The sequence below is a fragment of the Lysinibacillus sp. FSL K6-0057 genome, from assembly GCF_038630885.1.
GTDB lineage: Bacteria > Bacillota > Bacilli > Bacillales_A > Planococcaceae > Lysinibacillus > Lysinibacillus fusiformis_F.
In genome coordinates this window covers 519,043-576,713 of the sequence record NZ_CP152047.1, presented here as the reverse complement: position 1 = coordinate 576,713, position 57,671 = coordinate 519,043, and the positions used below count along the sequence as shown (strand labels likewise).

57 protein-coding genes, 2 riboswitches and 1 other annotated feature (2 of these 60 only partly in view) are annotated in these 57,671 nt (G+C 38.7%); of the genes, 14 read left to right on the top strand and 43 right to left on the bottom strand.

Translation table 11 applies throughout. From position 1 onward, the window contains the following. The 22 genes from icmF to speB form a co-directional block, all read right to left on the bottom strand. A protein-coding gene (gene icmF, locus MHB40_RS02725) for a fused isobutyryl-CoA mutase/GTPase IcmF (protein ID WP_342533844.1) crosses the window boundary here: on the bottom strand, nt 1–2,122 show its 5' portion. 1,127 nt of this gene lie to the left of the window's left edge; only the first 2,122 of its 3,249 coding nucleotides appear in the window; it begins with the start codon at nt 2,120–2,122; its stop codon lies beyond the left edge, outside the window. Nucleotides 2,123–2,214: 92 nt separating this feature from the next. Further along, nucleotides 2,215–2,847, bottom strand: a complete 633-nt coding sequence (locus MHB40_RS02720; protein ID WP_342533843.1) for a TetR/AcrR family transcriptional regulator — start codon at nt 2,845–2,847, stop codon at nt 2,215–2,217. Nucleotides 2,848–2,850: 3 nt separating this feature from the next. Beyond that, the gene (locus MHB40_RS02715) at nt 2,851–3,987 is read right to left on the bottom strand and encodes an acyl-CoA dehydrogenase (protein WP_205446783.1); all 1,137 of its coding nucleotides are present in this window, start codon (nt 3,985–3,987) and stop codon (nt 2,851–2,853) included. A gap of 237 nt (nt 3,988–4,224) precedes the next feature. Then, on the bottom strand, nt 4,225–5,361 hold the full coding sequence (locus tag MHB40_RS02710) for an acyl-CoA dehydrogenase (protein ID WP_342533842.1): 1,137 nt from the start codon (nt 5,359–5,361) through the stop codon (nt 4,225–4,227). A 59-nt stretch (nt 5,362–5,420) separates the two neighbouring features. After that, entirely contained in the window at nt 5,421–6,272 is an 852-nt protein-coding gene (locus MHB40_RS02705) for a 3-hydroxybutyryl-CoA dehydrogenase (RefSeq protein WP_342533841.1), read from the bottom strand. Further along, on the bottom strand, nt 6,272–7,477 hold the full coding sequence (locus MHB40_RS02700) for an acetyl-CoA C-acetyltransferase (protein ID WP_205446776.1): 1,206 nt from the start codon (nt 7,475–7,477) through the stop codon (nt 6,272–6,274). The genes MHB40_RS02705 and MHB40_RS02700 overlap by 1 nt, the downstream gene beginning before the upstream one ends. 196 nt (nt 7,478–7,673) lie before the next feature. Beyond that, entirely contained in the window at nt 7,674–9,905 is a 2,232-nt protein-coding gene (locus MHB40_RS02695) for a heterodisulfide reductase-related iron-sulfur binding cluster (protein WP_342533840.1), read from the bottom strand. A 374-nt stretch (nt 9,906–10,279) separates the two neighbouring features. Beyond that, a complete protein-coding gene (locus MHB40_RS02690) occupies nt 10,280–10,843 on the bottom strand; it encodes a cob(I)yrinic acid a,c-diamide adenosyltransferase (RefSeq protein WP_342533839.1) in 564 nt (187 codons plus the stop codon). Between the two features lie 11 nt (nt 10,844–10,854). Then, nucleotides 10,855–12,315: an adenosylcobinamide amidohydrolase gene (locus tag MHB40_RS02685; RefSeq protein ID WP_342533838.1), complete on the bottom strand. Its 1,461-nt coding sequence runs from the start codon at nt 12,313–12,315 to the stop codon at nt 10,855–10,857. Next, on the bottom strand, nt 12,312–13,313 hold the full coding sequence (locus MHB40_RS02680; protein ID WP_205446757.1) for an iron ABC transporter permease: 1,002 nt from the start codon (nt 13,311–13,313) through the stop codon (nt 12,312–12,314). Before MHB40_RS02680 ends, MHB40_RS02685 begins: the two co-directional genes overlap by 4 nt. Next, entirely contained in the window at nt 13,310–14,278 is a 969-nt protein-coding gene (locus tag MHB40_RS02675; protein ID WP_342533837.1) for an ABC transporter substrate-binding protein, read from the bottom strand. The genes MHB40_RS02680 and MHB40_RS02675 overlap by 4 nt, the downstream gene beginning before the upstream one ends. Before the next feature lie 137 nt (nt 14,279–14,415). Further along, a riboswitch (cobalamin riboswitch) is annotated at nt 14,416–14,599 on the bottom strand. Nucleotides 14,600–14,656: 57 nt separating this feature from the next. After that, nucleotides 14,657–16,324, bottom strand: coding sequence for an acyl-CoA dehydrogenase family protein (locus MHB40_RS02670; RefSeq protein WP_342533836.1), 1,668 nt, complete (start codon nt 16,322–16,324; stop codon nt 14,657–14,659). A gap of 1 nt (nt 16,325) precedes the next feature. Then, nucleotides 16,326–17,828 carry a long-chain-fatty-acid--CoA ligase gene (locus MHB40_RS02665; RefSeq protein WP_342533835.1) on the bottom strand — a complete coding sequence of 501 codons (1,503 nt, stop codon included), beginning with the start codon at nt 17,826–17,828 and terminating at the stop codon, nt 16,326–16,328. Beyond that, the gene (locus tag MHB40_RS02660; RefSeq protein WP_205446753.1) at nt 17,821–18,210 is read right to left on the bottom strand and encodes a MerR family DNA-binding transcriptional regulator; all 390 of its coding nucleotides are present in this window, start codon (nt 18,208–18,210) and stop codon (nt 17,821–17,823) included. Before MHB40_RS02660 ends, MHB40_RS02665 begins: the two co-directional genes overlap by 8 nt. Continuing rightward, the gene (locus MHB40_RS02655) at nt 18,176–18,418 is read right to left on the bottom strand and encodes a hypothetical protein (RefSeq protein WP_342533834.1); all 243 of its coding nucleotides are present in this window, start codon (nt 18,416–18,418) and stop codon (nt 18,176–18,178) included. Before MHB40_RS02655 ends, MHB40_RS02660 begins: the two co-directional genes overlap by 35 nt. 45 nt (nt 18,419–18,463) lie before the next feature. After that, nucleotides 18,464–20,131 carry an arginine--tRNA ligase gene (gene argS / locus MHB40_RS02650; RefSeq protein ID WP_342533833.1) on the bottom strand — a complete coding sequence of 556 codons (1,668 nt, stop codon included), beginning with the start codon at nt 20,129–20,131 and terminating at the stop codon, nt 18,464–18,466. Continuing rightward, a complete protein-coding gene (locus MHB40_RS02645; protein ID WP_205446750.1) occupies nt 20,131–20,562 on the bottom strand; it encodes a DUF1934 domain-containing protein in 432 nt (143 codons plus the stop codon). Before MHB40_RS02645 ends, argS begins: the two co-directional genes overlap by 1 nt. A 156-nt stretch (nt 20,563–20,718) precedes the next feature. Next, complete coding sequence (yidC, locus tag MHB40_RS02640) at nt 20,719–21,351, bottom strand: membrane protein insertase YidC (protein ID WP_342533832.1); 633 nt, start codon at nt 21,349–21,351, stop codon at nt 20,719–20,721. Between the two features lie 24 nt (nt 21,352–21,375). Continuing rightward, complete coding sequence (locus MHB40_RS02635; protein WP_342533831.1) at nt 21,376–21,651, bottom strand: hypothetical protein; 276 nt, start codon at nt 21,649–21,651, stop codon at nt 21,376–21,378. A 69-nt stretch (nt 21,652–21,720) separates the two neighbouring features. Next, entirely contained in the window at nt 21,721–22,923 is a 1,203-nt protein-coding gene (locus MHB40_RS02630; protein WP_342533830.1) for an MFS transporter, read from the bottom strand. Then, nucleotides 22,920–23,963: an ArsR family transcriptional regulator gene (locus tag MHB40_RS02625; protein ID WP_342533829.1), complete on the bottom strand. Its 1,044-nt coding sequence runs from the start codon at nt 23,961–23,963 to the stop codon at nt 22,920–22,922. Before MHB40_RS02625 ends, MHB40_RS02630 begins: the two co-directional genes overlap by 4 nt. A 167-nt stretch (nt 23,964–24,130) precedes the next feature. Further along, a complete protein-coding gene (gene speB / locus MHB40_RS02620) occupies nt 24,131–25,003 on the bottom strand; it encodes an agmatinase (protein ID WP_342442402.1) in 873 nt (290 codons plus the stop codon). 315 nt (nt 25,004–25,318) lie between these two features. Between speB and MHB40_RS02615 the strand changes: the two genes are divergently transcribed. Then, complete coding sequence (locus tag MHB40_RS02615) at nt 25,319–27,373, top strand: PBP1A family penicillin-binding protein (RefSeq protein ID WP_342442401.1); 2,055 nt, start codon at nt 25,319–25,321, stop codon at nt 27,371–27,373. Nucleotides 27,374–27,729: 356 nt separating this feature from the next. On the opposite strand, the gene MHB40_RS02610 is transcribed toward MHB40_RS02615, so the two are convergent. Then, entirely contained in the window at nt 27,730–28,248 is a 519-nt protein-coding gene (locus MHB40_RS02610) for a YwhD family protein (RefSeq protein WP_205446745.1), read from the bottom strand. Nucleotides 28,249–28,414: 166 nt separating this feature from the next. On the opposite strand from MHB40_RS02610, the gene MHB40_RS02605 reads away from it, so the two are divergent. Then, on the top strand, nt 28,415–28,600 hold the full coding sequence (locus MHB40_RS02605) for a 2-hydroxymuconate tautomerase (protein WP_004231516.1): 186 nt from the start codon (nt 28,415–28,417) through the stop codon (nt 28,598–28,600). Nucleotides 28,601–28,680: 80 nt separating this feature from the next. Here MHB40_RS02605 and MHB40_RS02600 read toward each other — a convergent pair whose 3' ends face one another. Both MHB40_RS02600 and MHB40_RS02595 read right to left on the bottom strand, forming a co-directional pair. Beyond that, entirely contained in the window at nt 28,681–29,988 is a 1,308-nt protein-coding gene (locus MHB40_RS02600; protein WP_205446744.1) for an HD domain-containing protein, read from the bottom strand. Nucleotides 29,989–30,192: 204 nt separating this feature from the next. Beyond that, entirely contained in the window at nt 30,193–30,417 is a 225-nt protein-coding gene (locus tag MHB40_RS02595) for a DUF1450 domain-containing protein (RefSeq protein ID WP_004227652.1), read from the bottom strand. A gap of 236 nt (nt 30,418–30,653) precedes the next feature. On the opposite strand from MHB40_RS02595, the gene MHB40_RS02590 reads away from it, so the two are divergent. Beyond that, the gene (locus MHB40_RS02590) at nt 30,654–31,304 is read left to right on the top strand and encodes an RsfA family transcriptional regulator (RefSeq protein ID WP_205446743.1); all 651 of its coding nucleotides are present in this window, start codon (nt 30,654–30,656) and stop codon (nt 31,302–31,304) included. Between the two features lie 36 nt (nt 31,305–31,340). Here the strand turns inward: MHB40_RS02590 and MHB40_RS02585 are convergent, their stop codons facing one another. Further along, the gene (locus MHB40_RS02585; RefSeq protein ID WP_342442400.1) at nt 31,341–32,174 is read right to left on the bottom strand and encodes a lipoate--protein ligase family protein; all 834 of its coding nucleotides are present in this window, start codon (nt 32,172–32,174) and stop codon (nt 31,341–31,343) included. Between the two features lie 156 nt (nt 32,175–32,330). Here MHB40_RS02585 and hemQ point away from each other — a divergent pair, with 156 nt between their 5' ends. Next, nucleotides 32,331–33,080 carry a hydrogen peroxide-dependent heme synthase gene (hemQ, locus tag MHB40_RS02580; RefSeq protein ID WP_053993171.1) on the top strand — a complete coding sequence of 250 codons (750 nt, stop codon included), beginning with the start codon at nt 32,331–32,333 and terminating at the stop codon, nt 33,078–33,080. Nucleotides 33,081–33,123: 43 nt separating this feature from the next. Here hemQ and MHB40_RS02575 read toward each other — a convergent pair whose 3' ends face one another. Beyond that, the gene (locus MHB40_RS02575) at nt 33,124–33,306 is read right to left on the bottom strand and encodes a hypothetical protein (protein ID WP_016993376.1); all 183 of its coding nucleotides are present in this window, start codon (nt 33,304–33,306) and stop codon (nt 33,124–33,126) included. 271 nt (nt 33,307–33,577) lie between these two features. Further along, nucleotides 33,578–33,748, bottom strand: a complete 171-nt coding sequence (locus MHB40_RS02570) for a hypothetical protein (RefSeq protein WP_016993377.1) — start codon at nt 33,746–33,748, stop codon at nt 33,578–33,580. 246 nt (nt 33,749–33,994) lie between these two features. On the opposite strand from MHB40_RS02570, the gene MHB40_RS02565 reads away from it, so the two are divergent. Together MHB40_RS02565 and gerQ are read left to right on the top strand one after the other, a co-directional pair. Beyond that, nucleotides 33,995–34,420, top strand: coding sequence for a cell wall hydrolase (locus MHB40_RS02565; protein WP_004227631.1), 426 nt, complete (start codon nt 33,995–33,997; stop codon nt 34,418–34,420). A gap of 22 nt (nt 34,421–34,442) precedes the next feature. Continuing rightward, nucleotides 34,443–34,778 (top strand): spore coat protein GerQ, encoded by a 336-nt coding sequence (gene gerQ, locus MHB40_RS02560; RefSeq protein ID WP_004227629.1) that lies wholly within the window; start codon nt 34,443–34,445, stop codon nt 34,776–34,778. 86 nt (nt 34,779–34,864) lie between these two features. Here gerQ and MHB40_RS02555 read toward each other — a convergent pair whose 3' ends face one another. The 5 genes from MHB40_RS02555 to MHB40_RS02535 form a co-directional block, all read right to left on the bottom strand. Next, nucleotides 34,865–36,040, bottom strand: coding sequence for a M20 family metallopeptidase (locus tag MHB40_RS02555; RefSeq protein ID WP_342442399.1), 1,176 nt, complete (start codon nt 36,038–36,040; stop codon nt 34,865–34,867). A gap of 163 nt (nt 36,041–36,203) precedes the next feature. Beyond that, on the bottom strand, nt 36,204–36,584 hold the full coding sequence (locus MHB40_RS02550) for a DUF423 domain-containing protein (protein WP_205446739.1): 381 nt from the start codon (nt 36,582–36,584) through the stop codon (nt 36,204–36,206). A 27-nt stretch (nt 36,585–36,611) separates the two neighbouring features. Next, entirely contained in the window at nt 36,612–36,878 is a 267-nt protein-coding gene (locus MHB40_RS02545) for a YwdI family protein (protein WP_342442398.1), read from the bottom strand. After that, a complete protein-coding gene (locus MHB40_RS02540) occupies nt 36,878–37,054 on the bottom strand; it encodes a uracil-DNA glycosylase (RefSeq protein ID WP_205446737.1) in 177 nt (58 codons plus the stop codon). The genes MHB40_RS02545 and MHB40_RS02540 overlap by 1 nt, the downstream gene beginning before the upstream one ends. Nucleotides 37,055–37,129: 75 nt before the next feature. Next, the gene (locus tag MHB40_RS02535; RefSeq protein WP_342442397.1) at nt 37,130–37,807 is read right to left on the bottom strand and encodes a uracil-DNA glycosylase; all 678 of its coding nucleotides are present in this window, start codon (nt 37,805–37,807) and stop codon (nt 37,130–37,132) included. Between the two features lie 175 nt (nt 37,808–37,982). Here MHB40_RS02535 and thiD point away from each other — a divergent pair, with 175 nt between their 5' ends. Next, complete coding sequence (gene thiD / locus MHB40_RS02530) at nt 37,983–38,813, top strand: bifunctional hydroxymethylpyrimidine kinase/phosphomethylpyrimidine kinase (protein WP_205446735.1); 831 nt, start codon at nt 37,983–37,985, stop codon at nt 38,811–38,813. A 42-nt stretch (nt 38,814–38,855) separates the two neighbouring features. On the opposite strand, the gene MHB40_RS02525 is transcribed toward thiD, so the two are convergent. Then, nucleotides 38,856–39,404: an acyl-CoA thioesterase gene (locus MHB40_RS02525; RefSeq protein WP_205446734.1), complete on the bottom strand. Its 549-nt coding sequence runs from the start codon at nt 39,402–39,404 to the stop codon at nt 38,856–38,858. Nucleotides 39,405–39,599: 195 nt separating this feature from the next. On the opposite strand from MHB40_RS02525, the gene MHB40_RS02520 reads away from it, so the two are divergent. The 3 genes from MHB40_RS02520 to bshB2 all read left to right on the top strand — a co-directional run bounded on the left by MHB40_RS02520 (nt 39,600) and on the right by bshB2 (nt 41,499). Next, the gene (locus tag MHB40_RS02520; RefSeq protein WP_048393429.1) at nt 39,600–39,881 is read left to right on the top strand and encodes a hypothetical protein; all 282 of its coding nucleotides are present in this window, start codon (nt 39,600–39,602) and stop codon (nt 39,879–39,881) included. Nucleotides 39,882–40,445: 564 nt separating this feature from the next. Beyond that, a complete protein-coding gene (locus tag MHB40_RS02515; RefSeq protein WP_004225428.1) occupies nt 40,446–40,796 on the top strand; it encodes a YojF family protein in 351 nt (116 codons plus the stop codon). Nucleotides 40,797–40,809: 13 nt separating this feature from the next. Beyond that, entirely contained in the window at nt 40,810–41,499 is a 690-nt protein-coding gene (bshB2, locus tag MHB40_RS02510; RefSeq protein WP_342442396.1) for a bacillithiol biosynthesis deacetylase BshB2, read from the top strand. 620 nt (nt 41,500–42,119) lie between these two features. On the opposite strand, the gene MHB40_RS02505 is transcribed toward bshB2, so the two are convergent. After that, complete coding sequence (locus tag MHB40_RS02505; RefSeq protein ID WP_205446732.1) at nt 42,120–42,863, bottom strand: TerC family protein; 744 nt, start codon at nt 42,861–42,863, stop codon at nt 42,120–42,122. A 300-nt stretch (nt 42,864–43,163) separates the two neighbouring features. On the opposite strand from MHB40_RS02505, the gene ilvA reads away from it, so the two are divergent. Further along, nucleotides 43,164–44,426, top strand: a complete 1,263-nt coding sequence (ilvA, locus tag MHB40_RS02500; RefSeq protein ID WP_342442395.1) for a threonine ammonia-lyase IlvA — start codon at nt 43,164–43,166, stop codon at nt 44,424–44,426. 112 nt (nt 44,427–44,538) lie between these two features. Here ilvA and MHB40_RS02495 read toward each other — a convergent pair whose 3' ends face one another. The 3 genes from MHB40_RS02495 to MHB40_RS02485 all read right to left on the bottom strand — a co-directional run bounded on the left by MHB40_RS02495 (nt 44,539) and on the right by MHB40_RS02485 (nt 47,462). Continuing rightward, nucleotides 44,539–45,333, bottom strand: a complete 795-nt coding sequence (locus tag MHB40_RS02495; protein ID WP_036078189.1) for an ABC transporter ATP-binding protein — start codon at nt 45,331–45,333, stop codon at nt 44,539–44,541. 31 nt (nt 45,334–45,364) lie between these two features. Continuing rightward, nucleotides 45,365–46,354 (bottom strand): ABC transporter permease, encoded by a 990-nt coding sequence (locus MHB40_RS02490; protein ID WP_342442394.1) that lies wholly within the window; start codon nt 46,352–46,354, stop codon nt 45,365–45,367. Nucleotides 46,355–46,439: 85 nt separating this feature from the next. Then, a complete protein-coding gene (locus MHB40_RS02485) occupies nt 46,440–47,462 on the bottom strand; it encodes an ABC transporter substrate-binding protein (RefSeq protein ID WP_205446729.1) in 1,023 nt (340 codons plus the stop codon). Between the two features lie 321 nt (nt 47,463–47,783). After that, a riboswitch (PreQ1 riboswitch) is annotated at nt 47,784–47,828 on the top strand. Between the two features lie 6 nt (nt 47,829–47,834). On the opposite strand from MHB40_RS02485, the gene MHB40_RS02480 reads away from it, so the two are divergent. Next, entirely contained in the window at nt 47,835–48,317 is a 483-nt protein-coding gene (locus MHB40_RS02480) for a QueT transporter family protein (protein WP_205446728.1), read from the top strand. Nucleotides 48,318–48,385: 68 nt separating this feature from the next. Next, nucleotides 48,386–48,585 (top strand) — a binding site (T-box leader). 59 nt (nt 48,586–48,644) lie between these two features. Further along, on the top strand, nt 48,645–49,808 hold the full coding sequence (trpB, locus tag MHB40_RS02475) for a tryptophan synthase subunit beta (RefSeq protein ID WP_205446727.1): 1,164 nt from the start codon (nt 48,645–48,647) through the stop codon (nt 49,806–49,808). Nucleotides 49,809–49,852: 44 nt separating this feature from the next. Here the strand turns inward: trpB and MHB40_RS02470 are convergent, their stop codons facing one another. The 3 genes from MHB40_RS02470 to MHB40_RS02460 all read right to left on the bottom strand — a co-directional run bounded on the left by MHB40_RS02470 (nt 49,853) and on the right by MHB40_RS02460 (nt 54,642). Beyond that, entirely contained in the window at nt 49,853–51,472 is a 1,620-nt protein-coding gene (locus MHB40_RS02470; RefSeq protein WP_342533828.1) for a long-chain fatty acid--CoA ligase, read from the bottom strand. Between the two features lie 194 nt (nt 51,473–51,666). Further along, nucleotides 51,667–52,620, bottom strand: a complete 954-nt coding sequence (locus tag MHB40_RS02465; RefSeq protein ID WP_004225462.1) for an L-threonine 3-dehydrogenase — start codon at nt 52,618–52,620, stop codon at nt 51,667–51,669. Between the two features lie 351 nt (nt 52,621–52,971). Continuing rightward, nucleotides 52,972–54,642, bottom strand: coding sequence for a methyl-accepting chemotaxis protein (locus MHB40_RS02460; protein WP_342442392.1), 1,671 nt, complete (start codon nt 54,640–54,642; stop codon nt 52,972–52,974). A gap of 244 nt (nt 54,643–54,886) precedes the next feature. Between MHB40_RS02460 and MHB40_RS02455 the strand changes: the two genes are divergently transcribed. Beyond that, nucleotides 54,887–56,053: an FtsW/RodA/SpoVE family cell cycle protein gene (locus MHB40_RS02455; protein WP_342442391.1), complete on the top strand. Its 1,167-nt coding sequence runs from the start codon at nt 54,887–54,889 to the stop codon at nt 56,051–56,053. A gap of 57 nt (nt 56,054–56,110) precedes the next feature. Here the strand turns inward: MHB40_RS02455 and MHB40_RS02450 are convergent, their stop codons facing one another. Further along, nucleotides 56,111–57,091: a BadF/BadG/BcrA/BcrD ATPase family protein gene (locus tag MHB40_RS02450; RefSeq protein WP_205446722.1), complete on the bottom strand. Its 981-nt coding sequence runs from the start codon at nt 57,089–57,091 to the stop codon at nt 56,111–56,113. Between the two features lie 12 nt (nt 57,092–57,103). Continuing rightward, a protein-coding gene (locus tag MHB40_RS02445; protein WP_342442390.1) for an asparaginase crosses the window boundary here: on the bottom strand, nt 57,104–57,671 show its 3' portion. The gene runs 434 nt beyond the window's last position; the window shows 568 of its 1,002 coding nt (coding positions 435–1,002); the start codon falls outside the window, past its right edge — the gene reads right to left on this strand; its stop codon occupies nt 57,104–57,106.

Genomic DNA, 57,671 nt, shown 5'->3' with positions numbered 1-57,671 from the left:
CACGTGTCTCGGTAAACTCTTCAACTGTCAAAGTTCGTCCTAGCTCTTGCTCACGCAATTGAACTTGTTGATCGATTGCTGTATTCATAAACATTGCTAAAATAATAGGGGCTGGACCATTAATTGTCATCGATACAGATGTTGATGGTGCACATAAATCAAAGCCTGCATACAGCTTCTTCATGTCCTCAAGTGTACAGATGGATACACCCGATTCCCCGACTTTACCATAAATATCTGGACGGTAATCTGGGTCCTCACCATACAGTGTTACCGAATCAAATGCTGTAGATAAACGTTTTGCATCATCATCCTTTGATAAATAGTGGAAGCGTTTATTTGTACGTTCTGGTGTCCCCTCGCCAGCAAATTGGCGTTTCGGATCTTCACCCTCACGTTTGAATTGGAAAACACCTGCCGTATATGGGAATTCGCCAGGAACATTTTCTTTATAAACCCAACGCAATATCTCACCATAGTCTTCAAACTTCGGCAATGCCACTTTTGGAATTTTTGTGCCAGATAGACTTGTTGTTTTAAGGATGGTGCGAATTTCTTTATCACGAACTTTCGTCACAAATTCATCGCCAGCATAAGCTTCTTTTAAAGCCTGCCAATTGTCCAATATACGTTTTGATTCTGCTGTTAATTCATCCCTAACACCTTCTGCTAAAGAAGTAAGCGATGCAACAAGTGCATCATCTGGCGCTTTTTCTTTCACTGCTGCAATAGCGCCTTCTAATTGGAATAGTCGACGAGCAAATGCCACCTGTTGCTCTGATTTTTTATGATAGCCACGAACAGAGTCTGTAATTTCACGTAAATAATAACGGCGATCGTTTGGAATGATGACATCTTGCTTTTGCGTTTTAGCAAATTGCTCATAACTTGTTTCCCAATTAAAACCTGTTTTTTCGTTAATAATTTTAACGAGAGCTGCGAATAATGCATTTGTTCCTTTGTCATTGAATTGGCTAGCAATTGTACCGTAAACTGGCATATTATCAAGCGATTCATCCCAAAGCTCACGTGAACGTTGATATTGTTTTTGTACTTGTCTTAGTGCATCCTCTGAGCCTTTTCGCTCAAATTTATTGATAGCAATAACATCTGCAAAATCAATCATATCAATTTTCTCAAGTTGTGTTGGCGCACCAAATTCGCTTGTCATGACATACATAGATAGATCCGTGTACTTTGTAATTTCGGCATCACCTTGACCAATACCGCTTGTTTCTACGATGATTAGATCATAGCCTGCTACACGTACTACATCTAGCACATCACCAATCGATGCAGATAATTCAGTACGAGAGCCACGTGTTGCTAAACTACGCATATAAACACGGTTATTAAAGATAGCATTCATACGAATTCGATCCCCAAGCAATGCTCCACCCGTTTTTTGCTTTGTTGGATCGACTGAAAGAATGGCTACACGTTTATCCGGGAATTCTTTTAGGAAGCGGCGAATCAGTTCATCTGTTAATGAAGATTTCCCTGCACCACCTGTTCCTGTAATCCCCATTACTGGTGTACCTTTTGAAAGCTTTCGTACCTCATCTAGCATTTCCTTCGTAGCTTCGTCGTCATTTGACTCAGCTGCTGTTATTAGATTAGCTAAAATTTCTGGCGTTTCCGGCGTTAAGGACTTTAATTTCTCTAAATAATTACCCGTTGCAGTTGGAAAATCTGTTCCTTTAATTTGCTCATTAATCATTCCTTGTAGCCCTAAAACACGGCCATCCTCAGGTGAGAATATCCCTGCAATGCCATACGTATGAAGCTCTTTAATTTCACGCGGTAAAATAACTCCTCCACCACCGCCATAAATTTTTATATGTGGTGCCCCTTTTTCACGCAGTAAATCATACATATATTTAAAGTATTCCATATGCCCGCCTTGATAAGAAGAAACTGCAATACCTTGTGCATCTTCTTGTATCGCAGCATTCACGACTTCTTCAACAGAACGGTTATGACCTAAATGGATTACTTCTACACCGCTCGATTGTAAAATGCGTCGCATAATATTGACGGAAGCATCATGTCCATCAAAAAGACTTGATGCTGTCACAAAACGTACGTGATTTTTTGGACGATATACTTCTACCTTTGTCATATGAAATCCCCACTCTCTCCCCTTATTGAATAAAAAAAGCCGACAATTGCAATATCGCTATATGCAATTGCCGACAAACCCCTTACAAAATATTAGAACCCCTTTATGCCTGAAATGAACAAAGTGATTTGCATGTCAATGAATTCGTCAATGGAATGCTGACGATGTAATGCCCATTTGCGGAACGCCCAGCTTTGTCCTGAAACAACTAAGTTATTGGCTGCTAAATGGATTTGCTTGTCTGTCATTGTTAGTTCGCCAGACTGCACACATCGCTGTAACAAGCGTTCAAATGTGGCAACCATTTCAAACTCTTTACTAAAGACATAGCGTTGTGCTTCTTTGGACAATGATTTTGTTTCTTGATACATGATTGTTAGCTCATCAACCATGCTATCAATTTGCAGGAAATATTCCCTAATCATTTCTTTCAACTCATCAATTGTTCCTGCTTTAATCTCATAACTTGAAAGTCGCTCCATTGCATGGTGATAGATACTATCACAAACAAGATAAAGAACGTCTTCTTTCGTTCGGATGTACTCATACAAAGTACCAATACTAAAGCCAGCAGCTTTTGCAATCTCTCTCGTCGTGGCACGATGAAAGCCTTTTTCTCTAAATAGCTTAATAGCTCCTTGAATCATTTGTTCACGACGAATGGCGATTAAATTTTCATCTTTTACAGTTGACTGTACTTGGGGCCTTTTATCTTTTTCAGCCATCGATTATTTCGTTAGCATACGCGAGATAACAAGACGTTGAATCTCCTGCGTACCTTCATAAATTTGTGTAATTTTAGCATCGCGCATAAAGCGCTCTACCGGATAATCTTTTGTATAACCATAGCCACCAAATACTTGAACCGCCTCTGTCGTTACACTCATAGCCGTATCGCCAGACATTAATTTCGCCATTGCAGATGCCTTACCATATGGTAGGTTATTAGACTCTAACCAAGCCGCCTGGTATGTAAGAAGTCGAGAAGCCTCTATTTGAGTTGCCATATCTGCTAATTTAAAGGAAATGCCTTGGTTTGCAGTGATTGGTTTACCAAATTGCACACGTTCTTTGGCGTAGTCTACGGCTGCATCTAATGCTCCCTGTGCAATCCCTACTGCTTGAGCCGCAATACCATTACGTCCACCGTCCAGTGTCGTCATGGCAATCTTAAAGCCTTCCCCTTCAGCACCTAATAGATTTTCTTTTGGAACACGACAGTTATCAAAAATAATCTCTGTTGTTGGAGATGAACGAATTCCTAATTTCTTTTCTTTCTTCCCTACAGAGAAACCTTCAAACCCAGCTTCCACGATAAATGCGGATGTGCCATGTTTTGCTTCTGGGTCTGTTACTGCAAATACAATATAAGTATCTGCTACTCCACCATTCGTAATAAAGATTTTTGAGCCATTTAAAATATAATCATCGCCATCACGTTTTGCATATGTTTTCATGCCGCCTGCATCTGAACCTGATCCTGGTTCTGTTAAACCATACGCACCAATATGTTTGCCTTCAGCCATTGGACGAAGGTATTTTTGTTTTTGTTCTTCTGAACCAAACTTGTAAAGTGGCCAGCCTGCCAGTGAAGTATGCGCAGATAATGTTACCCCAGTCGAAGCACAGACACGTGATAGTTCCTCGACAGCAATGACATATGCAAGGTAGTCAAATCCTGCACCACCATATTCCTCAGGCCATGGAATACCAGTTAACCCAAGCTCCGCCATTTTATCGAAAATCGCACGGTCAAATTCTTCATTTTCGTCACGTTCAGCAGCTGTTGGCGCCACTTCATTTATAGCAAAATCACGAATCATTTCACGTAATTGTTCATGCTCTTCTGTTAACTGAAAGTTCATTGTCCATTTCCCCTTTTTAATTAGACTCTGTTCTGTGTTACCTGATTGTTGTTAGGTTGGATTGAGCGGGTTTCCCTTATTTTAGAGCGGGTCTACACTTTCTAGGAGCGGATTTCTACCACTTTGGAGCGGTTTCTTCTCTTAATTGAGCGCCTCTCTCACTTTTTAGAGCGGATCAACACACTTTATGAGCGTGTCTTCCTCTCTGGAGGTTTGTACCCTTCCTAACATCAGGCTTTATTTCAGTAAATGTTTACTAATGACTAGTCTTTGAATTTCACTTGTACCTTCATAGATTTCTGTAACCTTTGCATCGCGGAAATAGCGCTCTACCGGATAATCTTCCGTATAGCCGTAGCCGCCGAATACTTGAACCGCTTCTATTGCCGTTTGTACCGCTGTTCGTGATGAGAAAAGTTTAGCCATTGAAGCTTCTGCTCCACATGGTAAACCTTTTGCACGTAAATCTGCTGCGCGATAGACTAATAGTTTCGCCGATTCAACAGCTGTTGCCATATCAGCAAGCTTAAAGCCAACACCTTGTTGTGCAGCAATTGGTTTGCCAAATTGTATACGTTCTTTAGCATAAGCAGTAGCCGCCTCTAGTGCTGCTTCAGCAATTCCTAAAGCCTGTGCCGCAATGCCAATTCTTCCAACATCTAAATTGGCCATCGCAATTTTAAAGCCTTCTCCCTCTTCCCCAAGTAGGTTGTCGGCTGGAATGCGACAATTATCGAATGTCAGCTGAACAGTACGTGAGCCATGTAAGCCCATCTTATGTTCATCTTTTCCGATGATTAAGCCAGGTGTCCCCTTTTCGACAATAAATGCCGAAATACCTTTTGTTTTTTCAGCAGGGTTAGTGGAAGCAAATACAATATATACATCAGCCTCTCCACCATTTGTAATAAATACTTTGGAGCCGTTAATAACATATTCATCGCCATCACGCACTGCCTTTGATTGTAGAGACCCAGCGTCTGAGCCTGCACCTGGTTCCGTTAAACAAAATGCACCTAAATATTCTCCTGCTGCAAGTTTTGGTACATAACGTTTCTTTTGTTCGTCATTCCCAAAGTAAATGATTGGATTTGTTCCAACCGAAGTATGCACCGATAAAATAACGCCCATTACAGCGCTTACTTTTGATAGTTCATTAATCGCAATTATATACGATGTAAAATCCATACCAGAACCACCTAAGTCTTCTGGTGTAGTAATACCCATTAAGCCAAGTTCACCCATTTGCTGTAGAAGCTCACGTGGGAATTCTCCCGCTTCCATTCGCTCTACCCATGGTTGAATTTTTTCCTGAGCAAATTGACGAACCATATCGCGCATCATAATTTGCTCATCTGTAAATTGCAAATGCATCTATAATGTCACCCCTCTAAGTTGTCCCCAAACATCTAAATAACCCCATCCCCATAGGATTATTCGTAAACGTAAAAGCCTTTTCCTGATTTCTTACCTAGCCAGCCTGCTGCAACGTATTTACGTAGCAGTGGGCAAGGACGATATTTACTATCTCCTAGACCCTCATGTAAAATTTCCATGATGTAAAGACAAGTATCCAAACCAATGAAGTCTGCCAATGTTAATGGCCCCATTGGATGGTTCATACCAAGCTTCATTACATCATCAATTGCTTCCTTCGTAGCTACACCTTCATAGAGTGCGTAAATCGCTTCATTAATCATCGGTAGTAAGATTCGGTTTGAAATAAATCCTGGGAAGTCATTCACTTCAACTGGTGTTTTCGATAATTTGACCGTCATCTCTTCAACAGCTTTGTATACTTCATCTGTTGTTGCTAAGCCCCGAATGATTTCGACAAGTTTCATAACTGGTACAGGATTCATAAAGTGCATACCAATTACTTGCTCTGGACGATTTGTTACTGCTGCGATTTCTGTAATAGGCAGTGAAGATGTATTCGTAGCTAAAATAGCATGTGCTGGTGCAATGCCATCCAGTTGCTTAAAGATGGATTGCTTAATTTCCATATTTTCTACAGCTGCCTCAATGATAATATCTACATCACTAGCATCCTGTAAATCTAGTGACATACTAATTTGACCTAGAACAGCAGCCTTCTCATCTTCTGTTTTACGACCCTTTTCTACATCACGTGATAAATTTTTCGTAATAACCCCTAATCCACGCTCGAAAAATTCTTGCTTGATATCGTTCAATTTCACATCAAAGCCTGCTTGTGCACAAACCTGGGCAATACCAGAGCCCATTTGCCCTGCACCAATGACCATTACCTTTTGAATTCCCATTAGTTCAGTCCCCCTGTTTTTGGTACTTCAATCATAATTGCATCACCTTGACCGCCGCCTGAACAGATTGCAGCAATGCCGATACCACCGCCACGACGCTTCAATTCCTGTGCAAGTGTTAATATAATGCGTGCACCAGATGCCCCAATAGGATGACCTAAAGCAACTGCACCGCCATTAACATTCACTTTTTCTGCATCTAAATCTGCCAACTGCTTGCTGACTAAAGCGACTGCTGCAAAGGCTTCATTGATTTCTATTAAATCAATATCTGCTAATGATTTATTGGTCTTTTTCAGTAATTTATTAATAACAAGACCTGGTGTTTGTGGGAAGCTTTCTGGCTCAATCGCAAGTTCTTCATGACCAATGATTACTGCCAATGGTTCTCTACCTTCACGTTTTGCACGTTCCTCACTCATGACGACAAGTGCACATGCTCCGTCGTTAACCCCAGGTGCGTTACCTGCTGTAATCGTGCCATCCTTGTCAAAGGCTGGTTTTAACTTCGCCAGTATTTCCAAAGACGTACCTGCTCTTGGTGCCTCATCTGTATCCACAACAAGTGGTTCACCTTTTCGTTGAGGAATCTCTACTGGTACGATTTCTTCTGCAAAGTAACCTTTTTCAATTGCGGCTAGTGCGCGTTCATGACTGCGAACTGACCAAGCATCCTGTTCTTCTCGACTTAGCGAGAATTCTTTAGCTGTTGCATTACCATAGCTGCCCATATGCGGTCTCGCTTTATCGAAAGCACATGTTAAGCCATCATAAAGCATGCCATCTACCATTGTTGAATCTCCCATACGCAAACCATTTCGACCATTCAGAAGATAATATGGCGCATTGGACATAGATTCCATGCCACCAGCAATAACCACTTCTTCGTCCCCTAAACGAATCAATTGATTTGCTAATGTCACTGCACGCATCCCGGACGCACAAACTTTATTGATTGTTTCTGTTTTTACTGCTGTTGGTAAATTGGCCTTCAGCGCAGCCTGTCGAGAAGGAATTTGACCCTGTCCCCCTTGTAAAACAGAACCTAAAATTACCTCATCTACTTCCTCAGATGCAAGATTTGCTTTCTCTAATGCCCCTTTAATCGCAATCGCACCTAAATCACTTGCATGTAATGCTGATAATGAACCTCCAAATTTACCAAATGCAGTTCTTGCTCCTGCTAAAATTACAGCTCTATTCAAGTAAAACACCCCTTTTGTTTTACGTTCTCGATGAAGTTGTAAAGCATTATTGACTGAACGCTCGCTCGACTTCTATCGAGGAAAAATGGGAGTTTACTATCTCAACTCCCATTCCCATTTAATCTTATTCTACAAAACAATTTTTTATTGTGCAATTTATATTTTTCAGATAACTAAAATATTTCTGCAATAGCAATCATTTTTCTGCGTTCGCTTCCGGATTCTCGTCTTGGCGAGCCTTTTCTACGGATGCTACCACTTCTTCAAATGTTTCTTCTGTTTCCTCTGAAGAAGGTTGAACAGCCTTTACTTTTTCGCCGAACACTGAGCGCTCTAGTAATTCTGCAACATCAAATGTTCCAATAGAATCTTCAACCTCTTTTGCCTTTGTACCATCCTCTAACATTGTTAAACAGTAAGGACAGCCCGATGAAATAACCGATGCATTTGTTGCGAGAGCCTGCTCTGTACGTGCTACGTTAATACGGTTCCCTACATGTTCTTCCATCCACATTAATCCACCACCAGCACCACAGCACATCGCTGTTTCACGGTTACGTTCCATTTCAACAAGCTTCACACCAGGGATGCCTCGAAGAATTTCACGTGGAGCATCATAGACATCATTGTAACGGCCTAAGTAACAAGAATCATGGAAGACAATCGTTTCATGAACCTCATAGTTTAGCGCTAGACGATTTTCTTCAATCAACTGATTTAATAATTCAGTATGATGATACACTTCGCCTTTCCAGCCAAAGTCTTGATATTCATTTTTAAAGATATTGTAGGCATGAGGGTCGATTGTCACAATTTTCTTCACTTCGTTTTTCTCAAACTCATCAATATTCGCTGTAGCTAGCTCCTGGAATAAGAACTCATTCCCTAAACGGCGAGGTGTGTCCCCAGAGTTTTTCTCTTTATTACCTAAGATTGCAAACTTCACACCAGCTTCGTTTAATAAACGACAGAATGCTAAAGCGATTTTTTGAGAGCGGTTATCGAAAGCTCCCATCGAACCAACCCAGAATAAATATTCCATTTCCTCACCAGATTTTTTCAGCTCTTTTACAGTTGGAATTTGGATTGTTGGATCTAGATCGCGCCAATTTTCTTTTTCTTTACGGTTTAAACCCCAAGGATTACCTTGTCGCTCAATATTTGTCATAGCACGTTGCGCATCTGGATTGACTTTTCCTTCAGTCATAGTGAGATAACGACGTAGGTCAATAATTTTATCAACATGCTCATTCATTACTGGGCATTGATCTTCACAGTTACGACAAGTTGTACAAGCCCAAATCTCTTCTTCTGTAATGACTTCGCCTATTAAAGATGGACTGTAGATATCTTCAATTACAGCACCTTCAGCACCAGCTGCCATTGCAAGCTGATTACCCTTTGTATTGGCAAAGAATTGATAAGGCACCCACGGTTTTTGTTTTGTTACAACTGCGCCCGTAAATGTTAAATGATCACGCAATTTCACGATTAAATCCATTGGCGACAGCATTTTTCCTGTTCCTGTTGCTGGACACATGTTTGTACAACGTCCACATTCTACACAAGAATATAGATCGAGCATTTGCTTTTGTGTGAAGTCCTGTATGCGTCCCACTCCAATAGAAGGCATATCCTCTTCACTTTCAGCATTTTCCCCTGCTTCTTCTAAGGCCTCGAAATCGATTGGTGTTAATGTACCCGTACGATCTAAACGATTCATGTAAACATTAAGTGGACTGACGATTAAATGGAAATGTTTAGATTGCGGTACGTACACAAGGAATGTTAATAGAATTAAAAGGTGTGCCCACCACATTACATAAAATACGCCAGCAGCTACTGATGTAGGTAGGAAGCCAAAAATAGCAGCAATACTTGAAGCAAATGGCTCCGTATAGGTTAATCCCTCACCATGCCAAATTAATCCCATACCATTAGCGATTAATGTAGATACCATTAACCCACCAATGAAAATTAATACAAGACCATTTTTCCATCCTCGTTTTAGACGCACTAGTTTTTCAACATAGCGGCGGTAAAATGCCCACACTACCGCAATTAAAATCATTAAAACTACAAGCTCTTGGAAGAATGTAAAGACACCATAGAAAATGCCTAGTGGCAGATGTGACTCTGGTGCTAGTCCTTTCCAGATTAAATCAATTGCCCCTAACTGCACCATCAAAAATCCATAGAAAAACATAACGTGAATTAAACCACTCTTTGGATCCTTTAATAGCTTATTTTGACCAAATACATTGACCATAATATAACGAAGTCGTTCTTTAACACTTTCATCAAACTCAACCTTTTTCCCCAATTGCACATACTTATAGCGTGTTTTCAACAGGTAGAAGAACAATCCTACTGCATAAAGCACAACCACGACTGTTAAGACAATGTTAGCAATTAATAATGGACTCATGGTTGGTCCCCCCTTTAGTTTGTCGTAATTTTCTCTCTTTGTGGCGAATTTGCTAGTTCATACAGAAATGTACTTCACTTTATCATTATATTCCTATTCTAATAAATGAGTGAGCATTCAGTCAACATAAAACGGAAATATTTCTGATAATTTTATATTCTTACATTTTACAAGAAAAAAAGCCACCCTGAATTTTTCCAAGGTAGCATTTTTTTACTTTCCTTATCAATTATACCTTACCGAATGTTACATATTCAGTAGACGTTTGAACATTTGCTGAAGAAAGCAAACAAACCTCTATCCCCTATAAAGGAAGGAGGCTTTAGTATCCGACGTTTTATTATGTGTACAAAAACATTTACTAAATCACACTTTTATTTTTTAAAAACATTCCCGCTACGAATATACTCAACATCTGCTACTTTTAATCGTGCATTTACAACACGTGCAGCTGCAAATAAATAATCTGATAATCGATTTAAGTATTTTTGCACAACCTTTGGCACATCTTCAACCTCTTTCATTAGCGTCACCATTTCACGCTCTGCTCGACGTGCAACTGTGCGCGCAATGTGTAAAGTTGCAGCTGCTGGTGCACCTCCTGGTAAAATAAAACGTTGTAATGGTGGCGCTTCGTCTGATAGAGCATCTATACGAGTTTCAAGTACTTCAATCGGTTGCTCTGTTAACTTATATTGGCGTTCTTTCATCACATTGGCAAGGTCTCCACCAGCATCGAACAGCTCATGCTGAATTGTCTCTAGGTCTGTTAAAATATCCTTGAAAAGCGCTTGATCTAATTCACTTACAGCCTTCCCAATAAAGGAATTTAATTCATCAATTGCCCCATATGTTTCAACACGTAAACTATCTTTATCAACACGTCCTCCAATAAGACTTGTTTTCCCCGTATCGCCTGTTTTCGTGTAAAGCTTCATTCTCTCATCTCCTAAAATTCATTTTTATAATTCCTAATCGCCTGAACTGTTGTTTCATAGACACCCTTTGCAATCACTTTACCAACGTCCGTAATGGGGCCACCATACAGCATTTCTTCCCCTTTTTGAGTCGCTGCAATTAACAAACTATCTGTAGCAGTACCTGTCGCAATAGTCCCACTCCGCTCATCACGAATATTTTCTGATTGCAACGCCTTGGTTTTTGCCTCAGTTGCTGTCATCAATGCCTGAAAAAATGCCTCTTCGGATAAACAACCATTAATAATAACCCATGTATTAATAGTACCAATATATGGATCATCTTGTCTTTCGTGAACACGAGAGACATCAACTGCATTGCCTACGCCAGCTGTTACAGCTACGATTATACTGCCAAAAGGTGCTGAAAATTCATTAATTGCCACTAGCGCTGTTGGTACTGCTGTTAGCATCACAACAGTATTTGTAGGAGAAAAATTCTCCCTTTGCATAAAATCACTAACTTCTCTTTTTACATCACTGATGACATAATCACCAGGAACTGAGCGATTTAATAAGCAATTATGCCAACCAATACCCGGGTTATGAACGGCAGAGGATACGGTCTTTATAGGAAGCTCTGATGTAAGTTGAACATAGTGTTCCGTTATCATAAAATGCTCTTTTTTAATGACAGCTCGCTGTTGGTAGTCAGTTGCTGCAGGCATCATTGTAATTTGCGGTTTTGGTATTTCAGGGTGTGCATATGTAGTCACCCGCGCTTGATAAACTTCTTCAATTTGAGAGGCAATTAATACTTCATGTGGTGCCCCAAGTGCTCTCACTTGCCCACTCTCCATAAGTAATAATTCATCGCAATAAAGCGAGGCTAGATTCATATCGTGTAGTACCATAACAACCGTTAAACCACATTCCATCGCTTCCTTCCGAACCATGTCTAAAATTTGACGTTGGTGTGCAATGTCTAAATGATTAGTTGGTTCATCCAGTAATAGAATTTCTGCTGTTTGAGCTAAGGCCTGTGCTACAAACACTCTTTGTTGTTCACCGCCAGATAAAAATTCCATAGGCGTATGCTCATATCGCTTTACACCTGTTTGTAGCATGGCATGTTGAACAGCCTGCTCATCTTGTGCAGACCAACTTGAGAAAAAGCCTGTTTGATGCGGGTAGCGCCCTAGTGAAACTGCCTCTCTCACACTATTCGAGAAAGCATTTGCATGAAGCTGTGGTAATACAGCCATCTTTTGCGCCAAAGAACGAGCATTATAAGAAAGAATATTTTGTCCATCAATCGAAATAGTTCCAGCAGTAGCTGGTAAAATACCACTCATTACTTTTAATAATGTGGATTTCCCGCTACCATTCGGCCCTAGAATGCCAAGAATTTTCCCTTTTTCAACAGTAAAACTAATATCCTTGACGATTGGTACATCTTCATAGCCACCTGATAGATGTTCAACAACAATCATGCCCGTACCCCCTTGCTTCTTCGCTGCTTATAAAAAATATAGGAGAAAACAGGTGCTCCAATAAATGCCGTAATAACACCAATTGGTAGCTCTCTTGGCACAATGATTGTTCGTGCTACTAAGTCGCAAATAATGAGTAATGTTGCACCATTGAAAAAAGATAATGGTAATAAGTGGCGATGATCTGAACCCCAAATCATCCTTGTCATATGCGGCACCACTAATCCTACAAAGCCAATTGTGCCAGAAACCGCTACAGCTGCTCCGGTTAGCATGGAGCCACCTGCTAATATCAAATATTTACTACGCTTCACATTAACACCTAAATGTTTTGCTCGCTCTTCACCATACAACAAAACATTTAGCTCTCGTCTTTGCGTCCATAGCATAATTGAACCTACAATAACAAATGGAATGATCATTTGGACATATGGCCAACCACGCATCGATACAGAACCAAGTAACCAGCCTATTACCTGACGTAATTCTTCACCAGATAAAGCAATCATTAATGAAATAAGGGAACCTAAAAATGAACTAAAAATAACACCTGTTAATATCAATGTTTCCATTTTCAATGAACGGTCTACGAGTCTAGCGAAGCTCATGACAACTACCATCGTGATGATAGCACCGATCATACTAAAGGTTGGTAGAGCATACAAACCGACGACAGGGATAGAAATACTAAAAAAGATTGTTATAACAGCACCAACAGAAGCCCCTGATGAAACCCCTAGTGTGTATGGGTCTGCTAATGGGTTTTTTAATAAACCTTGGAATGCGGCTCCAGCAATAGCTAGAGATGCCCCCACTAGTCCCGCTAACAACACGCGAGGCAAGCGAATTTTCCAAAAGATATTGGCGGCTGTTTCATCAGCCGCCTTATTCCACAATACTTCTAATGGAATATGAACTGAGCCTATCGCTACGCCACACCAGATGCTAATAAGAAGAAGCGTGCATGTTAGTGCATAGGCTAGTGCTATTTTTTTCACTTAAATACCTCAGGATAGATCGCTTTTGCTAATTCTTCTAGACCTTCTGCTAAACGTGGTCCTTGACGACTCGTTGTACTTTCATCTACCTGTACAATCGCATTATTTTTTACGGCATTAATAGTATCAAAGCCCGCACGTTTTGGTATTTTCGTTAAAATATCTGGTACATAATGATATGTCACCACAATGACATCTGGATTTTTTGCGATAATTTGTTCTGCATCAATTTTATACCAATTATCACCATCTACAGCTACATTCTCTGCATTGATCATTTCAAGCATTGCGTTCATAAATGTGCCATTGCCAGCTGTATAAATATCTGGCTCATCCGATGCTTCGACTAACACTTTTTTTGGTTCAACATCCTTGACTTTAGTCAAAACTTCTTCTACTTTGGCCTTCATATTAGCAACAATTTTTTCAGCCTCTGGTAATTTCCCTGTAGCACGACCAAGTTGCTCAATTGTCGTATATGTTTCATTAAAGTCTTGTGCATTTCTTACTACAAACACTTTCAAACCTGCTGATTCAAGCTGTGCAATAGCCTCTTCTGAAAGAGACATGCTAGATTCGTGTGAAAAAACGATATCTGGTTTTAAGGCAATAATTTTTTCAATATCGTATTCCATTCCGCCAACCTTATCCTTCTCAGCTGCCTCTGGTGGATAATCGTCGTTGTCAGTAACACCAACTATTTCATCATTTAAACCAAGTCCAAAAAGGATTTCAGTGTTACTTGGAATAAGTGAAACAATTTTCTCAGGAGGTGCTTCAAGAGTAATGTCCTTGCCAAGGGCATCTGTTATAGTCATTGGGAATGTTGCTTCATCCACCTGTGCTGTTTCTTGCTGTGTTTGCTGCTCAGTAGCTGGCTTGTTATCTTTTGCTTCCTGTCCACAAGCAGCTAGCAAGCCTACTGCTAAAAATGCTGATAATCCTATTTTCCAAAATTCCTTCATGTGAATCCTCCTTCGTTGATCCGTGCGACATTTCACTTTATTCTGCATCAAAATAAAACCCCTCATCTTTGAATGATGAGGGGGGCAAAATCGCACCAAAAAACTGATACAAAATCCACCACCCTATCCTCGTAGGTTGTCATGTCTGTTATAAAGGCAGGTCTCCTGGCTTGTGCTCCTTGCGATTTTTCAAGCCTTCCCGAAATCTTCAGTGGCATCATTTGAAAAAACTCACACTTACAGTGGCGGGACCGCATCGGAATTACACCGATTTCCCTTTTCACTTTACTTAAGTAAAGAACCTTTACAATATTCAGTTGATTTCATTATACATGAAAATGAAAGAAGTCGCCTCCATTCAAGACGACTCCCAAGCTATTATACAATTTCAGAAAAATATTGAACTGTTTTCATTTGAGCACCCATTTCTCTTAATGACCACGTCTGCTCTAAATAAACGTCCGCTAGTTTTTCATATTTCCCACCAAATTTATGCGCCCATTCTACTGCTACGACGCTTTCATAAAGATGAGCCATTTTTTTCGCCATATCTTTTGCTTCAAAAGTTTTTGTTGCCGCGTCTAAAGCGCTAAAGATTTGTAGTTTCATAGCCATATTCGCCAATTGTTCTTTAACGATTTGTACTAACGAGCTGTTAGCTAATTTTTCTAAGCGTTCCTCCATCTCCTGTACAAACAGTTCATGTGCATGAAACTTATCTACTAACCGAATGAGTTCTAAGGCCAAAATATTAGCCGTCCCCTCCCACACCGTCAACACTTGTGCGTCTCTTAATAAGCGGGGCGTTACAAAGTCTTCGATATAGCCATTACCTCCGTGTAACTCAATTGCCTCACTAGCATAATGAACGGCTTGCTCTGCTGTTTCCTTTTTCATAATGGCAATATATAAGCGATTCATAATAAGGTCTTGCTGTGTTCCCTGTCCACTCGTCACTTTATCGTATAATTGAATAAGATCAAAAACTGTCGCTACTTCCACATGCAACTTAGCCGCAAATTTACCTAAAGTATCCTGAACCATAGGGTATTGTGTTAAAGGCTTACCAAATGCATAACGATTGGTTACGTAATGTTTTGCCTCTAAAAAGCCACGACGCATAATGCCAATTGAAGCTACTGCATTACAAATTCTTGAGAGATTTAGTGCTTCTAGCATGTAATAAATCCCTTTATTTTGCTCCCCTACAACATAGGCAAGTGCACCATCAAATTCTACCTCACCTGAAGGAACTGCTCGAACGCCTAACTTATCTTTCAGTCGGCGAATACGAAGATGATTGGCTGTTCCATCTTCTTTGTGCCAAGGAACTGCAAACAACGTTAAGCCTTTGGAACCTGCTGGCGCATCTTCTAGTCGTGCCAACACCATCGCTACTCCACACATACCCGCATTGGATGCGAAGTATTTTTCACCATATAGGCGATACGCAGCGCCATCCTTTCTCGCCTCCACAACATTCGCGCCAACGTCTGAGCCTCCTTGACGTTCTGTTAAAAATGTCGCACCTTCATATAACTCTGTGTCACCTGTTGCACAAACATGAGGTAAGAAACGCTGCTTCACCTCTTCATCCGCATAATGATCTAATAGGTAGGCAGTAGCCATCGTCAATGTCACGGGACAATAAAAACCAGGCTCTGCATGAGACAATAAGTAACCTTGCGCAAAGCTATAAACATAATTCCCCTTGTGACCTAGCTGTGGAATATCCTTGTGCACATAGCCGACAATACCCGTATTATATGTCTCTTCAATCGTTTTCTTATAGCCATCATTGACCCAAACCTCTGATATCTCTTCACCATAGGCATCATACCTTTGAAGGCGAGGCTCCCCCTGCCGATCTGTATACTTTGCCCTCACATCAATGTCACCTGCACATAGCTCTCCAAAATCTGTTAACTCTCGATGGGCATAGGACAAAAACTCTTTATCTAACATCATTTCTAATATTTTTTGAAGCGTTTCATCCTCTGTAAAAAAGTTCGTAGTACGCATTTCTTCTTGTTGTAATACTTTCATACTATCTCACCTCTTGCCCCTTCAAAGATTGTTTTAATATTTTACCTGATGCATTGCGTGGTAGCGCTTCCACTTTTTCGAAAATACGTGGTATTTTAAACTTTGCCAGATGTTCCTCTAAATAAGCTTTCAGCGCTTCCTCATCAATGTCTTGTTTAGCGGAATATACTGCCTTTACAGTTTCCCCCCATTGTGGATGAGGTACACCAATCACAGCAACTTCGAATATCCCTTCAAAGCCTAATAAGCAATCTTCAATTTCTTTCGGATAAATGTTGACACCACCCGAAATAATGACATCCTTTTTACGATCAACAATCCAAATAAAACCATCTTCATCCTTACGAGCTAAATCTCCTGTTTTTAACCAACCGTCAATGAAGGTCGCATTCGTTGCCACTTCATCCTTATAGTAGCCAAGCATATTGCCCTCACCTAACAAAACAATTTCCCCTACTTCGCCAACATTTACATCTTCTCCGTTGTCATTCACAATACGCAACTCTGTACCAAGCGGCGCCCGCTGCCCTATACTTCCAGCCTTTGTTTCATGCTCTTTGCCAAATAATAATGAACCACTTGGTCCCGCCTCTGTTAATCCATATACACAAGTTAAATTATTTGTTCGGAATGCCTGCTGAATGAAATGAACTTCATTTTGGGATAATGGTGCCCCACCATACACCCACCATTTCATTGAAGACAAATCAGCCGATTGTAATCTTGGCATCTGTGCCGTTAATAAATAAGCAACAGGTGCACCAAAGAAATGTGTGGTTTTCTCCTGTTCAATGGCATCAATGAATAAATCAGGTGTAAAAGTTGGTGTTAACACATTTGTTGAGCCTACCAATACGCCTGCCATTAAAAATAAATGCAATGGCGCCGAGTGTGTTAATGGCATCATGAGCAAAATACGGCTCTCAGGCTTTACCTCCATTTCAACAGCAATCATTTGTGCCACTGTTAAAATATTACGATAGCTAAATAACACACCCTTTGGTTTGCCTGTTGTACCAGATGTATACAAAATCGTGGAAGGGTCATCTTCATGCAGCTGGCAATCAATCAGTTGTGTGCTAGCATTTTGAAGCATTGTTTCATATTGGAGCCAACCCACTTTTTCTTGACCTGTTTTAATTTTTACCGGGATCACAGCTAGCTGTTCAACTGCGGCAAAAATAGCCTCATGAACGACAATTGCCTTCGCTTCTGCATGCTGCGCCACGTACTCTACTTCCTGCAATGTAAATTTCGCATTGACTGGTACAACAATCGCTCCGATACGCTGAATAGCAAAGTAACTGACAACAAACTCTAAAACGTTTGGCATGAAGATGATTACCTTATCACCCTGCCTTACTCCCTGCTCTAGCAAAGCATGACTGAAACGTGTCACCTGCTCATCTAAATCTTGATAGGTAACTCTTCTGCCATGACAAATAACGGCTTCATTTTTCGGATACTTACGGGCATTACGTGCTAATAAATTGGAACTATTCATCGTGCATCTCTCCCTTTAAAGTCGCTAATTTTTCACTAAACATGCCATGCATTTGTTGTAATTCATGTTTCATCTGCGTCAGCTCAGCTATTTTACTCTCAATCTCTTGAATTTTTTGTTCTCCGTATTCAACCGTTCGTTCTAATTGCTGGATTCCCGAGCGATCAAAATCAAATAGTAAAACCATCTCTTTGATTTCTTCCAGAGAAAATCCATAACGCTTGCCTCTGAAAATAAGCTTGAGCTTCGCCAATTCTTTTTTGGAAAAGGTTCGTTGATTGGTAGATGAGCGATGAGGACAAAGAAGCCCAAGTTCCTCATAATAACGAATTGTCCGTGTAGATACATTAAACTCCTTTGCTACCTCCTGAATCGTCTTCAAAACCATCTCCCCCTTTCCTAATTGGCAACAGTATACCATTGACGTTAACGTAAACTTCAACAAAATTTTCGAAATTAACAGAAAAATAAAGTTTGAAACAGCTAATATCCCACGGTTTATCCGTTTCTCTCGTCTTTCTATCCGTCACTTTTACGGTTATATCCGCCACTTGTAGAACTTTATCGTTCACTTTCAGCTTTCTATCCATTAAAAAAACCCCTAACACATTTCATGTTAGGAGCTTAAAAAGGTATTACATTTTTTCCGGTGCAGATACACCAATTAAACGTAGTGCATTCGCAATTGTTGTGCGGACAGCCGTAATTAACGCTAAACGAGCCTCTGTTAACTCTTTGTTTGAAGCATCTAATACTTTTTCTGCATTATAGAAACTATGGAATGCAGCTGCTGTATCTAGAATATAGTTTGCGATACGGTGTGGTGTACGGTGTTTCGCTGCTTCCGCTACCACTCTCGGGAAATCGCCAATCTTTTTCAATAAATCAATTTCTTTTTCTGCTGTTAACAGATTGAGATGTTCTGTTGTAGCAGCAAAGCCTTGTTCATTTGCTGAACGTAAAATAGACGAAATACGTGCATGCGCATATTGTGCATAGTACACAGGGTTTTCATTCGATTGTGAGACAGCAAGGTCAAGATCAAAGTCCATATGAGAATCGCCCGCTGTTTTGACAAAGAAGTAACGAACAGCATCTAGACCTACCTCTTCTACAAGCTCACGCATTGTTACTGCGTTCCCTGTACGTTTAGACATTTTGAATTTTTCACCGTTTTTATAAAGCTGAACCATTTGAATAACTTCCACTTCTAACGTATCGCGATCATAGCCAAGTGCTTGAATCGCTGCTTTCATACGTGGAATATAACCGTGATGGTCAGCACCCCAAATATTGATTAATTTATCGAAGCCACGGACAATTTTGTCTTCGTGGTAAGCAATATCTGGCGTTAAATATGTGAATGACCCATCATTTTTAATTAACACACGATCTTTATCATCACCAAATGTTGTAGAGCGGAACCAAGTGGCACCATCCTCTTCAAACACATGACCATTGGCTTTTAATTTATCTAATGCTACTTCGATTTTACCGTTTTCATATAGAGATGTTTCAGAATACCAGACATCAAAATTTACACGGAAGTTTGCTAGGTCTGTTTTTAATTTATCCAATTCTAAAGCTAAACCATGCTGACGGAAGAAGGCAAAACGATCTTCATCTGATTTTGCTAGAATAGCTTCACCATGCTCGTCTGCTAATTTACCTGCAATATCAATGATATCTTGCCCATGATAGCCATCTTCTGGCATCTCAGCTTCCATTCCTAATGCTTGTTTATAACGAGCTTCTAATGAGTAAGCTAAGTTATTAATTTGATTACCTGCATCATTAATATAATATTCACGAGAGACACTGTAACCAGCCATATCTAACACATTACATAAGGAATCTCCAACAGAAGCGCCACGAGCATGACCTAAATGAAGGTCGCCAGTAGGGTTTGCTGAAACGAACTCCACTTGAATCTTTTCTCCTGCACCAGCATTTGAACGACCGTAGTCAGTACCTTGCTCAAGAGCTTGCGTAATTACCCCAGTTAGGAAATCTTTACGTACTGTGATATTCATGAAGCCAGGACCAGCAATGTCGATTTTTTCAATATCTGTGCCTGCTGTATCCAGGTTTTCTAAAATAGCTTCCGCAATAGCACGAGGTGGCTTTTTAGCTAACTTCGTTAATTGCATCGCAATGTTTGTTGCATAATCACCATTTGCTTTATCCTTTGGTGTTTCCAGGTGAATCGATAATTCTGTGCCAGCCTCGACTAAGCCTGCTTTTTCAACAGCCTGCACTATCGCTGCTTTAATAGCCTGTTGTACTTGTTCTACTGCGTTCATTATTGTACCTCCGTAAATGTAATATCTAATGTATAGTTGCCAACGGATTGCCCACCCATTAGTAAATCGTACTGTACATGGAAATCTCCGCTTATTGCCTGTTTTGTAAACGTCATTTTTTTTGTGTCAATAACGAGTGGCATGGAACCCAACTCACTTTCATAATGCCCTTTTTGTTGTTCAATTATGTTCAGTGGTAGTCGCATACTAACCGCTCCCGCACGCATAATCAATGCCTTTTCATGACCTAACTTCATCGTTGTGCGGATGATTTTATCCTCCTGCACCTCATCATATTTCAAATACAGGCTTCCTGCTTTTTCAAGTAGCTGCCCTTTGAGCCACATTTCATAACTTTCGGACTCTCCATCACTTGGACGAATGGTAGAAATGAGCTTAATGTTCACTTGCGATCTTACTTCGTTCGCCATAACGGATGCCCCTTTTTAGTCTTTTACTATAACCTTTTTATTATAGGATGAATACTTATGTTTTTTCAAGATAGAAGTGATGTAAAGGTCCACAACAAGTTTATGAAAGTAAATAAAAACCCTCTCCTTCCAATAACTGAAAGAGAGGATTTCATTTTATCTATACCATTTTTTTATGATCAATTGTTGAACTATTAACAATAAAGCACTAACTGTCCAATAGATTGGGATAATCGCTGGATTGAACAGACTAAAAATGAGGATCATGATTGGATTAATAAATACCATTATCTTCATATTTAACGGTTGACTTTTCTCTAAGGCGATAGAACTTTGAATTAAATAAATCAAACAAGCAATCATCGAAATCCCAATATCAATCGTACCTAAATTCATCCAAAGGAAATTTTCACTGGCAATCACTGAATCTAACTTAATCGCGTAATACAGTGAAAATAATATAGGTAATTGAATGATGATTGGTAAACAACCTATTAAAGAACTTTTCAATGAATCGGAAGTTAGCTCTTGGATTTTATGTTGTACCATTCTTTTTTCAGATTCGCTTTGACTATTCTTATATTTGTCCGTAAGTGCATCTAATTCAGGCTTAATGGTAGTCATTAATTCTTTTGAGTGCTTTTGATGTTTTGCCGATTGAATAAATAACGGCATAAGAATTAATCTGACTACGATCGTAATGCCAATAACACTAAGTGCATAGCTACCTGTAAAAGAATGAATAAAATGAATGACGTTAATAATAGGTTGTGCTAGAAATGTTAACAATGATATTCCTCCTAGTTTAAAAGTTTAAATCAAACTAGGAGATACACTTTCTTCTTCATTATCTTCGGACGTTCTAATACACAGAACAAACCACGTTAGCATAGGTGGAGTCCAAGTATTCGTGATATTATAGTCAACTTCAAACTCTTCGTCCTTCACTTCTTGAACGGTTATTTTATTAACGATATACAGATGCAAATGAACACTTAGGACAGTTAAAATCAAAGAAGCTAATAGCCAAAAGTATTCCATTGTACTAACAAAGATGAATAAATCATTGATGAGAAGTGACCAAATCATAATACCCCTCCTTCCCTCTCTATATACAAAAATTATATTCGTATGTTGAATATTGAGTCAAATGAATCCTCATATACTATTTGTTCTATTTCGTAGCAACTGCACAAGGAAATAAAACAAGCCAGGTAAAACGATAATTAAACCCACTATTATATAAATTTGGCCAATACTGAAATCTAAAAATGACGCAGAGGCAAAGGCAATTCCTAATGGCATAGCGACCCGTAGAAAGAGTAAACGAACAGCACTAAGTTGCGCCATGCGATCTTTAGGTGCGATTTTCTGAAAAATGGCTGCACTACGAGCATTAAAAAGTGGAAACATTATTCCACCAAACAACTCACATAACCAAGCAATTGGTATGGATTCCACAAAGTACAGACAGACAAATGAAAGCCCCCCACCGATTAATCCGAGATACATGGTTTGATCGGTTTTCGGTATCTTTGACAGTAAGAGTATGCCAATAAAATAGCCAATTGGAAAAGATCCAGCAAATATCGCATATTCCCATGATTGCCCATTAAGAGATTCACGAATGAAAGGAACGCTTAATACAGTTGTTGCGCCCACAGCAAACTGAACGGTTATGGAGAGAAGCGTCAGCCTCAATAGATGTGGATAGTTAAAAAAGCTGTGATATCCTTCTTTCATTTCTTTCCACCAAAACTTTTTAGACCATACTGGCACTCTTTCTATACTTACTTGGGAAATCCCGGCGAGAGACAGATAACTGACTAGAAACATACAACAAGAAAATACATAAATAAATGGTATTGGACTTACTAATAAAAGGAATGAAGTCAATCCCGGAGCAAGAAAACTCATAAGTCGAATGGTACCATCCAATAAACCATTTGCTTCTGTTAATTCTTTTTCTTCGCAAATCTCAGGTAAAAGCGAAAAGGAAAGACTAGCATAAATAGGCTGCAGTAACCCCAATATGCATTGTAAGATGATTAACCCGAAGATAATTCCTTCATTTTTGTATAGAACGAAACCAATTACAGGAAATAGATACGCAAGCGAACGAATAAGTTGGATATTTTGAATCGCTTTTCCTTTAGAAACATGATTTAAAAATGGTGCTGCTACACCTTGTAATACTAATGAGGGAATAAAATAAACTAACCAAAATACACCTAACCATTCCTTTGATCCTGTTAATTCGAACAGCAAAAGACCGTTAATAATGCCACCTGCTGCACTACCCAATTCTGATACAATTTCACCTATCCAGAGTGCTCTAAATGATTTGGAATACCTTTTCATTTTTGATTCTCAAGATACTGAGTAAGTTTTTCTGTTAAATAGTTAAGTTCCGTTGGATTTGCCGAATAAATTCCTTTATCAACTTTAATGAATCTAGCAGCCTTTAAAATAGACAGTTGATGGTGTAGCGTAGTCTTAGAAAGATTAAATCGTAAACTTAAGTCTTGTAATGCGGAAGGTCCTTTTAATAATTGATAGAGTAATTTTAAGCGAAGCTCATCTCCCAATGCTTTATACCCTCTAACCAACTCCACAGAAGGAACACCTGGTTCTAGTAAATGTTCTTCATTTAACGGATAAAAGAACAGTTTAGTATGACAGGTCCTTTTTTCTAAAACCCATGGACGATAGGATACATGTGGAATAAGTTTAACTGTCCAAACAGATGGTTCGAGTTGATACTTTACGCCACCAGTAATCTGTTCAATTTTTTCGATAGGGTCTGTCATGTTGATTGAACCAAATCTTTTTTGTTCAAAATCAAGTGCTTGCATCCACTTATCCCATTTCTCGTTTTTACGTACCCAGTTATGCCACTCGAACATGGCTGTTGTAAAAATATCACACAAGTCTTTATGTGAATACTTCGCAAGATTACGTATATATCCTCCTAGGTATTCATGGTCATCAAAATACTTCGCATATTTCTCTATCTGTCGAGGATTATTATACTGAGCAGAAGTTTCTTTTCTTATAGCCTCCGTTTCCCGATTTTTGTATGGCAAAAGTATTTCATAGAAACAATCTGCAGCTATGTTTTGAAGTTGATTCGAAAAATCTTGAATTGATAACGATGATAATTTGTCCTGTAGCAGAATTAAAGCAAACCAAAAATTAGTTTTTTCAATCAATGCTAAAGATTTCACTAGCTGTTCAGGCATTGATTTATGTGCAATGGTCCACTCTTCATCAAATTCAAATGTGTGGCGAAGACGTGTATGTGTATATCCCGAGATACCAAGAATTACTTCCCAAACAAGTGAAGATTCTATTGTTAAATTAATTTGTTCAGTAGGTTGCGGTGAATATAGATATTTCAACAAAACTCCTCCTTCATACTTACATATAATAAAATTCTAAATTATACGAATATTTAATTCAATATTTTTCGAATATAAAATTTTATTGATTCGAAATTAATTAAAATACAAAATGGGGCTAGCTCATAGCTAACCCCATTCAAGTAACTTTATTTACAAAGTCCTACTTATTTTACCCAGCCTAAGATCATTTCTCGTAATAATTTTGAAGCTGTGTTTGCTGTCATTTCTGAAGAATCATAGATTGGTGCTACTTCAACAAGGTCAAAACCTACAACATTTACACCACTTGCTGCAATAGCGTGGATGGAAGCGAGCAATTCTTTCGATGTAATGCCACCACAGTCTACTGTACCAGTGCCTGGTGCGTGTGCTGGATCTAGAACGTCAATATCAATTGTTACATACACATTGCGTCCAGCTAATGTTGGGAGAACCTCTTTTAACGGTTCAAGCACTTCAAATTTTGAAATGTGCATACCGTTTTCCTTTGCCCAATCAAACTCTTCTTTCATGCCTGAACGGATACCAAATGAATAGACATTTTTCGGCCCAATATGTTCTGCAATTTTACGAATAGGTGTAGAGTGCGAAAGTGGCTCTCCCTCATATTCCACACGTAAATCTGTATGTGCATCAAAGTGAATAATTGCAAGATCATCATATTTAGCTGATACAGCCTTCATCACAGGCCACGATACTAAATGCTCTCCACCCATGCCGACAGGAACCTTGTCATCCGCTAATAATTTTTCAATAAATTTCTCAATTTCATCTAATGAACGCTGTGCATTACCGAATGGTAGTGGAATATCGCCTGCGTCAAAGTACTTTACTTCATCAAGCTCACGATCTAGGTATGGGCTGTACTCCTCAAGACCAATGGATACCTCACGGATACGTTGTGGACCAAAACGTGATCCTGGACGATAACTTACTGTCCAATCCATTGGCATGCCATAAATCACTGCCTGTGCATCGTCATATGTAGGATGACTTTTTATAAAAACATTTCCTGAATAAGCTTCATCAAATCTCATTGCTAGCCCTCCATATTATTAAAATATTGTGTTGATCATCATTTTTCCGACTTCTTCTATTATGGCTTACAGGATTGTAATGAAACCTGTATCCTTTTATCCTCGTATACATTATTGGAACGTCTAGCAAATTTCGATTAAAATCTACAAGGTGCGATTTTTTTGTCGAATGCCAGCATTTCAAGTAGTACAAAAAAAGTATAGATGTTTTTGAATAAAGTGCAATAGTTTTTAGTTAGAATTTCGATTAAAGATGAATGTTCGAACACATACTAAAGCTAAGTTCGAAGCTGTGAGAAAACGAGGTGAAGTCGGATGAAACGAAAAAGCTATCATCGAAAGCAACAGCGTGTAAAGCGCACACGCAAAAGTCTTACGCTATTTGTCGCCTTTACATCTGCAATTGTTGTAGCATTTGTCGCACTCCGCATCTATGTTCAAGTGGCTGGTGCACCGCCTTTAACCGTACCAAAGGCTTCCATTTTCTTAGATGAAAATGAGCACCAAATTGGAGATCACTTTACAAATCAACGAAGATATTGGGTGGGTCTCGATGAGATGTCACCTTATTTAAAGGAAGCTGTAGTTGCTGTTGAAGATAAGGATTTTTATGAACATGGCGGTTTCGATTATTCACGTATTGCTGGTGCCATTTTAGTGGATATAAAGGCTGGTGGAAAGGTTCAAGGAGCTAGTACCATTACACAACAATATGCTCGTAACCTTTATCTTTCCCATGAAAAGTCTTGGACACGTAAATTGAACGAAGCCCTGTATGCTTATAGATTAGAAGTTTTTTATGATAAGGACGAAATACTAGAGGGCTATTTAAATACAGTATATTACGGTCACGGTATGTATGGAGTAGAAGCTGCCAGCCGTTTTTATTTCGGGAAATCTGCTAGTGATTTAACGCTTGCAGAAGCAGCAATGCTAACAGGTGTACCAAAAGGTCCAAGCATTTATTCACCAATTGCCAATTTAGATAAGGCTACCAATCGTCAACACGTTATTTTAAAACTTATGGCAGACCAAGGCGCCATTACACAAGAAGAAAAAGCGCGTGCTGAAAATGAACAGCTTGTCTTAAAAAATGATAGCTGGGTTGCAACCAAATCTGTTGCCCCTTATTTCCTAGATGTGGCTTGGCAAGAAGCAAGTGAAATTTTAAAATCAAAAAATCTCGATATTAGTGAAGGCGGCTGGACGATTCAAACAACGCTTAATCTAGAGCATCAAAAAGCGGCTGAAGAAGCGGTAGCCAAAAATATGCCTGCTAATGATCTGCAATCTGCGTTCGTGAGTATGGAATCGAAAACAGGAGCTGTCACTGCATTAGTCGGTGGTCGTGACTATTCAGTAAGCTCATTTAACCGGGTTACACAAGCCAAACGTCAACCAGGTTCTACTATTAAGCCGATTTTATATGCAGCGGCGCTTGAAAATGGTTATACACCACTAACTTTTTTAGATGTTGGTGAAACAACTTTTACTTATGATAATGGGCGTGGCACTTATGCACCTAAAAACGTCAATGGTCAATTCGCAGATCATGATATGACGATGGCACAAGCCATTGCTATCTCGGATAATATTTACGCAGTAAAAACCTTAGAGGACATTGGTTTCAAAGAGTTTCATGATATGGCAAACCGTTTTAATGTAGGGATTGGTGCGAAGGATAATTTATCAATTGCACTTGGTACGATTGAAACAACATTGTATGAAATGACGAATGCATATAATGTTTTGGCATCACAAGGACAGCAAACAACACCAACAACCATTGTATCCATTAAAAATGCACATGGGGATGTTATTTATGAAAACAAAGTTGTTGCAAGTAAAGCGGAAACAGCCATTTCCAAAGAAAATGCATACATCTTAACAGAAATGATGACAGGTATTTTTGATCCGGTATTCAGTGACTATTCACCTGCTACAGGAATTAGTATTCGTTCACGTATGACACACACATATGCTGCTAAATCAGGCTCTACCAATAGTGATCAATGGTTAATCGGTTTTACACCAAGACTTACTGCTGGTGTATGGAATGGCTATGATCAGGGTAAAAACCTTACGACGAAGGAAGATACTGCTGCAACAAAGCAAATCTGGATTGACTTTATGGAAGCTGTTAATAAAGGTACAAAAAATGAAGATTTCAAAAAGCCAAAAGGTGTTGAAGGTGTTGTCATTGATATCGAAACAGGTAAATTAGCGACTGACGCATGTCCTAAACAACGTCTTGTATATATGGAATCTAAGGATGTACCGACTGAGAAATGTACAAATTTCGACATTCTTGACAGTAATACATGGGGAGAATTTTGGAATATGCTACCATTCTCTATATTTAAGGACTAAAAAACAAACAATAATCCGGAAACCTTTTTAAACCTAATACGTTGTAAGTTATGAAGGCTCTCGACAAAGTAACTGATATACGAAAAAATAAGAAAAGCTTTCTCTTCCCCGGAGACGTGTCCGTGGGAACAGAAAGCTTTTCTTTTTTATGGTCCGCGAAGTATGAGCATCATGGGGCATTTGGCTTGGGTTTGGGTTGTTCAAATGCCGCATAGCGCTCATCGCATTCGCGAGACCAAGTGTCCTAGCTTACTAAAATGTAAGCTCTGCATCAAGTGTACTTTGTTTCAAACCCACTTTCAACCTAATATCGAAAGCGATTGCAAAATGTCACAGATTGTTCAATCATTATGAGTCTATTCGACAAATAAGTCTTGACGCAATTGCTCCCCACTACGTCCCCACAAGTCTGGATTAAGTTGCTCAAGGAAAGTAGCTAACACTTTTTTAGACGGTGCATCCATATGCTCCACAATAATATGACGCTTCATGGATTTATCCATTTTATTCACATGGTCAGCTAGAATTTTATAGCCTCGTCTTTTTTCACGGTTAACAACCATTTCACAAGCTGTTACACCCGCATAATAAGGCCCATCTTCTTTATGATCTATCGTCACCCATACGAGCCAATATGGTTTTCCACCCTCTGAATCAGCACGGTCCATTGTAAATTTAATACCACGCTCTACGTCACTCCGTGCATGCATGGCACCAATTTCAACAGAAGCCGTTCCCTCTTCTACATCAACAATAACCGGCGATACATTCTCTAATGAAAGTGAACCGATACCAAACCCTTTATGTCCATCTGTTGGATCATTTTTTATAATCGTAAAACCCATTTTTTGTTTTGGTTTTTCTTCATTTGCCATACTTAAATATCCTCCATTCTGCTATTATAAAGGAAAGCATATCAACGCATATTTTGTCGAAACAATCACTATTTTCGCCATCGCGCATATGCCTCAACGCAAGTAAGAAGTTTATACTTTCTTATAAACTAACTATACAACATTATTCTATAAAGGAGGCAATATTATGCCATACGTAACAGTGAAAATGCTTGAAGGTCGTACAGAGGAACAAAAACGTGCTCTTGTAAAGGAAGTAACAGAGGCCGTATCTCGCACAGTGAATGCACCTGCAGAAAATGTAACAGTTTTTATCGAAGAAATGTCTAAAAACCATTACGGCGTTGCAGGCGTTCGTTTTAGCGACAAATAATAGTAAGATGGGTAGAGCACAACAGAGCGCTCTACCCTTTTTTATAATCACTTCATGAAAATGCTAGTGCCAGCTACAACTTACTTTTCGTCTTTTCTTAACAATGTTAGTATTTGCTGTTTGATGGTTGGATGTGTAGCTTCATCCTCTAAGAAATCTAATGGAAAATAGATTTTATGATCTCGTTTCATACGTCCTGATATGGAATCGACAATAATGGATTCACGTGAAAGTTCCCGCAGCTCACCATTTTTCATTTCTAGAAAAATAGGTACACGGACTTCTTCCTCACCAGGTCTGTAAAAATCATATGGTAGATCTGCCGTTGTATCATGAACAAGATAATAATCAGGGTTCAAGTCTGCCTTTTTGAAAAGCTCTTGGAGTTTTTGATATTTATTGAGCTCCACACCAGGGTCTAAATCAATGTATTGAAATAGCTTGCGATTCACAAAGCGGCGACTTAAATCACTTAGAATAGCATCTTCCTCTTGCATCCATAACTGAAAATATGTAAAAAGTATACTCTCGTCTAACGCAAGATAATCCTCTAATGTAATAGCATTACGGAAGAATGCTAGGAAATGAGTAGGCTCATGCTTAAATGTATAGCCCGCTAAGCTTAATTGTTTTACTCTTTTTAAAATATTATTTAAAATTACCTCTGCGCTTCGTGACACAGGATGGAAATAAATTTGTAAGTACATTTGATAGCGACTCATTATATAGTCTTCCACCGCATGCATGCCTGTTGCTTTGATCACCACTTGATTTTTACGCGGACGCATTACTCTCAAAATCCGTTCCATATCAAAGTGACCGTAGCTAACACCTGTAAAATAAGCATCACGTTGTAAGTAATCCATACGATCCGCATCAATTTGGCTAGAAATTAAACTAATTACTTGCTTATTTGGATATGTCTTTCCAATCACTTGTGATACCTTTTCTGGAAAATCATCTGCCACTTTTTTTAAGATAGCATTTACTTCCGTATCACCCAACAAAATTTGCCTTGTGTAATATTCATGATCAAGCTCAAAAACATTTTCAAAAGCATGAGAAAATGGTCCATGCCCTAAATCATGTAAAAGGGCTGCACATAATACTAATAGTCTTTCACTTTCATCCCAATCTGGACGACCAACAAAGATATCATCTACTATGCGACGTACAATTTCGTAAACCCCAAGAGAATGACTAAAGCGACTGTGTTCCGCTCCATGAAATACTAAAAATGTGGTACCTAGCTGACGAATTCTACGTAAACGCTGAAATTCTCTTGTACCCACTAAATCCCATATCACTTGATCTCGAACATGTACATAACGGTGTACTGGGTCTTTAAATACCTTTTCTTCTTCTAATTTAGCGTTTGCATATGTCATTTGGATAGCACCCCCATTTTGTTATAGTTCTATTATATGCGATAAATCTAGGACTAGCATACTTATTGCCATTTTTCTATAGATATTAACAACCTATTTCCATTACTTTCATCATTATTTTTAAATCTATATTGGTCTAATTTCTCAACATATAAAAATAAGCAAAACAAAAACTATCTCCTCAAGTAGAGATAGCTTTTCATTTTACTTTTTTAATTTTGCTAAAACCTTTTCCATTAGTTCATCTTCTGTTAACGCAGCAACTGGGCGGCTATTTACAAAGGTAAATGTCTTTTTGCGTCCTGGACCACAGTAAGAATGACAGCCAATTTCGATGGTTGCATCAGGATCGATTTCCTTTAATTTTGGAATTAACGTCTTTAAGTTAACGGCCTGACATTCATCGCAAACTTTAAATTCGTTTGCCATTTTGTCAACAACCCTTTCTATATAGTATTTTTTCAAACATAATCTCGCTCTATTGAACACATGACCTTCACATATTTAAGTATGCAGCATGTGCACAAACCTACATCGGGTATTGTATCGCACTTTTCCCCTTCTATTCAAGCATAATTCCTTCTACATAGATGAATAAAAGGTTAAAAGATTGGTCATGCTAATCTTAAATAACAAGTTCCAGATAAAGGTGGGAGGATTTTAATATGAGTAAAATAAGACAAGATGCTTGGTTAAAAGAAAACGATGAATTACTAGCAGAAGCGGTAATCCGTCATGTAACAGAGGGCAGCACACAGCTAAATGCCTTCGAAGAAGCCGGTGATGCATTAAATCGTACTGCGGCAGCCTGTGGTTTTCGTTGGAATGCTGTTGTTCGTAAAGAATACGAGGGACAATTAGCAGAAGCTAAAAAGGAAAGAAAAGAGAGAATGCGAGTGTTGGGAGCCCCAGCAAGACGCCGTACTTCTAGTATGTTTACAGTAAATAATAGTGCTGCTGAAGGAAAGTCAATTCCGCTATCCGCTCTTTCTCTTGATATTGTCATAGCTTATTTACTACGTTTACAGCATTCTGGTGAAGTAGGAAATGAATCTTCAAAATGGCGACAACTAGTACATGTAACATCTGAGAAAAATAAAAAACTAGAGAAAACCATTACAAAATTAGAAGAAGAAAATCGAGCGATCCGCAAAGATTACGAGCAATTTGTTCAAATTATGAATCGCGCTAGACGTCTCGTTACGCTTGATGAAGAGGAAGAGCGAATTGCACCTGTTTTTAAAATGGAGAAAAACGGAAATCTTGTAACAAGTAGTTCTATTTATCAACCAGAAAATGGCGATGCGCTAAATTAGCCGCATCGCTTTTTTCTATTTCATATAATCAACCTTTTACTTCCGTTCAAGCATTTTCGCGTTGCGCTCAAAAACACGCTGTAAATAGAAACCATACAACGTTATTTCTTCATCATAGAAGGATTGTGGACGAACTTCTTGGGCCAAATGATAAAGTAGTTGCTGCAAACGAATAACGACCGCTTCTACTGTTAAATTCGGGTCAACAAGCTCTGATAGCGAAGCCATTACTTCAGGCACGATTTGAGGGTAAGTGAATTTTGTTTCCTCTTGTCGTAAGCTTACGTCATAAAAGTCTCGAATAAGTGCCGCGCGTTGCGAGCCACTTCCTTCAATACATAAATAAATTTGCACTGCCACCCCTTGACGTAAGCGTCTTTGTGAAATGCCAGCAAATTTTTTCCCTTCAATACTTAAATCATAAGAACCTGGGCAATAAGAGCCGACAATTTCATAAGCCTCAATTTTATCAGCTACTTCTGGGAACAACCCCTTCACAAGATCAACCATCACATCATAGCCATCGTTTATACTGAGTGACTCTGTTTGTTCAGACAATACAATAGAAATATTGAGAACTCCTTCATCTAGTACAACTGCTAAGCCACCAGAGTTACGAACGATAGGATGATAGCCTCTCGATTCTAGTAATTCCATACCTTGCTGGACATAGGGCAAACGATGATCTTGAATACCGAGCACAACAGATGCTTCATGAACCCATGTACGAATTGTGGGTGGGGACGTCAATTGACCAACTAATTGGCACAACGTATCATCCGTTGCAAAAGATTCAAGCGGTGATCTTTGCTTCGCACTAATGGATTGATCATAATAACGCCAAATAGGCTGTTGTAAAATATGTTTCATATTGGTACTCCTCTAATTACATCTCTTCTCTTTAGAATACATTATCTTTAGTTGGTGTCAAATTCGTGAATTACTATCATGAACTTAGGGATTTTGCACAAACTATGATAAACTAATTTTTGAATGGTATTCACTTATAAAGGAGTGTTTTCAATAATGAATGAAGCAGCAATTACGTTAGATGGTTGGTACGCTTTACATGATTTCCGCTCAATCGACTGGGCTTCTTGGAAACTTGTTTCTGCAGAGGAACGTCAAGCAGCAGTAGAGGAATTTATTGCATATTTAGAAAAACTGAACGAAGCAGACGTCGCTAAAACAGGTGCTCATGCCTTTTATGCAATCGTTGGTCAAAAAGCTGACTTTATGATTATGACATTGCGTGAAACAATGGATGAGTTACAAGAGCTTGAAGCAGAATTCAATAAATTAGCTATAGCAGATTTTACAATTCCTACATATTCTTATGTATCTGTTGTAGAGCTTTCAAACTATTTAGCTGGCGAATCAAATGAAGATCCTTACCAAAATCCACATGTACGTGCACGTCTATATCCAGAACTTCCACGTGCTAAATATGTATGCTTCTATCCAATGGATAAACGCCGTCAAGGGAACGACAACTGGTACATGCTATCAATGGATGAGCGTAAATCATTAATGCGTTCTCATGGAATGATTGGTCGCGGCTATGCTGGTAAAGTAAAACAAATTATTACTGGCTCTGTAGGCTTCGATGATCACGAATGGGGCGTAACTTTATTTGCTGATGACGTACTACAATTCAAAAAATTAGTATATGAAATGCGCTTTGATGAAGTATCGGCACGCTACGGCGAGTTTGGTGAATTCTTCGTCGGAAACCTACTTGATAACGATAAATTGGTTAAATTCTTAACTGTTTAATAGCTCATTAAAAATGCGAGTCCGCCAATATGGACTCGCATTTTTAAATTTCGTTTTCTTCAGCATTCTCGGATTCAAATATTAAAATAATGATGTGAATAAAAAATCCAGTTAGCATCATAAGAAAAACTAAATACCAATTATATGGTTGATGATAATATTCTGCTATTCCAACTGCCAGAAAAGCGCTGATAATGATTGCTACAAACATACTAAAAATACGCATGAAAACGCTCCTTCATACAAACAAAAATAAAGTCAATTTTAGTATGTCTCGGTATATTTTTAATATACTAGCAAGGCTAAGGTTTCCATAAAAATAATGATGTCTCATTGAAATAGCAGCTAAAACAAGCATTCATCCCCTATTAAAGAGTAGTCTTTTTTCCTGATACTTCGCTTTCCACACGAAAAAATTTACTCACCCAACATAAAAAAGTGCCATCCTTCTGCGATGACACTTTCTTAATCCCAACACTTTTCTTCTACATACTTCATTAAGAGCTCTCGTCCTTTACTTTTAAAATTAAGATAACCGTTTGAATAAAAAAACCGATCACAATAATGACAATAAAGAGATACCAATGGAGCGGCTGTCCATAAAACTCCCCTAATAGAAAAGCTAGTACTGCACTTAATAAAATTCCAAACCAAACCCCAATTTCCATAAACCATCACCTCACATGTATTGGATACACATGCAATTCATTTGATCTCACGTTCCCCTAATTCTATTTTTTTCTATTTACCCGTTTTAATAAAAAAACTATCGGTCTTGCAGGGTTTCGAAGTATTTTCTACGTACTTGTCGCTATTACTACTATATGCATAGTAATTTTAATGTGTGATTGTCTTTCTTAACAAAATTGAACATGTCTACAATACCTTCATGCATATACTGTCTGCGAGGAGGTATGAAAATCGCTGTTATTAAGACGAATGATGCACAGACAGCCCTACTCGCAAGGCTAATGCGTGCCGAAGCAGAAGGTGAAGGAGAGTTAGGCATGCTGATGGTTGGGAATGTTGGCGTTAATCGTGTAAGAGGTGATTGTTTAGATTTTGGTGATATTCGAACGATTGAACAAATGGTTTATCAGCGTCCGGGAGGCTTTGAGGCAACACAAAAGGGTTATTTTTATCAGCGAGCACGTGATCAAGATATTCGGTTAGCTAAAAGGGTTATTCAGGGTGAAAGATTTCATCCAGCTACCCGCTCTTTGTGGTTTTTCATGCCAGCAGGTGATTGTCCTGCACAATGGTATGGCCAATGGAATACTGGCAGATTCAAATCTCATTGTTTTTTCTCGCCAACTGAACAAGATTGTCCTCAAATTTAAAAAGAAAGTAGGTTGATAATTGATGATGCCTTATTATTGGACACCAACAACGCAACAACAAATGACTCCTCCTCCAGTCACACTTCCAAGCGGGCGACCACCTGGCCGTGAAGAGTCCTATATAGAAAATATTTTACGATTGAATCGTGGAAAACCTGCTACCTTCCATTTTTCTTTTGAGCATGCAGTGGAGCAGGGAAAAAACACAAAAACTGTTCGTGGTGTGGTAGAAGCCGCTGGTAGAGACCATGTCATTATTCGTGAACTTAAATCCAATCATCGTTTTCTTTTCCCTATGATTTATTTCGATTTTGCTGAGTATGATGAGGAAATGGCCTACTTTAATCAAAATCCATAATTCAATCTTCTAGTGTAAAAATCCGCAATACACTCACTGACCAAAAAAGTCGATGAGCGTATGCGGATTTTTATCATTCGCTATAATTAATTTTCTATTAGATACGTTAAAGTTGCTTTACCTAAGGTTTTCGCTGCTATGAGCATTGCACGTTCATCAAAATCAAAGCGTGCATGATGATGCGGATAGGCCTTTTCCCATTCTGGCTTTTTCGCCCCTGTGAAGAAAAATGTGCCTGGTACTTTTTCTAAATAATACGCAAAGTCTTCCCCAATCATAAATGGTGGACATGTTATTACTTGCTCTACACCTGGGACAGTCGACGCCAACTGTGCCACAAACGCTGTTTCTTTCTGATGGTTATAAACAGGTGGATAACCTCTTGTGTAACGATATTCGTAACTTGCCCCAAATGCCAGACAAGTCGCATTCAATACCGCTTCTAACTCTTGCTCCATTTGTGTGCGTACTTCTTCTTCAAACGTACGAATTGTTCCCGCCAATACTACTCGATCAGCAATAACATTAAACGGATTAATGGCCTCAAAATGACCAATTGTTAAAACAGCTGATTTCAATGGATCAATACGTCTTGAAACAAGCTGTTGAGCATTGACGACAAATTGTGAGGCAAGGGTAACAGCATCAATGGAATGATGCGGCTCTGCGCCATGTCCACCCTTCCCTTGAACCGTGATTTCTACTTTATCTGCAGCTGCCATAATGGCTCCATCTTTCACTAAAATTTCTCCTAATGGTGTAGGCGCCCATAAATGCGTACCAAAAATTACATCTACGCCATCTAAACAACCACCCTCTATCATCGGCTTAGCTCCACCTGGTGCTACTTCCTCTGCATGCTGATGAATAAATACCACATTGCCAGCAATTTCGTCCTTCATCGCATTCAGTGCCTTAGCTAGTCCAAGTAATGTAGCTGTATGTCCATCATGTCCACAAGCATGCATTTTTCCAGCTATTTTAGATTGATACGGTACATCATTCTCCTCTTGTATCGCTAATGCGTCAAAATCAGCTCGCAATGCTACTGTTTTACCAGACTTTCCACCACGTAATATCGCTACGACACCACGTCCTCCCACTCCTTCACGAACCTCATGGCCCAATTCTCTATGAAAAGCAGCTATATAGGCTGGCGTTTCCACTTCTTCAAAGGATAATTCAGGATATTGATGTAAATGACGACGAATCCCTACCATCTCATCATAGTTTGCATCTATTAATGCAAATAGTTTTTCCATACTACATAACCTCACTTTTGATATTTTCGAAATATTGCAAGTAATATTAGTAGTGTACTATAAATTCTTACAAAATGGATAGGATTTAAATTGCTATCTTTAGAAAATGACTGATAACAAAGAAAAACTCTCCTACAAATCATGTAAGAGAGTCAATTTAAAATTAACGAGCATGTTTGAGAGCAGTTAAAATAATAAGTAGCCATCCAGCTAAAAATAGTACACCACCAATTGGTGTAATAGCTCCCAATACTTTAATACCACTTATTGCTAGCACATATAAGCTACCAGAAAAGAAAACAATGCCAAGATTAAAGAATATTCCTGCTAGATTTAATTGTTTCACTTCACCTAATAATTTAGAGCTCATTAATAGACCAATAACTAGTAATCCAGTAGCGTGAAACATTTGATATTGCACAGCCGTTTCCCAAATACCTTGACTATATTCATCTAAAACTTCCTTTAAAGCATGTGCACCGAATGCACCGAATGCCACTGCTAATAGGCCATGAAGAGCACCTGTCACGATAAATCTTTTCATTTCTCGTTACCCTACCTTTTAAATGAATTAAAAATCAAAAATGGAATCACCATTTGCTCCATCTTCTTCAATCTTTGCTGTATATAAAGTGGATGGTTTTGACTCTGTTACAAGCATCTGCGGTACATGCTTATGGGGAGTGATAGATGCTGTCTCACTTGGAGAATCTAACACCACATCACATAATGCTCTGATGGCTGTAAGCGCCTCACGAATTTGCTGATCATTCCCCGCATTTTTTGCACTAGATAATTGTTTTTCAAGTTGCTGTATAACGGCTTGATAAGAAATCATTACATTCTCCCACTTTCTACTTTTGGTACGAATTTCAAACAATCCACACCCGAGGATTGCTTCACAACAACGGATGGTATTTGCTTTGTTTTAAAGCCATAAGCTACACATGCTCGTGGGGTTTGAGGGTCCCAGGTTACTTTAAAAAATTGACATTTGAAACAATTCACCTTCATCGTCGTCCCTCACTTTCTTCTATATTAAATGTATCATGATTGATCATGTGTATAAAGTAAACGATTTGTGCCAATCTATTCTAAACACCAATCAATTGGCTGCTTGCCCCACTCCACTAATTGTTGATTAATCTTTGAATAAGGTTTACTACCGAAGAATCCTCGATAAGCACTTAATGGACTTGGGTGTGGCGCTTCGAGTATGGCATGAGGCGTTTTATATTTTCGAATTAATTGCTTTTTGCGTTGCGCTGGTTTACCCCACAATACAAAAATTAGTGGCTCTTCTCTTGCAGCTAATAGATCGATAACAGCATCGGTAAATTGCTCCCAACCTTGTTCCTTATGCGAATTTGCTTGTCCTGCTCGAACCGTAAGCACCGTATTTAATAGCATAACACCCTGTTCAGCCCACTTTGTTAGCGTTCCATTTTGGGGAATTGGACAGCCTAAATCATCCTGTAGCTCTTGAAACATATTCCGTAAGCTAGGAGGATGTGGAATACCTGGTTTAACAGAAAAGCTTAACCCATGCGCTTGATTAGGTCCATGATATGGGTCTTGTCCTAAAATAACAACCTTCACATCATGATATGCTGTTGTATAAAATGCGTTCATCACATCATTCATTGGTGGATAAATGGTTTGTGTCGAATATTCATTTGCGACAAATTGACGTAGTTTTTGATAGTACGGTTTTTCCAACTCTTCTTTGAGTACTTCTTGCCAATCATTCGGGAATACTTGTTTCATCGTTCTTTAAGCCCCTTTCTCTTCTTACAACGGTACAAAAAATTAAAGATGAATTCAAGCATCAGTTGAAACTGACCATATAAAAATATAGTATTCTGGCTATTCTTATAGAATCAGAATCGGACTATACTAGAAGGTAATTTTATAACTCTTAACGATAAAGGGGATCTTTTACATGACTCTAAAAAAAACATTAACAATTGCAGGATCAGATACATCAGGCGGCGCAGGGATGCAGGCTGATCTCAAAACATTCCAAGAGCATGGTACATATGGTATGGTGGCATTAACAGTTGTCGTAACAATGGACCCGAATGGCTGGACACACAACGTCACACCTTTGCCAACTGAGTTACTACAAAAACAAATTGACACAGCTCTTTCCACAGGAATTGATGCCATTAAGACAGGGATGCTCTCAACAGAAGAAATTATTCGCATTGCTGGAGAGGCTATCGCAAATTCAGGCACTCCAAATGTTGTCATCGATCCTGTTATGGTATGTAAAGGTGACGATGAAGTATTGAATCCTGGGAACACAGATGCTATGGTTCAGCATCTTTTACCACTAGCAGCGGTAACAACACCAAATCTTTTTGAAGCGGGACAATTAGCTGGCACAGGTACACCAAAAAACATTGATGACATGAAGATCGCAGCTCGTAAAATCCACGAACTAGGGGCTAAAGCTGTTGTCATTAAAGGTGGAAAAGCACTAGCCACTGAAAAAGCAACAGACTTATTCTTTGATGGTGAAACATTCTACTTATTAGAAGCTGAAAAAGTTGCTTCTACTAATAACCACGGTGCAGGCTGTACATTTGCTGCTTCTGTAACAGCCAATCTTGCTAACGGTCTTTCTATTAAAGACTCTGTCATTGAAGCGAAAGAGTTTGTATCCGCAGCCATCGCACACGGCTGGGCGCTAAATGATTATGTAGGTCCTGTCATGCATGGAGCGAAATCCCGTTTTGGTGCTCCTCAAGTAACAGTAACTGAAATATAAGCATGAAGGGATGTCTCAAAGTCATTTGAGACACCCCTCTTTTTACATATAATTTCCCACCATTTCTAGCCGATAATCCCATGGATCATTCATTGATATAAATTGAGCTAATGCTTTACTTTCCTTTTTACGTTCAGCACGTGCCTTCGCTCGCTCTGAAGCTGTTTCATGCAATTTTGTCTCTTCTACTGTTTCAGGAATTACTCGTGGAACCAACGCTGGTTTATTATTTTCATCCAATGCAACAAATGTTAATAATGCAGTCGCTGCCACCTTTCTCTCTCCTGTTTTCAAGTTTTCAGAAATAACTTTGACAAAAACCTCCATAGAAGATCTTCCCGTCCATGTTACATAGGATTCGAAATAAACAGAATCTGTCGGGCGAATGGGATGTAAGAAATCGACAGAATCAGTTGAAGCTGTGACACAGTCTTTCCTGCTATGCTTTGCTGCTGAAATGGAAGCAACTTGATCAATATCGCTCATCAGTCGCCCACCAAATAATGTATTATGATTATTCACATCATTTGGAAACACACGACTTGTACGCATCACTCTTGATTCCTTACAATATTTAAAGTCCTTATTCACATTAATTCCCCCTCTAAGCGTCTGTTTATTCCTACTATAATGCTATATTTAAATGGAAAAATCAATGTAATTATTAGAAAATTACAAACATTAAACAATCCGTTAACGATTAGTATTTATTAGATAAAGATAAAAATAGGACAAGATACGTTAATGCTTCATATCCCATATATTAGCTGTATGGGAGGGGAAAAGATGAAAAAAAACAAAGTAGAGGACTTAACGGAAGAATCAGGTTTACTAGCTGGGGAAATCACCTCTTCAAAAGTTGAAGTAATTGCTTCCATCATATTAACACTTGGTTACTCATTATCCACCCTTGCCACAATATTGGCTCTTCAGGAGGAGGAAGAATTGGCACAAGCCAAAACAACTGAAACGCAAGATCAAAATCTTTATATGAAGCAAATGTTTAAACAATTACAAAATGTTAATAATCGTTTAGATACAATAGAACGAAAGCTTAATCGATACTAACAAATACATAGCCTACACGAATGTTCAATAAAAAAACCGCGACTCTCCGTCATAAAAGAGAGTCGCGATTTTTTATTATACTATGATAATGAGCTTCATTTTTCTTCCCTTATTCACAACTACCATACATAGCCTGTTCAAGGAACGTCATCTATTGTACCAAGATAGAATTCGTTATTTCTAAAATATTACTTCCTTCAACAGGTGGGGCTGTCTACACACACGAATTAGGAAGAAGTCATGGTTGCAATATCTTTTCAGATGTGAAAACGGATACAATACGAAACGACACATTTTGTACATATTTATTTTCACACTCCCTATATTGATACATTACAATAATTTTTTCAAGAATATTGCTTAAGAACTTGTCATAGATTTAGAGATGATGATTCATTTCCCTTGATGCTAGGATCGATTTTCGCAATCTCAAAAAAATCTGAACCCAATGACGCTGAGGTATATAGATACAAATCATCATTTTTTCATAACAAAGCAATCAATTTCCCTTTGCGAATTTTTTTTACTATACTTAAAGGAGAAATGATCGAGAGGAGTGTTAAGATGCAAGAAGTACAAGTAGAGACGTTGCAAAAATTGCTGAATTCTTTCGCCAACAAAGACGTTTATATTCATCTTGAGACGACAAACGGATCTTATGCAGCACACTATGATGAACAGTTTTTTAATGCTGGTGCTTTTATTCGCAATGCTAAAATTAATTATGAGCTTGCTAAGGTTGTAGACAATGCACCTCATCGTGTGGGTTTAAAATTACCTCATGGCTGGGTTTATGCACAAGGCATTACACATTTTGAATTAGATGATTTAGGCCGTTTATTAATGGCTGGACTAGACTACTCTGGAAAATTGGCGATTGCACTTGAAATTAGTGAAACGCCATTTACCTACTAAGGGGGACGACTATTTGAATTTACAACCACAACGTCATATTTTAATTGTGTACCCTCACCCAGATGACGAGGCTTTTTCAGTTGCTGGGACCATCGCCCACTATACAAAGAAAATGAATACACCTGTTACATATGCCTGTTTAACATTAGGCGAAATGGGACGTAATTTAGGTAATCCACCCTTTGCAACGCGCGAGTCCTTACCTGAAATTCGCCGCAAGGAATTGGTTGCAGCAGCAGAGGCAATGGGTATTCAAGATTTACGTATGCTCGGTTTACGAGATAAAACAATTGAATTTGAAGATGATGAGAAAATGGTAAAGTTAGTGGAAGGGTTAATCGAAGAACTAATGCCTTCTTTAATTTTCACATTCTTGCCTGGCTTTGCTGTCCACCCAGACCACGAAGCAACAGCACGTGCTGTAGTTGAAGCTGTACGTCGTATGCCAAAGGCTGCTCGTCCACAAGTATTCGGCTGTGCCTTCGCCAATGATACGATTGAAAAAAATGGCGAACCACATGTTGTTTACGATATTCGTGAAATGCGAATGGACAAATTAAAAGCATTACAAGCTCATGCATCTCAGACTGGTTGGATGATGCAGGAGACGGAAAAACGTATTGATGACGGCGAACCAATGAGCGAGAGCTGGCTAAATATTGAAAAATTCTATATAGTTGACCCAGATAAATATGTAAAATAAAAAAAGTACTGTTCTCGTTTTTAGAGAACAGTACTTTTCATGCTGTTGAAAAAAGATGATGTCAACGGCAGAAAAAGCAACTTTACAAGGCGAGGGGTTGATTTCCGTTCCGCCAGCGTCCTTTCCAGGGGGCGTCCGATGAGCCGCTTCACTCACTTCCGTTCGCTCCAGGGCCTCCTCTGTGACGCTAAATCCCCTAGGAGTGACGCTGGCTCCTCTCCAATCAACCATGCTGCAAAGTGTCTTTACTTTTTTTTCATAGTAGCATAGCGATCAAATCGCCCATTAACTGTATTCTTAGAGGGGATGAGCTCTTATTTTCAATGTGGAGAAGTGATGCGTGACAACACCTCTTCATAAAGAGTAGTGAACACCTTCACTTTATTTGAAAACCTTTGCTAAAAAGTCAGGGGTTGAAGTGGAAGGCTACTTGACTCCCGTGGGATAGCGAGACAGGCAAAACTCTAAACGGAGCGGTAGCGGAGGAAGCGATTCGGCGCTCGCCCACAGGAAAACAAGTAGCCTGCAACGGAAATCCATTTTTACCTTTCAATTGACTGTTTTGTTTTTCAACACTAAGAAAAGTACTGTTCTCATTTTTGGAGAACAGTACTTTTTAATTAGGCAGCTCTTACTTTCTTCATCATGTGCACAATGATTGTGATGGAAAAAGCAATCACTAAGAATAAGAAAAATAAATAATGTGGAATATGAATATTGAAAACACTCACTAACATTTTCAAGCCGATGACACCTATAATAATGAAGGCCGTTGCTTCAAGCTCTGGAATTTTTTCGATGATGATTAAAAAAACACCTGCAATGGTCCTCATCATTAATATCCCTAGCATCCCTCCAATTAAAAGCACCCATACTTGATCTGATACCGCAAAGGCAGCGAAGATGGAGTCAATTGAAAAAGCAATATCCATGAGCTCAACAGAAATGACAGTTGCCCAAAAGGTGCCAAAAAGACGCACCATCCATCCCGACCTCTTTACCTCCTTCACACTATCCTCATTCCCTATTTGGAGGAAATGAGCTACACAGAGCCACCCCAAATATAAAGCACCTAATACTTTAATAAACCAAAATTCTACAAGATAAACACCTATGCCAATAAATAAAAATCTAAAAAAATAGGCACCTAGCATACCGTACATTAATGCCCTTTTTCGTTGTTTATCTGGTAAATGTTTCACTAGTACCGCTAATACCAGTGCATTATCTGCCGACAGCAATCCTTCTATAATAATTAATGAGGATATTAGTCCCCAGGATACAGGGTCCATTAATACTTCTTGCCACATCGCCCAATCGAAAAATTTCCAATATGTAGATAAAATCCCTTGAATGATGTCCACTACTTACCCTCCTACTTGTCCTAAGCTAATCTAGTATATGCTTGGCCATTATTGTTATGAGAGTTGTATTTTTTGGATTTGATTCAACAGAGTTTAAATGATTTTTTCCACTTAAAATGTACTATTTCGAGGTCTGACACATCGCTTTTTTTACAAAAAAATAGGCTATATCAAGATAAAACGCTTACATCTTCAAATAGACACGGAAAATTTAGAATTTACTAAAAATTACTCCCAAAAAGCAAATAAAGTGTGCTATCATAGATAAATGTTTTAAACGTATAACGGAGGATGAATACTATGGAAGTTGCTGATACTAGAACCGTGCAAGTGGAGAATGTCCTGATTGCACATCATTTTTTAAAAGATGTAGTTGTGCACACACCACTACAAAAAAACGATTATTTATCCGAGAAATACGGAGCTAATATTTATATTAAACGCGAAGATTTACAGCATGTACGCTCATTCAAGCTTCGTGGTGCCTATTATAAAATTAAAAAAATCGAGGATGAAGCACGCAATGCTGGGGTTGTCTGTGCAAGTGCAGGCAATCATGCACAAGGTGTAGCTTATGCCTGTGCCCAATTAAAAATTCAAGCAAGCATTTTTATGCCTCAAACAACGCCGAAGCAAAAAATAAATCAAGTGCGTATGTTCGGACGTGAATATGTGGAAATTATTTTGGCAGGAGATACATTCGATGATTCTGCTGAAAGCGCCTTGAGCTATTGTGAAGAGCATAGTAAAATCTTCATTCATCCATTTGATGATCTCGATGTCATTGCCGGTCAAGGAACGGTAGCGGTAGAAATTATGAATGATATGGAGGAGCCAATCGACTACGTATTCGGTAGTATTGGTGGTGGCGGCTTAATGTCAGGCGTGTCTGCCTACATTAAAAACCTCTCTCCTTCTAGCAAAATTATTGGTGTGGAGCCTGCAGGTGCTGGTAGTATGAAGGCTGCCTTTGCTGAAGGTGGCACAGTTGCTCTTGATTGGATTGATAAATTCGTTGATGGTGCTGCTGTAAAATGCGTCGGTCACCACACTTACGATGTTTGTCGTCGCTATTTAGATGATATTGTTCTTGTACCTGAAGGCAAGGTATGTACGACCATTCTAGATTTATATAATAAACATGCGATTATTGCCGAGCCTGCTGGAGCATTATCAGTGGCAGCTCTTGATTTTTATAAAGAAGAAATTAAAGGTAAGTCAGTCGTTGTCATCATCAGTGGTGGTAATAATGACATTGGACGGATGCAGGAGATTAAAGAAAAGTCACTTATTCATGAAGGCTTACTTTACTATTTCATCGTCAGCTTCCCTCAGCGTGCAGGAGCATTACGTCAATTCCTCACTAGTGTACTTGGACCAAACGATGACATTACTACCTTTGAATATACGAAGAAAAACAATAAGGAAAGTGGCCCTGCACTCGTCGGTATTGAGCTAGGTGATCGTGCTGAATACGAAGGACTACTTGCCCGAATGGATGAATTCGGCTTCAAGTACAAAGAAGTAAACAACGACATTCAACTATTTGGTTTACTCGTTTAACATAAAGAGTCTCACTTCTCCGCAAGTGAGGCTTTTTTATGTATTAAAGTTTATCGATCATCTTATTATCCTAAATAAAAAACACTCATACAAGTGTATGAGCGTTTCATCATTAACCTAAAAGAGCACGGTCTGAATTCATTTTTTCCCCACGAATGCGTTCAAATTCAGCCATTAAATCAGGGATTGTTAATTCATGTTTGCGATCTTCACCAACTTCTAAAATGATTTGGCCTTTATCCATCATAATAAGACGATTGCCTAAATCTAATGCTTGCTGCATATTGTGCGTTACCATTAATGTCGTTAAATTATCTTTTTCCACTAAGTACTTCGTAATACGAGTAATTAATTCTGCACGTGATGGATCAAGTGCAGCCGTATGCTCATCCAGCAATAAAATAGATGGCTTTGTGAAGGTAGCCATTAAGAGCGACAAAGCTTGACGTTCCCCACCTGAAAGTAAGCCTACTTTTGCAGAAAGGCGATTCTCAAGATTCAAACCAAGCATCTCTAGTGATTCTTTAAAAAATTCACGACGCTTTTTATCCACACCATTACGTAACCCTCTATGCTTATTGCGAGAGTATGCTAGAGCTAGATTTTCTTCAATTGTCATCGTAGGTGCCGTTCCCGCCATTGGGTCCTGGAAGACACGACCAATGTATTGAGAGCGTTTATATTCAGGCAAACTTGTCACATTATTACCATCAATTAACACTGTCCCGAAATCAGGTGTTAAAGCACCTGAAATCATATTCATCATCGTTGATTTACCTGCACCATTACTACCAATGATTGTCACAAAATCACCAGGCTTTAAGTGTAGGTTAATCTCTGCAAGTGCAATTTTCTCATCTGGTGTTCCCTCATTAAATACCTTATTAATACCATGTAATTTAAGCAAGGCCTTTTCCTCCCTTCTCTACTGTTTTTACTTACGAAAGTCCCGCAGCACGCTTGGCTTTACGTTTACGTTCCTTACTCTTATTGATAATTTGCGGTAAAATCAGCGCCAAAATAACGATGATAGCCGTAATTAATTTCATGTCTCCTGAATCAAGGAAATCTACACGTAATGCTAATGCTAATATAATACGATAAATGATGGCTCCTGCAATGACTGCAAAAGTTGTACGAATAATGGTTTTAGTCCCAAAAATAGCCTCACCAATAATAACGGATGCAAGACCGATCACAATCATACCAATCCCCATACTTACATCTGAAAACTTCGAGTATTGTGCGATTAAAGCTCCAGAAAATGCGACAAGTGCATTGGAAAGTCCTAGCCCCAAAATGATAAGTGTATCTGTATTTGCTGAGAAGCTGCGAATCATTCGTTTATTATCACCAGTTGCTCGGATAGCTAGCCCGACCTCTGTCTTTAAGAACCAGTCTGCTATTAACTTAATTAAAATCGTGATGATTAATACGACAATCAGCACACTCCATGTACCTGGTACATGCTGAAAGCCCATGCCTTTTAATAGGTTATTAAGAGCAGCATCGATCCCTAAATTGCTCCAAAAAGCTTGAAACTTTGAAAAGATTGTTTCAGAGTTTAATAGTGGAATATTCGGGCGACCTATCGTATTTTCTGCAGTTAACCCCATGATGCGTAGATTAATCGAGTATAAAGCAATCATCATTAAAATCCCTGATAATAGTGGATTAATCTTTCCTTTCGTGTGAAGAATTCCTGTCATACATCCAGCAATAAATCCAGCAACAATTGCCACTAAAGTCGCTAAGATTGGGTGGTAGCCAAGCAAAACCATTGTTGCTGCCGTTGCCGCCCCTGTTACAAAGCTTCCATCAACCGTTAAATCCGGAAAATCTAACACCCGAAATGTTAAATATACACCAAGTGCCATAATTGCATAGATGATTCCTTGCTCCACTGCGCCAAATAATGCTAAAAACATCGTTGAATCATCTCCTAAATCTCTTAATTATTTATATCGCTTGTAAAATGAAGATAAAGCGGGGATAGTTCTCCCCCGCTTCGTTTTACTTTTCTAGAATTTCTGCACCCCAAGAATCTTTCATTTCGATTCCTAAATCATCCGCTACTTTTTTATTGATTAATAGTTTCAGATTTTGAGGATATTGTGCTGGTGTATCAGCAGGTGTTGCTTCACCTTTTAAAATTTTCACAGCCATTTGACCTGCTTCATAACCGATATCGAAATATTCAAATCCATAAGCAGCTAAACCACCACGTGCCACAGAATCTAATTCTCCTACGACTAATGGTAATTTATTCGTATTGGCAACATCAATTACCGATTCTAAAGCAGAAACTACTGTGTTATCAGTAATAATATAGAAAGCATCTACTTTACCAATTAGAGATTCTGTCGCTTGCTTTACATCTGCTGAAGTGGATGCTGATGCTTCTACCACCGTTAAACCTTGTTCATCCATAACCTTTTTCACTTCTGAAACTTGTGCAACTGAGTTTTGCTCACCCGCATTGTAGACCATCCCTACTTTTTTCGCACCAAGGTCTTGTAAGAATGCTACTGTTTTAGAAATCGTTTCAGGATGTAGATCAATTGTGCCTGTAATATTTTTCCCTGGCTTCTCCATTGAGTCGATTAACTGTGCACCAACAGCATCTGTAACCGATGTGAAAATAATTGGAATATCACTTGTTGCTGTTGCAGCTGCTTGTGCAGAAGGTGTAGAGTTAGCAAAAATTAAATCTACGTTTGCACTCACTAGATTGTTAGCAATCGTTGTGTTAAGGCTGTTATCTCCTTGCGCAATTTGTGGATCGTATTCAACTTTTAAGCCAGCATCTTCAATTGCTTTTTTAAAGCCTTCCGTTGCTGCGTTTAACGATGGATGCTCAACAATTTGAGTAATCCCGATTTTATATGTTTTATCGTCTGCATTTCCGCTCTCACTTGCATTGTTTGTTTCATTTCCTTTTGAATCTGTTGTACTAGAGCCACCACTACCACAAGCAGCAAGTAGTAACACTAATCCAAAAAGAAGGAATGATAGCTTCTTCACATTGCTTTTCACAAATAATCCCCCCGATTATGTTCTCAAATATCTACCGCACTTTATCCAAACAAAGTGTGAATGTATCGCTATATTATCGTTATTATCGAGCTCAGTCAACAACATTATGAATGTTCTGACTTTTAAAAGTGACAAAATATTTTAGTTTTTCATTCAATTTGGCGCTTTAAACCGCTAAACTACGCTGTTTTAGTTATTCTATTTCTTTTTTCAACATAGTAAAAAATATTTATGACAATTTTGCGACGATAGGACATTATAGACAAAGTCTGACATTTGACTTCTACTAGATATGTATAATAAAATATTTACTTGTGTGAAAGCACCGTGGTTCGTAACCATCCCACGAAAAAAAACTAAGGAGAAATGAATATGAAAATAAAATTTTTAGCAGCAAGTGGTATCATTGCGGCTCTCTATATAGCTGTGACCATGCTTGTTGCACCATTTGGTTTTACGGAGGTACAGTTCCGAGTATCCGAGATGTTTAACCATTTAGTAGCATTTAATCCACGCTTTGCCGTAGGGATTATTATTGGTGTATTGATCTCTAATCTCTTTTCACCACTTGGCATTTACGATTTAGTGTTTGGTGTAGGTCATTCAATGATTACACTTGGCCTGTTTATTTTAATCTGTAAATTTGTCAAAAATATATGGGCACGTTTAATTATTAATACATTGCTATTTACATGCACCATGTTTATCATTGCCTTTGAGCTGAACTTAGCCTTAGAGCTGCCATTCTTTTGGACTTGGCTAACAGTAGCGGCGGGTGAATTTGTTGTATTAGCTGTTGGTGCGCCGATTATGTATGTATTAAACAAACGCCTTCACTTTAATAATTTGATTTAACTGACGGGTCTTTTTAGATTCGTCTTTTTTCTTGACACTATTCTGAAAATATTCTACAATTCTTTCTAATAAATGCAAGGAAGAAGAGTAGTAGCAAGCATTGTTACTTCAAGAGAGCTGGTGGGTGGTGTGAACCAGTAGTACAGACTTGTGAATGGACTTCAGAGCAGCCTTATCAAATGTAAGGCCGATTTGCTCCCCGTTACCGGAGCAGGAAAGCGCGCAAAAATTGCGAATAAAGGTGGCACCACGGTTACTCGTCCTTTTTATGAGGGATTGGAGTGGCTTTTTTTTATGGAAAAATTAGCATAGAGGAGTCGAGTAAAGATGAGTACAATAGTAGAGAAAAAGGGATATTTCGGTGAATTTGGTGGAAGCTTTGTTCCAAAGGAGCTTCAAAATGTTTTAAATATACTAGATGAGAATTTTCAAAAGTATAAAGAGGATGATGACTTTAAGCAAGAATTAGATTACTATTTCCGTGAATATGTTGGTCGTAAATCCCCTCTTTATTTTGCAGAAAATTTAACAAAGCAATTGGGTGGTGCAAAAATTTATTTAAAACGTGAAGACCTTAACCATACAGGCTCACATAAAATCAATAATGTACTAGGACAGATCTTACTAGCCAAACGTATGGGAGCAAACCGCGTGATTGCCGAAACAGGTGCAGGTCAACATGGTGTAGCAACAGCTACAGCTTGTGCCATGTTTGGAATGGATTGCACGATTTATATGGGCTTGGAGGATACAAAGCGTCAGGCATTGAACGTATTTCGCATGGAGCTTCTTGGCGCGAAAGTCGTAGCGGTTGATAAAGGGCAGGGTCGCCTAAAGGATGCAGTTGATGAAGCATTTGCTGACTTAGTAGAAAACTATGAAACTACGTTCTATTTATTAGGTTCAGCAGTTGGTCCACATCCCTTCCCTACAATGGTTAAACATTTTCAATCCGTGATTAGCCGCGAAAGTCGTGAACAGATTTTAGAGAAAGAAGGAAAGCTTCCAACAGCGGTTCTTGCCTGTGTCGGCGGTGGTAGTAATGCCATTGGGGCATTTGCTGACTATATTGCAGACGAAGATGTTCGCCTTATTGGAATAGAGCCGGATCAAGCTGCTACCTTAAACGAAGGAACACCAGGTGAGCTACACGGCTTCAAATGCTTAGTGCTGCAGGACGCAGACGGTAATCCGCTCCCAACCTATTCAATAGCAGCTGGTTTAGATTATCCCGGTGCTGGACCTGAGCATAGCCATTTGAAAACAATTGGTCGTGCTGAGTATGTGACCGTGACCAATGAAGAAGTTTTAGAAGCATTCCAAGTACTTTCCAAGGTTGAAGGTATTATTCCTGCTCTTGAAAGCTCACATGCAGTCGCACATGCTCTAAAATTAGCACCAACTTTATCACCTGAGGAAAGCATTATTATTAATATCTCTGGTCGTGGTGATAAAGACGTTGAACAAGTTTTCCACATGTTAACTAAATAACTCAATAAAAGAGCGACTTCCGTTTAGGGAAATCGCTCTTTTAACTATACCAATGATCTAGGATAAAAATCTGCTACATTATCTCGCAGCTTTGCTTTCAGAAATTTTCCAACAGATGTCTTTGGAATTTCCTCTAAAAATACGACTGCATCTGGTACCCACCATTTGGCAAATTGATTTTCTAAAAAGGCAAGAAGCTCATGTTCAGTTACTGATCGCCCCTCTTTCAATACCACACAAGCTAATGGACGCTCCTGCCATTTAGCATGAGGCATGGCAATGACAGCCGCTTCTAAAACTGCATCATGCGTCATCAGTGCATTTTCCAAATCAACAGAGGAAATCCATTCGCCACCTGATTTAATAAGATCCTTCGTACGGTCCGTAATTTTAATAAAGCCATCCTCTGTTCGTACTGCAATATCACCAGTATATAACCAGCCATCTCGATAGGCATCTGCTGTTCGTTCATCCCGATAGTATTCGTTAGAAATCCATGGACCTCTTAAACGCAATTCCCCCATTGTTTCGCCATCCCAAGGTACTTCACCCTTCTCATTAATGATACTAGATTCGATACCTGCCATCGTCATCCCTTGCATCGCTCGAGCTTCAATACGTTTTTCAATCGGCCAATCATCCATCCATGACATATAGTTGGAAAGTGCCACGATTGGTGTAGTTTCTGTCATGCCGTACACAACAATATAAGGAATTCCGTATTTTTCCTCAAATGTCCGAATGAGTCGGGTTGGTGAAGCCGAGCCACCACAACATATCGCTCTTAAAGAACTAATATCTCGCTCTTTCTTTTCCTGCTCCTGTAATGCGCCTATCCAAATAGTTGGTACACCAGCGGTTAATGTAACCTTTTCTTGTTCGATTAAATCCATTATTAACGCTGATGTAAATTGCGGACCTGGTAGAACTTGTGTAGCACCCACATTGACACTAGCAAAAGGTAACCCCCATGCATTTGCATGAAACATTGGCACAATTGGCATCACGACATCTCTTTCTGCAATCCCCATAGAATCAGACATACTCAGCATGTGGCTGTGTAATACTAACCCCCGATGTGAATAGACAACTCCTTTTGGATTCCCTGTCGTGGCACTTGTATAGCACATACCAGCAGGTGCTTCTTCATCAATATCCTCTGGAAATTGAAATTCTTCATCAGCAGTAGCTAATAACTCCTCATAAGATAAAACATTTTGTAATGTGGTCTTTGGCAAAGCTGTATCATCCGTCATAACAATATAGTGTTTCACTGTCTTTAGTTTTGGCGCAATATTTTCAATAATCGGTAATAAATCTACATCGACCATCAAAATCTCATCTTCTGCATGATTAATAATATAGATCAAATGCTCTTCTGATAAACGAATATTTACCATGTGTAAGATTGCCCCTGAGCAAGGTACAGCAAAGTAGGCTTCTAAATGTCGATGCTGGTTCCACGCAAAGGAGCCAACTCTCGTTCCTCTTGTCATCCCAAGCCTCGTAAGAGCATCTGCTAAACGACGCGTTCTTTTTGCCCACTGTCCATATGTTAAACGGTGTATTTTGTGTGGGCTTGTCCGTGAAATAATTGATTTTCTTGCAAAATAGCTCTCTGCTCGTTTGAAAAAACTAGTTAAAACTAATGGTGCTTGCATCATAAAACCCATCATCCCTTCATTTGTGAATTTTCCCCTTGTGAAATCGTCACAGCATCAATTTAACTGAATACTATTAATATTCCGAATATTATTATATTTTAATTCCATAATTTAATCTATATATTCCAATAATTTTCTTTTATATACATATAAAAAAACGGATGAAGTCTAGTTCTTCACCCTTTGCTTATCTATTATGAAATTGCTTTTTTATGCAGTTTAATTTTCAATTTCTCTAACATATCTACCGTCATTTTAGCTAAATCATACTCTGCTTTGAAGCCCCACTCTTTTTGAGCCGCTTCAATATTTAAAGAGTTTGGCCAGCTATCTGCAATGGCTTGACGAACTGGATCTACCTGATAGCTCATTGTGAAATTTGGTAAGTGTTTCTTGATTTCAGCCGCGATTTGCGAAGGTTCAAAGCTCATAGCAGTAATATTAAAAGCATTGCGATGAACGAGCTTACTACCGTCCGCTTCCATTAAATCTACGATAGCTTGTAGAGCATCTGGCATGTACATCATATCCATGAACGTTCCTTCTTGAATATACGATGTATACTTGCCTTGTTCGATGGCTTCATAGAAAATTTCTACTGCATAATCTGTTGTACCACCACCTGGAGGTGTTACATAAGAAATTAATCCTGGGAAGCGTACTCCACGTGTATCAACACCAAAACGATTGAAATAATAATCGCATAATAACTCACCCGCTACTTTATTTACACCATACATGGTTGTTGGTCGTTGCAAAGTATCCTGTGGTGTATCTTCCTTAGGTGTAGACGGACCAAACGCACCAATTGAGCTTGGCGTGAAAAATTGCATATTTAGCTCACGTGAAACTTCCAATGCATTCATTAATCCGCCCATATTTAAATTCCACGCTAACAATGGATTTCTTTCTGCTGTTGCTGATAATAATGCTGCTAAATGCATCATTGTATCTGCACCGAAGTCCTTTGCTAAATCGTGCATTCTTTGTCCATCTGTCACGTCCAATATTTCAAATGGGCCCTTAGTATGTTCAAGCTTTCTAATGTCTGTAGCAAGTATATTGTCCTCTCCATAAATACCACGAAGTTTTTCTACAAGCTCAGAACCAATTTGACCAAGTGCTCCAGTAACAATAATCTTTTTCATTTCCCAAAACCTCCACATGTGAACAATTGTACTTTCGGAAAGTACAAAAATATATTGATAAACATTGATTTAATAACACTTTCAATGAAATTCATTATAATGTGTTCGTTTTGAAAATACAACAATTATATTAATAATATTCCTTACAAGGAACATACAATCCCTTATTCTCAGTATATGAGGACATAAAAAATATTGTGCTACAAAAATATATAAAACACAATTGTACATCTCAAAAACACACAGTATTTACACTTTCTTAAACTAGTTTTGTAACCATGCAAAAAAAGAATCTTCTTTGCTATTTTTTGCAAAGAAGATTCTTTTTAGATATTATTCTTTAATATTAAATTATATCGAAAAACGTTTGACAGCTATTTGCAAAACTTTTGATACTTTGCGCAATTCTTTAATATAATTATGGAACTGTTGCTGAGCTGTTAATTGATCAGCTGTTAATGCAGCTACATGCTTAGTAGACACGGCATTCGTATCGGATAAAGCTGTCAACATAACCGCATCCTCACTTACCGTCTTTGTATGATTGGCAATCTCTTGAACCGTAGCAGATACTTCCATAATATACGGCTTTATAGTATGTACTTTTTCTAAGATTTGATCAAAACTTGATGCCGTTTGTCCTGTGACAGCAACACCTTTTTCAGTCGCCACTAAAACGCCTTCCATCATTTGTACCGCATAGCTCGAATCTAAATGGATGTTCTGTACAATGGATGTAATCGTTTGTGTTGATTGAACGGTTTGCTCTGCAAGCTTACGTACCTCATTAGCCACTACTGCAAAACCTTTCCCATGCTCTCCTGCTCTTGCAGCTTCAATAGATGCGTTTAACGCTAGTAAATTAGTTTGTGCTGTTATTCTTTCTATTACTTCAATCATTTGGTCAATCGATGCTGCACGCTCAACTAGATTAAAAATTGCTGTATTAGATCTTTCAACCGCCTGCTTAATCGCTTGCATTTGCGTTAAATTAGCCTGTACAATTTCTGTTCCACTTTCTGCATCTCTGGCTGTTTTTTGTGCAAAACTTTCTACAACCTGAATCTTTTCTAAAATAACCTGTACATCATTTAAAACTTCCTCTAAGGAAGCCGTATTCGAAGCTAATTTATTAGAAGAAGCGGTCGTTGACTCGGAAATAGATTGTACATCCTTTGCTATTTTTAATGTCGTTGTTGATGATTGCTCAGAGGATTTCTGCAATTTCCCTGTCATTTCTTCTACTTCATAGGCACTGTCAGTAACAGTATGGAGTAGGCGTTTCACTTCAGTTACCATTTGATTGTAGGACAGGACTACTTCACCAAGCTCATCATGAGCCACGTAACTTGCGTTGGCAGTGAAATCACCCTGTTCTGCACGTTTTAATAATGACTTTAGTTGACGTGTTGGCACATTGACTGCCTTCGTTGCGATAAATCCGATAAGGATTACAAGCAAGACAACCGCTAAGCATACACCGCCTAGTAACCAGTAGCCAAATTGCACATCTTTTTGATAAGCCTGCTGTTGGTCTTTTGCTCTTTGAACTAAATAATTTTGCGTATCCTCTAATAATGTATGACTTTCCTGACTAATTGGTAAAAAAGTTTGCAAATAAAACTGATCTAGCTCACCACGGTTCAATTGCTTAAAGTCCTCAATGGCTTCTTCCTGCTTCTTCAGCAATGACTTATACTTCTTAATTTGATGACTCATCTTTTTATCAATTTCTTGGCTATCTAGATGCTCTAAAGGCTGTGCCATGTTTTGTAAAATGGCTGCCATTTCTTTATCGTCACCCTTCGAATCTACTATAAAATCTAATCGACGCTGTGATTCTTCTAGCTCATTTAGCCATCCAATTGGGACAAGTCCCTGTGTGTAACTCTCACTTGCATGCCACGACATTTTCCTTAAATAATCTACACTAAATACACCTAGCAATACATTCGATAATACACAAACAATCATGAGTACAAGTAACTTGTCCTTCACCTTAACGAAACGGAAAAAATGCATGATCCTTGGCTCCTCCTCCAACTCTTACCAATAATGATAGTATAGAGATATAAAGCCAGTGTTATGTTTTTGTAAATTTTGATCGATATATTAAGAATTTATACCCATCCTTTAGTTCCATTTAGGTAATTTAACTTGCAAATCTATTCATACTATTGCTTCTTATTCGTACTACTTTTTGAATAAACATTTGCAACCTTCCATACATTGCCAACGTTGATAATAGAGAATGGGGGTGTTACATTTGACGCAATTCAAGAAGTTAGACTGGAATTTAGTAATCAGTCTTCTTTTACTCGGTGGTATTAGTTGCCTTTTTGTCCATTCGAGTAGTGTAAATTTCGAACAATATTCAAGCTCTTTTATTATCAAGCAATTTTTATTTTATCTCATAGGATTAACCATCATGTTTTGGATATCCTTACTTGATATTGAACAGTTGAAGAGAATCGGATGGCCATTTTACTTCCTAATCGTTGCTTTAACGGCTGGGCTTATTGTTGCACCAGAGAGCATTGCCCGGACAATCAATCAAGCAAAATCATGGTATCAAATCCCGTTTTTAGGTTCCCTCCAACCATCGGAATTTTTAAAGTTCGCTTTTTTAATAGTTGTGAGTAAGGTCATTATTGCTCATCAAGAGAAAAATGTCCGCCCCTCTTATCTAGCAGATTTTTGGCTACTTATAAAAATTGGGCTCATTGTCCTTCCTCCTTCACTTCTTGTTTATAGGCAACCCGATACAGGTATGGTCATGTTGTATATGGCAATGATTTTACCGATGATTTTCTTTTCAGGTATTCATAGAAAGCTTCTTGTCGTTTTTACAGCTGTCCCTTTAGTTATCATCAGTACGATTGTCGTGCTCTATGTCAGTTTTAATGAATTTTTTACAGAGAAGGTTTTAGGTGCTCTATCAGGACATCAGATTTCAAGAATTTATGGATGGCTTCAGCCTTATGAATATACAGATTCTTCTTTTCAAGTACGTCAAGGCTTTATGGCCATCGGATCAGGAGAGTTTGTGGGCAAGGGCTATCTACATAACAATGTCTATGTACCAGAAAAACATACCGATTTTATATTCTCTACTATTGCAGAAGAGTTAGGTTTTGTCGGAGGAGCATTTGTGATCACTCTATTATTTTTTGTTATCTATCGTATTGTTCTTATTACGGTAGTAGCGCGAGATCCCTTTATGACTTTAATGGGGGCAGGTATTTCAAGCTTACTAGCCTTCCAAATTACTCAAAATATTGGCATGACCATTGGGCTTTTACCAGTCACAGGCGTCACCCTACCCTTTTTAAGCTATGGGGGAAGTTCGTTATTATCCAACTTTATGCTTATTGGAATCGTCATGATCATACATAAATCTTACAAGGGATATATGTTTAAAGTAGGGGACTAACAAAATGCAAGTAGAGGATGGTACATACCATTCTCCACTTGCTAGATTAAAGGGGGATTAATTCGTTAAAAATGCCTTCATACTTGTATTATATTGATCGATAAATAGCTTAGCTTCATTACTAGGTAATTTTAATGCAGCTAAAGCAGCACCACCCACTGGTAAACTATAAGCACCCATGAAGTCATACTGATTACTATTCTTTTTATCAATAGCGACTAATTTTTCAATAAATAGCCTCAACTCATTAAAAACGCCACCAGCTAGCACTACTTTGACACGGTTATCTGCAAACGGATTTTTTTTGTAACAAGCGTCTATACTTTGATATAAAACATGGCACACTTGATCAATAATTGTATTGGCTTCTCCATCACCACGTTTAGCGCATTCGATTGCTACCTTACTTAAAGGAGATATTGTATCACGCGGATGACCTTCACCATATACCACTTCAATTATCTGCGGAACGGATTGTAACTGAAAATAGTCTAATACTGCTGCTGTTAGGAGCGTTTCAGGACCTCTTTTATCAAATGCTTTAAACACCGCTTTTAATGTGCGAATGCCAATATCATAGCCACTGCCCTCATCATCAAAAATATAACCCCACCCTGCTGTACGCTCAATTCTTTCAGATGAATCTATACTGAGTGTAATCGCACCCGTACCAGAAATCTGTACGATGCCAGGCTGACCCAATGTTCCCGCATACAGCGCGTTCAACCCATCATTCGATAGTGATAGTTGACAGTCTTTCGGTAAAAGCGAGGTTAATAATGCATGGGTAATTTTCTCATTATTATTTTCTGTTACACCAGACAGTCCCGCATGGCACTTTGTAATGTGTTGAAATTCGTGAGGTTGTTGTCTTTTTAAATCATTTATTAATTCTGTTATCGTCTCTGTAAATTGCTCGAAGCTCATAGATGTGGGATTACTTTTGCCCGTTTCTGCTAGCGCCATAATTTGTCCACGACAAGTTGAGATTGTCGCAATTGTTTTCGTTCCACCACCGTCTATTGCCAAAACATACAAGTACCTTCACCTCTATACAATTTTAATTGTAGAAACAATTTCCCCGACCTCAACCCCTGCATCATTACGCACAAATGAAGGAGACAATGCTTTAATACGCTCAATTGTTTCTTGATTTGTATACTGAATTTGTTCCAATACAGAAGCAATTACATTGGGCCACGGACTTTCTGAGCCATTCATAATTTTCAAGGCAAAACTTAGCCCTTCATTTCTTAGAGCAAAACAGTATACGCCCTGTGCTCCGCCCTTCGCCACAATATTAGGGTCCTTTAATAATGCCGTACAAATAAAGTTTTGCGCTGCAATGATATGATTCTCTTGATTCATTACTGCTGTAAGCTTTATTACTGCTTCACGAATTAGTTGATCATCAATCAATTCTGGTCGTGCTAGCTTTAAATAAGCAATTGCCATATTTTTTAGCGGAATCGCAAAAACAGGCGCACCACAGCCATCAATCCCTGTACGAATACTCTCCACATCATATTCACTTAAATAAGCAATGTATTTTTTTATCATCTGCTGCAATGGATGTTCTGGATGGCAATATTGCTTGACATCATAGCCATTTGCTAGA

Coding starts and splice junctions, on each gene's coding strand:
- MHB40_RS02565 (WP_004227631.1), top strand. CDS start 33,995: ATGAAAATCGCTGTTATTAAGACGAATGATGCACAGACAGCCCTACTC.
- MHB40_RS02470 (WP_342533828.1), bottom strand. CDS start 51,472: ATGATGCAAGCACCATTAGTTTTAACTAGTTTTTTCAAACGAGCAGAG.
- MHB40_RS02615 (WP_342442401.1), top strand. CDS start 25,319: ATGAAACGAAAAAGCTATCATCGAAAGCAACAGCGTGTAAAGCGCACA.
- MHB40_RS02590 (WP_205446743.1), top strand. CDS start 30,654: ATGAGTAAAATAAGACAAGATGCTTGGTTAAAAGAAAACGATGAATTA.
- MHB40_RS02685 (WP_342533838.1), bottom strand. CDS start 12,315: ATGATTGTTGTTGAACATCTATCAGGTGGCTATGAAGATGTACCAATC.
- MHB40_RS02635 (WP_342533831.1), bottom strand. CDS start 21,651: ATGATTTGGTCACTTCTCATCAATGATTTATTCATCTTTGTTAGTACA.
- hemQ (WP_053993171.1), top strand. CDS start 32,331: ATGAATGAAGCAGCAATTACGTTAGATGGTTGGTACGCTTTACATGAT.
- MHB40_RS02605 (WP_004231516.1), top strand. CDS start 28,415: ATGCCATACGTAACAGTGAAAATGCTTGAAGGTCGTACAGAGGAACAA.
- MHB40_RS02550 (WP_205446739.1), bottom strand. CDS start 36,584: ATGAAAAGATTTATCGTGACAGGTGCTCTTCATGGCCTATTAGCAGTG.
- MHB40_RS02655 (WP_342533834.1), bottom strand. CDS start 18,418: ATGGATAGAAAGCTGAAAGTGAACGATAAAGTTCTACAAGTGGCGGAT.
- thiD (WP_205446735.1), top strand. CDS start 37,983: ATGACTCTAAAAAAAACATTAACAATTGCAGGATCAGATACATCAGGC.
- MHB40_RS02600 (WP_205446744.1), bottom strand. CDS start 29,988: ATGACATATGCAAACGCTAAATTAGAAGAAGAAAAGGTATTTAAAGAC.
- MHB40_RS02540 (WP_205446737.1), bottom strand. CDS start 37,054: ATGAAGGTGAATTGTTTCAAATGTCAATTTTTTAAAGTAACCTGGGAC.
- MHB40_RS02520 (WP_048393429.1), top strand. CDS start 39,600: ATGAAAAAAAACAAAGTAGAGGACTTAACGGAAGAATCAGGTTTACTA.
- MHB40_RS02610 (WP_205446745.1), bottom strand. CDS start 28,248: ATGGCAAATGAAGAAAAACCAAAACAAAAAATGGGTTTTACGATTATA.
- MHB40_RS02515 (WP_004225428.1), top strand. CDS start 40,446: ATGCAAGAAGTACAAGTAGAGACGTTGCAAAAATTGCTGAATTCTTTC.
- MHB40_RS02630 (WP_342533830.1), bottom strand. CDS start 22,923: ATGAAAAGGTATTCCAAATCATTTAGAGCACTCTGGATAGGTGAAATT.
- MHB40_RS02695 (WP_342533840.1), bottom strand. CDS start 9,905: ATGAGTCCATTATTAATTGCTAACATTGTCTTAACAGTCGTGGTTGTG.
- MHB40_RS02545 (WP_342442398.1), bottom strand. CDS start 36,878: ATGATTTCTTATCAAGCCGTTATACAGCAACTTGAAAAACAATTATCT.
- trpB (WP_205446727.1), top strand. CDS start 48,645: ATGAGTACAATAGTAGAGAAAAAGGGATATTTCGGTGAATTTGGTGGA.
- MHB40_RS02480 (WP_205446728.1), top strand. CDS start 47,835: ATGAAAATAAAATTTTTAGCAGCAAGTGGTATCATTGCGGCTCTCTAT.
- MHB40_RS02465 (WP_004225462.1), bottom strand. CDS start 52,620: ATGAAAAAGATTATTGTTACTGGAGCACTTGGTCAAATTGGTTCTGAG.
- MHB40_RS02715 (WP_205446783.1), bottom strand. CDS start 3,987: ATGAACTTTCAGTTAACAGAAGAGCATGAACAATTACGTGAAATGATT.
- gerQ (WP_004227629.1), top strand. CDS start 34,443: ATGATGCCTTATTATTGGACACCAACAACGCAACAACAAATGACTCCT.
- MHB40_RS02535 (WP_342442397.1), bottom strand. CDS start 37,807: ATGAAACAAGTATTCCCGAATGATTGGCAAGAAGTACTCAAAGAAGAG.
- MHB40_RS02555 (WP_342442399.1), bottom strand. CDS start 36,040: ATGGAAAAACTATTTGCATTAATAGATGCAAACTATGATGAGATGGTA.
- ilvA (WP_342442395.1), top strand. CDS start 43,164: ATGGAAGTTGCTGATACTAGAACCGTGCAAGTGGAGAATGTCCTGATT.
- MHB40_RS02595 (WP_004227652.1), bottom strand. CDS start 30,417: ATGGCAAACGAATTTAAAGTTTGCGATGAATGTCAGGCCGTTAACTTA.
- MHB40_RS02490 (WP_342442394.1), bottom strand. CDS start 46,354: ATGTTTTTAGCATTATTTGGCGCAGTGGAGCAAGGAATCATCTATGCA.
- MHB40_RS02575 (WP_016993376.1), bottom strand. CDS start 33,306: ATGCGTATTTTTAGTATGTTTGTAGCAATCATTATCAGCGCTTTTCTG.
- MHB40_RS02720 (WP_342533843.1), bottom strand. CDS start 2,847: ATGGCTGAAAAAGATAAAAGGCCCCAAGTACAGTCAACTGTAAAAGAT.
- argS (WP_342533833.1), bottom strand. CDS start 20,131: ATGAACGCAGTAGAACAAGTACAACAGGCTATTAAAGCAGCGATAGTG.
- speB (WP_342442402.1), bottom strand. CDS start 25,003: ATGAGATTTGATGAAGCTTATTCAGGAAATGTTTTTATAAAAAGTCAT.
- MHB40_RS02460 (WP_342442392.1), bottom strand. CDS start 54,642: ATGCATTTTTTCCGTTTCGTTAAGGTGAAGGACAAGTTACTTGTACTC.
- MHB40_RS02645 (WP_205446750.1), bottom strand. CDS start 20,562: ATGGCGAACGAAGTAAGATCGCAAGTGAACATTAAGCTCATTTCTACC.
- MHB40_RS02670 (WP_342533836.1), bottom strand. CDS start 16,324: ATGAAAGTATTACAACAAGAAGAAATGCGTACTACGAACTTTTTTACA.
- MHB40_RS02570 (WP_016993377.1), bottom strand. CDS start 33,748: ATGGAAATTGGGGTTTGGTTTGGAATTTTATTAAGTGCAGTACTAGCT.
- MHB40_RS02585 (WP_342442400.1), bottom strand. CDS start 32,174: ATGAAACATATTTTACAACAGCCTATTTGGCGTTATTATGATCAATCC.
- MHB40_RS02675 (WP_342533837.1), bottom strand. CDS start 14,278: ATGAAGGAATTTTGGAAAATAGGATTATCAGCATTTTTAGCAGTAGGC.
- MHB40_RS02705 (WP_342533841.1), bottom strand. CDS start 6,272: ATGGGAATTCAAAAGGTAATGGTCATTGGTGCAGGGCAAATGGGCTCT.
- MHB40_RS02690 (WP_342533839.1), bottom strand. CDS start 10,843: ATGAAGCTTTACACGAAAACAGGCGATACGGGGAAAACAAGTCTTATT.
- MHB40_RS02665 (WP_342533835.1), bottom strand. CDS start 17,828: ATGAATAGTTCCAATTTATTAGCACGTAATGCCCGTAAGTATCCGAAA.
- MHB40_RS02710 (WP_342533842.1), bottom strand. CDS start 5,361: ATGCATTTGCAATTTACAGATGAGCAAATTATGATGCGCGATATGGTT.